Below are 57,671 nucleotides of genomic sequence, written 5' to 3'. Positions count from 1 at the left end.
TGAATGTAGGTATTTGGTACAAAGGTTGGAATACTAATCAGCAAACCAATAACCACAAAGAGGGCTGCGCCGATACCAGTAGCAACGACTGTTTTGATTGAATTATTTTTCATAACTATCTCCTAAAATTTCTTTAATTACTAATACGTTTGATTTCAATATGCCAGTTTTGACCTACACCGACATTATAAGCCTTGGCAAATGAGCCCTGATTAATCGCAACACCTACACGATAGAGGGAATTGATATAAATCAATGGCTGTCCGATACGTACATCCGCAAAGGACTTGCCATAGGTTACTTGGTTTTGATACACAAGCATGTCGTTATTGTATATGGTCACTTCAAAGCGATCTTCAAACTGCGGTTGCAAGGTGTAAAATTCCTCACGCGTGATGGAGGTCCAAAGTGAGCCGAATCGAACATCTAGAATATCAATTGCACCTTTTACATAATCTGAACCAACTTCCGTTGGGACTGTTGGAATTTCCACAATCTTATCCACGCTTAATTCTGGACCAACTTCTTCAAAGCTAATGTGTCCAGAAGCCAATTTAGCTCCCGTATAGGCATAAACATCTCGACCATGGAAGGTGTACGAATGTTCTGTATTGGCACGGCGATTGGCCACCTCTGAAATTTCTCGAACCGCCTTTATCCCCACATATTTTTTGATGAAGGATAGCGTCCCATTATCTGGCGTTACAATATAGTGATTTTGTTCGGTCAAAGCCACTACACTCTTACGTTTTGAACCAACTCCTGGGTCAACAACCGAAACAAATGTTGTTCCCTCCGGCCAGTATTCGACCGTTTGAAAGAGGCGATATGAACCCTCAAAGATATTGTACGGAGTAATATCATGAGTTAGATGGTGAACAACTAAATCTCTCGATTCTTGGAGAGCAACACCAATCATCGCTGAAACTGCACCATCAACTAAACCAAAATCTGATTGTAAAACAAGTAAATTATTTGACATATATTCTCCTAATCTTATTACCGTTCTATGATAACAGAAAACCCGTGACCATTCAAATAGATATTTCCAAAGCCTGGCTATAGTTTTTCCTTATACCTCATCTGTCAAACACTCTACTATCAGCCACCGAAAATTTTTCCATCGTACCTTCTTCGAACTTAAGATAAAATCCCCCACTCTCTAGTTCCAACCAACTATCGTCTTTGAGCAATTGGATACAAAGAAAACTGCCTAGCGCAGCTCTAATTTCCAACCTTCTAATAAAAATGACTGTCCCCCGGACATTTAGATACAAAGAAAACTGCCTAGCGGCAGTTTCAATCTCCAACCTTTTAAGCCAAAAATTGTCCTCATGGACAATTTTTGTTGCTTAAAAGCCATCTACATTCGTGTAGATTTTTTGGACGTCTTCGTCGTCTTCGAGGGCGTCGTAGAGTTTTTCAAATGTTGCGAGGTCATCGCCTTCAAGTGATACTTCTGATTGCGGGATCATTTCAAGTTCAGTGACGTTGAACTCTTGGATTCCTGATTCTTTAAGTGCCACGATTGCCTTGTGCAAATCAGTTGGGGCTGTATAGACAGTGATTGTGCCGTCTTCTGCTTCTACATCATCGACTTCAACATCTGCTTCTAAGAGTAATTCGAAGATGGCATCTGCATCATCACCAGCAAATACAACCACACCTTTTTTATCAAACATGAATGATACGGAACCAGATGCACCCATGTTTCCACCGTTTTTACCAAAGGCAGAGCGAACATTGGCTGCGGTACGGTTTACGTTTGATGTCAAGGTATCAACGATAATCATAGAACCATTTGGTCCAAAACCTTCGTAACGACCTTCCACGAAGGTTTCATCTGTGTTTCCTTTTGCCTTGTCAATGGCCTTGTCAATGATGTGTTTTGGAACCTGCGCTTGCTTAGCACGGTCGATAACAAATTTCAGCGCTGAGTTTGTTTCTGGATCTGGGTCACCCTTTTTCGCTGCTACATAGATTTCAACACCAAATTTGGCGTAAACTTTTGAGTTAGCACCGTCTTTTGCGGTTTTCTTGGCTACAATATTGGCCCATTTACGTCCCATGGGGAACCTCCTACATTTTATAAAATCGCTTTATTATACCATAAATGGCAAGGATTGAGAAGATTTTTAAAATCTGAATCATTCCCGTAGTTCGTATTTTATCCAATTTGTTATCATCCAAAAGAGGATAGTGACGACTTTCCTTATCTCACAATTGGTCTACACTATTCGCTGGTGCCCTTTTTTCCAATAAAATGCAAAAAAAGGGCGCAATAACCCCTTGTTTGTGTGGTGATTTTTTTGAACCAATTAAACTACCCAGCTCGCAAGGTGAGTCCTTGTCCCAGACTTAGCTTTCCTTAAAGCAAAGCCAATCATGACTAAAAAGCTCATGGCAACAGCCAAACTCATCTTCTTTAACCCTCGAATAGTATGGGTCTCAAACCTAAAGTCTCTGTCTAAGCGTCCATTCACTCGCTCCACAGCGGTTCGCTTCTTGTATAGTCTCTTGAATTTCTTACTATCTCTGGCTACTTGGTTAAAGATGATGGGTTCTACCGACCGTTTTAAACGGAAGATACGCTTATCTTGATACTTTGGGTGAAAACCATAGCGTAAACTATCACTAGAAGAATCATAGCCCTTGTACACGAGCTGAATGGCTTGGCCTCTATCATCTACCCAAAATACTTGGCCTGATTGGTTATAAATCGAATCGGTATCCAAATATTGCCTTGGGCTATCCTCTTTCCACTTATGTGGGTTATCAATGATGGTGATGATCTGAGCTTCCTCTAAAAGAGCTTGAAGAGGCCTGCCACTATAGCCTTTGTCTGCCATTAGGTACTTCCCTGTTTCAAGCGTCGTTTGGCTTAGGTTCCTGATGAGCTCTTTCGCAACCCTCGGCTCCCCTTTTGAGGCTGGTGTCACACTCCAAGCCACAGGTAATTCATAGGTCGTATCAACCATGAGATGACAACGATAGCCGTAATGTTTTTCTTTAGTCACTGTCCCGTTTTTAAGAGGACGTTGTTTGATTCCAATATCGGCATCACAGTCAGAGCGTCTATCCTTTCTTTGTTTCTTACCATATGGTGTTGCATAACTATCAATGAACTTACCATCTAAGGCCAAGTCAACACCGAAATTTGGAAGAAGGTCATATAGTTCAGATATACCAGATGAAACCCATTCTTCAATATCAGGACAAACCTCTTCCAAGTCTTGGATGAAACGGGAGTAAGCAGATTTTGAGGGGGCATGGACCAGTTTTATCGTCCCGTTTTTTAAGTTAACCCCGTGGGTTTCAAAACCACAGATTTGACGTAGTTGACTGTTCATGTTTAACTGACGAAGCAACTGTTGATCCGTTTCCAGTTGAAGAACTATTTTAGCAATATAGGCAATGAAGTAGGACTGGATGCTGTAATCTTTACGACCATGTTTTCGTTTGGATTCTAACTTGTCAAAGAGATCCGTTTCCGGAAGACCATCTAGTACCATCAAAATTTTTTCCAAATCACCCAGTTCCTGATCCTCAAAAAGGTTAAGCTGTGTTATAATTTTCATAGTGAGACCTCGCTAATAGAGATTTTGCTTTAAAACTATTATAACGCTTTGACGTTTCATTGGGGCTCACAAAAGGGAAAAATCGCTACTTACCGTGGCGATTTTTCTTTTTGAGGGAGGGAAAAGCTATGATGGGGAGGGGATAACCAACTACGGGAATGATTCAATCTTCTTCACTATACAGTTGACATGTATAGTTTTCCGATATATAATATATAGTACAACTGTACATTTGAACTACAGAGGAGAAGCCAAATGAAAAGGAACAAGCACCTCCCCTTAACGGAGACAACCTACTATATTCTATTAGCCCTCTTGGAACCTGCCCATGGCTACCATATCATGCAAAAAGTAGAGGATATGAGTGATGGTGATGTGAAAATTGCTGCAGGAACCATGTATGGAGCGATTGAGAATCTTTTGAAACTAAAATGGATTTGTTCCGTTCCAAGTTCCGATAAAAGAAGAAAAGTCTATCAAGTAACAGCAACGGGACAAGAGATTATTAAACTGGAAACACAGCGTATTCAAAAACTACATCATATTGCAAAAGAATTAGGTTTTTAAGTCTAGGAGGAAGCCATGATAAAACACAAATTATTCACCAGTTTACAAGAGGAAGAACATTGGATTAATTCGATTCAATCTGAAGGCTACCAGCTTGTCAAAGTAACACCGTGGACAGCAGCCTATCATTTTGAAAAATGTAGTGTCATCCCTCGTCCCATACGCCTTGATTTTCATGAACATATTGCAAAAGGAGAATATTCAAATTACCTCTCTCTATTTGAAGACTGTGGTTGGCAACCTATACAAGGTAGTCGTAGATGTGGCATCCATTATTTTCAACAAACAATCGAAGCTTCAAGCACAGAAATTTTTTCTGATACCGAATCGAAAAAAGCATTCTATTCACGCTACCAAAATTATGCCTACTCCTATTTCGGATTATTTCTGACTTTATTTTTTATCCATTACCAAGTTGGACTCCAAAATGGATACACACTTTGGAATCCTAAATCCTGGTACCTAACTCCAGGACTATGGGAACGAACTGGTACCAGTTTTTGGTTTGGTTTTCTCTTTGAAACCCCATTCGCATTGTTTAGAAGTGGCATTATTCCCTTATTTTTCCTTGCTTGGTCTATTTATTTCCTCCATATCGCTGAAAAAGGTAAAAAAGAAGCGAAGAAATTAGAAAAATACTGACGGCATACTATCCAAAAGAAAAAGATTGAAAAGAATTGACTGCAATCGTCTTTTCAATCTTTTTTTACTTTTTACAACTCAACTGTCGCAACTTGGCTATCTTTACTTACTTGTCCAAGATTTTCAAGGCTGACAGATTTGATTTCAGCTGTGTTTGTGAAGGCAACGACGATAGTTGTTTCACGTCCTGCTGAGCGAATGGCTTCAAGGTCTGCGACAAGGAGCAAATCCCCTGCTTCAACACGTTGGCCATCTGTTACCTTAGCTGAGAATGGAGCACCGTTTAGCGCAACTGTATCTAGGCCGACGTGCACCAAGACTTCTACACCCTTGTCAGACAAAATACCGACAGCGTGTTTGGTTGGGAAGACACTGGTTACAATACCTGAAACTGGTGCGTAGACATTACCGGAGCTAGGCTCAACTGCATAACCATCTCCCATCATTTTTTGTGAGAAGACTGGGTCTTTTACTTCTGTGATAGCAATGGCTTGACCTTCAGCAACAGAGTAAACTGTCTCCGTCACACCTTTGAACTGAGTCTCAGGAGCAACTTCTTCTGTCGCAACAATTTCCGTACGAGGAATGGCAACGCCTGATTCTAGCAAGTCTTGAATGTCTGATTTGAGAACATCTGCTTTTGGTCCATAGACTGCTTGAACACCTGAGTCTTTGATAATCAAGCCCATAGCACCAGCCTGTTTCCAAGCATTTTCATCTCCAACCTGTGCCACATCTTTAACACTAACACGAAGACGAGTCATACAAGCATCCACATCAGCGATATTATCACGACCACCAAGCAAGTTGATGATTTGAACCACTTGTGAATTGGCATCAGCAGTATCTACGTTTGAGTTAGAAACTACATCTGTTGTTTCTGTATCATAGTTACCATTGCGTCCAGCTGTTGCTAGATTGAATTTTTTAATCATAAAGTCGGCAATGAAGTACATACCAACTGCAAAGAGGGCTGTTACCCAAATGAAGTTAACTACATCCATACCGATACCGGCTTTAATCGCCATCGGTGTACGTGTAAGGAATTCGATATTACCAAATGAGTGCATACGCAAGTTAACAACGTCAGCCATGGCAAAGGCCGCACCTTGCACAAAAGCATAAACGACATAAAGTGGCATTGCTGCAAACATGAACATGAACTCGATTGGTTCTGTTACACCTGTCAAGAAGACAGCAAGTGCAGAAGATAAGAACATACCTTTGTATTTTTTCTTTTTATCTGGGTCAACATTGCGATACATAGCCAACGTCAATCCCATAAGGATACCAGATGAACCAATCATTTGACCAACTTTGAAACGAGCTGGTGTTACATTAGCAAGGAGATCATTGTACTGAGCCATGTCACCTGTATCTTTCAGGTTAATCAAGTCTGTGATCCAAGCCAACCAGAGTGGATCTTGTCCAAATACTTGTGTACCTGCTTGTGCACCTGTCAAGATGTCATAGGTACCACCAAGTGACGTATAGTTCATTGGAATGGTCAACATGTGGTGCAAACCAAATGGAAGAAGCAAACGTTCCAAGGTACCATAAACAAAAGGCGCAAGAATTGGTGCTGTATCCTGTGAGCTTGCAATCCATTTACCAAAGCTGTTGATTCCTGTTTGAACAACCGGCCAAAAGATAGCTAATCCTAGCGCTACAAGAACTGAGCGATAGATAACCACAAATGGTACAAAGCGTTTACCGTTAAAGAAGGTCAAAACATCAGGTAATTTGCGGTAATTGTAGTATTTGTTATAGGTTGTTGCCCCTACAAAACCAGCGATGATACCAACGAAGACACCCATGTTCAGAGCAGGTTGACCCAAGATATTGACGAAGTAGCCTGAAACTGGAATCTCTGTTCCAAAAACAGTGGTTACGGTTGCCGCTGCATCTGCAAGCATGTCAGTCGTCACACCAAAGAAGTGACCTGTAATCAAGTTAATAAGGATAAAGGCAAGACCTGCTGAGAAGGCACCACCAGCCTTTTCCTTAGCCCAGCTACCACCGATAGCCAAGGCAAAGAGCAAGTGAAGGTTTCCGATAATTCCCCAACCGATTTGGGCGATAATATTCCCAATACGAATCAAGAGTTCTGATTCTGGGCTGATTAACGGAATAGAGTTTCCGATAGAAACCATAAGACCTGCTGCAGGCATAACTGCAATCACGACCATTAAACACTTACCGAATTTTTGCCAAAATTCGAAACTAAGAAATTTTTTCATTTTTTCTCCTTTATTTTTTGGCTCTGTGCCATTTTATACATTAATTTCAACTTCCACACCAAAATGGTCTGAAATAATCGGACGATTCTCTCCATTGAAAATCACTAAGCTGGATAAAACTTCCTTTTTCTGATTTAAGAAAATGTAATCCAATCGTTTTTCCTGACTGTGACCAGCCCAGCCATCAATAGCCTTTTCAACCGTAATCCCCTGGTCTTTTTCCATCGCTAGATTGTATGAATCATAAAGTCCAAGCTCTGTAATCGCTTCGTAGGCCTCTCGATCTGAGAAGGCATCGGTATTAAAATCTCCCATGAGAATCTTAAAACGTCTATTGCCAGTCCGTTCCACAATCGTACGAATGTTATCAAGCTGGTCTTCCTCTTCACTCCCCGGAAGATTGATGTGACAAGAATACAGGTCAATCAACTGGTCTTGATAGAAGACCGTCAAGCCCATAATTTTTCGTGATAGGATGGAATCAACAGATTTATTCTGACTACAATAAAATGGATCCACTTCATAAACTGGCAACTTGGTAAGAAAGGCAATCCCTTCTTCGTACTTATCGTAGCCGATATGTGAGTTACTCCAATAATATGAATAGTCAAATTGTCCCAAGGCTCTTAATTTTTCTAATAAAATCAAGCCATAATTATCCGCCTTCAAGTCTTTCGTTACCAAATCAGCAGTTATGAGCTGATTGACTTCTTGAAGAGCGATGACATCATAAGCCTTTTCGGCTATTGTTTGGGCTAAAATATCTAGTTTTTCATCCTGCCTTTCTTCTAACCAGGCATGGACATTAATTGTTAGTAATTTCATTGCTCCCCCTCTCTCTGAAAATGCGTAACCGTTTTCTTTTTATAGAAATAGTATAACGTAAACGTTTGCATTAGTCAATAACTTTTCCGTAATATTTTAAACTTTTACGTAAAAGTCGTGTGTTCTACTAAATAAAATAGATGTATTGCCCCTTTCTGGCTCTTTTATGATACACTAATGGGTAGAAAGACAGGAAACTATGAGTAAGTATAAAAAAGTTTATCAAGATATTAAGAAAAAAATCGAAGAGCAGGTTTGGTCAACTGGACAGGCCCTACCGACAGAAAATGAATTAATGGAAGTGTATTCTTACTCCAAGGACACCATTCGCAAAGCACTATCTCTTCTTGAAATGGATGGTTATATTCAAAAGAAACAGGGGAAATCTTCTATTGTTATCGAACATGGTCTAATGAAGGACCAGTATCTTTCTGAAATTAAAACAGCGGGCGAATTGAACAAAAAATCACAGCACCAAATTCAGACCCAGCTTACTTCGCTTTATATTATTCAAGGTCAAGAAGATTTAATGTCAACTTTCGAAGTTGATGATAAGGTAGATTTCTATCGAGTGAGTCGGGTACGGACAATTGATGGTGAGCGGTTGGAATATGACATTTCCTATTTCGACCGTAGGGTCGTCCCTTATCTCAGCAAAGAAATTGCCGAAAGCTCTATTTACCGCTACTTAGAAGAAGAACTCCATTTAACAATTTCTCATTCCAGACGTGAAATCTCCTTCCGTTTTGCAAACGAAGAAGAAAAACAATTGATGGACTTAGGAGACTATGACATGGTCGTCGTGGTCACTAGTATCACCTATCTTTCAAATGGTCAAGCTTTCCAGTATGGAACAATTAGTTACCGTCCAGACAAAGTTAGCTTTGTTTCTATGGCGAAACGGTAAAAGGAAACTTTCGATTTTTTCGACCAAGTGTACAAAACTTCTAGAATTTTATAGTTATAAAAAGAATGTCTCCGCTTTTTTGCAGAGACATTCTTTGCATTTATATACTAAGGAGAGCACCAATAATGGTAAAAACTGATAGTTTTTTATTCTTCAACACATAGGAAGAATTGATCTGATAAGTTTTGGAGTGGTTCAATCAACTTTCCTACTAATTGTTGGAATTCAATTAGTTACTGTGCCAGATATCTTGGTTGTACTGTTCAATAGTACGGTCAGATGAGAAGAATCCTGCTTTGGCGATGTTGTGAACAACTTTCTTGTTCCATGAATCTTGATCTTCGTAGTCTGCAAAGACTTGCTCTTTTACTTCGATGTATTCAGCCAAGTCAATCAAGGTCATGAACCAGTCTTTAGAAATCAATTCATGGTGCAAGCGACCTAGACGCTCTTCATTACCGAGGGCAAGCACTTCATCGCTGACGATAAAGTCTACCGCACGTTTGATGTTGGCATCACCATTGTAGTAGTCTGCAGATACGTAACCAGCCTTGTCGTACAAGTCGATAATAGTATCTGAGTCCTTACCAAATATGTAAATATTGTCCATGCCAACCAACTCCGCAATCTCAACGTTGGCACCGTCCATAGTACCAAGTGTCAAAGCACCGTTGAGCATGAATTTCATGTTACCAGTACCTGATGCTTCTTTAGAAGCCAATGAGATTTGCTCAGAAATATCTGTCGCAGGGATGAGTTTTTCAGCAACAGTTACATTGTAGTTTTCAACCAAATGAACATTGAGGTATTTATTTACTTCTGGATCATTATTGATCAACTCTGACAAGCAAAGAATCAAATGAATGATGTCTTGAGCGATAATATAAGCTGGGGCTGCTTTACCACCGAAGATAACAGTGATTTTACGTTTTGGAAGGTTACCATTCTTGATTTCAAGGTATTTATGGATAACATACAAGGCATTCATTTGTTGGCGTTTGTACTCGTGGAAACGTTTGATTTGTGTATCAATGATAGAGTTTTCGTCCAATTCGATACCCTTGTTATCTTTGAGGTAACGTTTAAGAGCCAACTTGTTCTTGTGTTTGATTTCCGCCAACTTAGCATGAACTTCCTTGTCATCTGCAAAGGCAAGCAGTTTCTCAAGTTTCGTCGCATCTGTCAAATACTCATCACCAATCAATTCTTTGATGTAATCAGCAAGGTCTGGGTTAGCAAATTCCAACCAACGACGGAAGGTGATACCATTTGTTTTGTTGTTGAATTTTTCTGGGTAAAGCTCGTAGAAAGCTTTCAATTCAGAGTTTTTAAGAATTTCTGTATGGAGCGCAGCTACACCGTTCACTGAGTTAGAGAAGTGGATATCCATGTGAGCCATGTGTACACGACCTGATTCATCAATGATTTGGACTGCTGGGTCTTTGATTTCTGCACGAATAAGGGCATCCAACTCTTTAATAATACCAACTAGGTGTGGGACTACTTCTTCAAGGAACTCAAGTGGCCATTTTTCAAGCGCTTCTGCCAAGATTGTATGGTTTGTGTAACCAGTCATATTCTTAACAATCGCAACAGCTTCCGCAAATTCAATACCATGTTTTTCAGTCAAAAGACGAATCAACTCAGGAATCACCATTGATGGGTGAGTATCGTTGATTTGCACATAGGCGTAGTCTGCCAAGTCATGTAAGTTTGACCCACGCTCGATCGCTTCGTCAATCAAAAGCTGAGCAGCGTTTGATACCATGAAGTATTGTTGGTAAATGCGGAGCAATTCACCATTCTTGTCTGAATCATCTGGGTACAAGAAGAGGGTCAAGTTTTCTTTGATGTCTGTCTTGTCAAATGAGATACCATCTGTAATCAAGTCATAGTTGACAGACTCGATGTCAAACAAGTTAAGGTAGTTCTTGGTTTCTTTTTTATAGCCAAGAATATCAAGACGATCTAACTTAGATTTCAACGTGAAGTTTTTAAATGGCACGTCATAACTGATATCTGTTGGAATCAACCAAGAATCATTTTCAATCCAGAAGTTTGGCTCTGCAACTTGTTGGTTATCCTTGAAGACTTGCTTGAAGAGACCACAGTGGTAGTTGAGACCAACACCCTCACCGTTGATACCAAGTGTTGACATAGAGTCCACAAAACATGATGCCAAACGGCCAAGACCACCATTACCAAGTGAAGGTTCTGGTTCCACGTCTTCAACCTGTGCCAAAGACTTGCCAGCTGCTGCCAATTCTGCCTGAATGTCCTTGTAAACACCCAAGTTGATCAAGTTGTTTGACAAGAGTTTACCGATAAGGAACTCTGCTGAGATGTAGTAAACCTTGCGTTTACCAGTGTTTTTTGGTTTTGTCGCTGCAGCTTCTTTTACGTAGTTTAACAATTGAAGATAGATTTCTTCGTTTGTTAAATCAGCTAATTTTTTCGAAGTATTTGTTTCTGCAAATGTTGTAAAGTTAATCATGATTTTCATTTCCTCGTTGATATAGTGTTGTCATTTTGACTAAGAAGTCTTTGCGTTCCTGGGTTAAATCTTCAGCTTTCATTCGCCATTCCCAGTTGCCTCCGACAGTTGAAGGCATGTTCATGCGGCTTTCTTCGCCCAAGTCAAGAACATCTTGCATGGTCGCAATAGCTGTGTCGCTGACAGTGGCAAAGAGTGTTCGAAGCATGGCTTGGGTCACTGGTTCAATCGGCTTTCTGTTGGTATAGGCATCTACAAACTCCTGTTGTTCAGGCTCTAGATTGTTATACCAACCATTGACCACCTCGTTATCGTGTGTGCCTGTGTAGGCGACTGAGTTTGGTACGCAACGGTGTGGGATGTCAATGCTTCTCCCTGTCACATCGAAGAAGCCAAATTCTAGAATCTTCATTCCTGGATAGCCGCAATCTGCAAGCAACTTACGAGCCTTGGCATCAATATTTCCTAGATCCTCTGCAATAATTGGCAAGTCGCCGAGGGTTTCCTTGACCGCCTTGAAGAGATTGTAGCCTGGACCTGGCTCCCAAGTACCAACCTTGGCAACTTTAGCATCTCCTGCTACCTGCCAGTAATCTGAGAAGCCTTTGAAGTGGTCAATTCTCAAGACATCGTAAAGTTTGAAACTCTCGTGAATGCGGTAGATCCACCAGTTGTAGCCAGTTTTTTCATGTTGCTCCCAATCGTAGAGTGGGTTGCCCCAAAGCTGGCCATCTGCAGAGAAATTATCTGCTGGCACACCTGCCACATAAAGCGGCTTGCGCTCGCTATCTAATTTGAAGAGCTGTGGCTTGGTCCAAACTTCCACACTATCAGCAGAAACATAAATTGGCATGTCTCCGATAATCTTAATGTGGTTTTGATTGGCATATTCTTTTAGCTGTTTCCACTGGCTAAAGAAGAAATATTGAGTGACTTTAAAGTAATCAATTTGGTCTGCCAATTCCAAGCGGTATTTTTCAAGAGCTTCTTCATTTCGAGCAACAACTTTCTTGTCATCCCACTCTTGTAGGGCCTTGTTTCCAAAGTGTTCTTTAATAGCCATGAATTCCGCATAGTCATTTAACCATGACGAATTGGCTTTTTCAAACTCTTGAAAGGCTGCTTTACGCTTGTCATCACTCAAGAAGTTTTTAACGGCTCTTTCCAAAATCGGACGGCGAGCCTCATAGATCAAGGCGTAGTCTACTTTTTCTGGATTGTCCCCAAAATTCACATCTTGGTAGTCAAAGTTGGCCAATAAATCTTCTTCTGCCAACAAATCAAAATCAATTAAATGGGTATTTCCTGCAATGGCAGAAAATGATTGATAAGGTGAATCTCCGTAACTTGTCGTTGTGAGAGGAAGGAGCTGCCAGTAGGTCTGCTTGGTTTCGACCAAGAAATCTACAAAGTCATAGGCAGGCTTTCCAAAAGTACCGATACCAAACTTACCTGGAAGTGAGGTAATATGCATTAAAATTCCACTGGTACGATTCGCCATAAAAACGTTTTCCTTTCTTTCGATTACAATGATAGTTTAACGCAAACGTTTGCATTTGTCAAGGATTTATACAATTTTTTTAAAACTTTTACGTAAAACTGCTCAAAATCTCCTTCCTATAAATGCGCGTTCTACTGCTCTTGTTACCATTAAACAAAAGAAGAAATTCTGAGCATTTTAACCCAGAATTTCAATATTATTCGATTATTTTATGAAAAGGTTTGCTCGCTGATTTGAATCTCATTTTCCACTACATCAGCCAACAAGTTTGTCACATCTAGGTGATCTAGATAGTAATCCGTAACCTTGTCTCGAATCTGATTTTCAATCACACGGCGCAATGGACGAGCTCCCATAGCCTGATCATAGCCTTCTTCCATCAAGAACTCTTTGGCTGCCTCAGTCACTTCTAAGTGAATACCTTTTTTAGCTAGGGTCTTATTGACCTGGGCTAACATCAAATCCACGATTGCCTTGAGGTCTTCTTTGCTCAAGTGTTTGAATTCGATAACAGCGTTGAAACGGTTAAGGAACTCCGGACGGAAGAATGGTGCGATGCGGTCCATGATGTCTTGATTTTCTTCAACTTCTGGCATTCCATAACCAAAACCTGCATTTGAAGTCGCAATGACAAGGGTATTTTTGAAATTGACTTGGTTGCCCTGTCCGTCTGTCAAATGACCATCATCTAGCACTTGCAGAAGGAGGGTAATCACTTGTGGGTCTGCCTTTTCAATCTCATCCAAGAGGACAATGGAGTAAGGATTGCGGCGGACACGCTCGGTAAGAGTATTGGAATTGTCATCATAACCAACATAACCCGCTGTGGTACCAATCAGCTTGGAAACAGCTGTCCGATCACTGTATTCAGACATATCCAAACGAATAATGGCATCTTTGTTACCAAACAAGTCTAGCGCTAACTGTTTTGCCAACTCTGTCTTACCCACACCTGTCGGACCGACAAAGAGGAAGGAACCAATTGGACGGTTGCCGTCATCAAAACCTGCACGATTCCGACGAATAGCACGAGATACTGCTTCCACCGCATCGTCTTGACCAATTACATTTGTCTCCAGGCGATGTTTCAATTCCTTGAGTCGTTCAATGTCAGAAGCTCCCATTTGTGAAACTGGAATTCCTGTCATTCGCTCAACCGCCTGAGCCACATCATTAACAGTCGCTACCACTTTCTGTTGCTCCGTGTGGTTGTCAATTTTTTCTTGGAGCTTGTCGATGCGGACTTTTTCATTGAGTGCTGTTTCGTAATCTTCTTTTTCAGCTGCTTGACTTTGCAAAGCTTTAGCCTGTTCAATCTCTGCCTCCAAAGCCTGAATATCTGTCACAGGATGTTGTGCAGCTAAGTGAGCAGCGGTCACATCAATCAAGTCAATGGCCTTGTCTGGCAAGCTACGTTGTGGAATATATTGGACGGAATAATCAACCGCAGCTCTCAAAACCTCATCTGGCAATTCAATATTGTGATGAGCTTCGTAGAGCGGCTTAATCCCTTTCAAAATCTGGTAGGTATCTTCTGCGGACGGAGCATTAACCTTGACTTCATTGAAACGACGAGCCAGAGCAGCATTTTTGTGAATGGTATTGCGGTACTCGTCTTGCGTGGTCGCACCAATGACGGTCAACTCTCCACGTGACAGGGCTGGTTTGAGAATATCTGCTAAGCCCTTGGAACCTGAGTCTCCACCAGTGCTACCAGCTCCCAAAATCTGATGAATCTCATCAAAGAAGAGAATGATATTACCAGCTTTTTTGACTTCATCCACAAGATTTTGCACATTTTCCTCAAAAGCTCCACGATACTGAGTCCCAGCTTCCAAGCCTGAAATGTCGATGGAGATGATTTCCTTGTTCTTAATGGCAGCGGGCACATCGCCGTTGACAATGGCTTGAGCCAAGCCTTCTACTACCGCAGTTTTACCAACACCCGCATCACCGACCAGAACAGGATTGTTCTTGGTACGGCGAGCCAGAATTTCAGATGTTTCTTGAATTTCCTTATTTCGTCCAATGACTGGATCCAACTTACCTTCACGTGCATCTTGTGTCAAATTGCGACCAAGTTTTGCCAGAATTCCGTCTGACTTTATCTGACCTTTAGCCTGGATTTGAGCCGCTTCTTCTGTCTGTGGCAGGCGACCAGTCTGACGGTAAATGGCAAATTCCTCCGGTGTTACTTCTCGCCCATTGATAGAATAACGGCGACGCTCTGTGCTGTAACCTCCCATGTTGCCCATGAGTTGATTGAAAATATCGTCCATATTGTTAAAGTTATTGAAATTGTTGTTCATAGTTTTTACCTCGTTTAAGTTTTATTTATTTTTGACTTTTTCTGACCTTTGTTTTGAATAAATAGCTAGTAGGATATAATCCTGTTTTTCATATTAACCTCCTTAGAAGTTTGTCTTTTACTGACCAATAGGTCCAAGAGTAAGTCAAACCCTTCTCGTTTGACCTAAACTGACCTTTTGTTCAAAGAATTCGTAAGGTCCTTTACCTTACGAATCTTATTTTACACCATTGATCAGTAAAAGTCAATGGTTTTGTTTGACTTTTTTTGACTTTTTGATATAGTCTTTTAGTTTACTTTTAGTACTAGCTCTAAAGGTTTGGGGAACCTTTGGAGGTGGGAAATAGAGCGAACAAAGTTCGCATCAAAAGCTGCAGATAGCTTCAATAGTCCAGCGGACTATTAAAGCTTGGAAATCGCACTTACGATAGTAAGTAAAATTCGTAAGGTACGGCAAGCGAGTTCAAATAATCATGAAATTATTTGGAGTTGGAGATAAGGAAACGAAGTTTCCTTATTCGCTGCAGTAATAAAAGATAAACTAAATGACGCTAGTAGGGTATAATCCTGTCTTTCATATTAACCTCCTTAGAAGTTTGTCTTTTACTGATCAATAGGTTCAAGAGTAAGTCAAACCCTTCTCGTTTGACCTAAACTGACCTTTTGTCCAAAGAATTTGTAAGGACCTTTATCTTACGAGTCTTATTTTACATCATTGGTCAGTAAAAGTCAATAGTTTTGTTTGACCTTTTTTGACTTTTTGATAAAAAAATCTACCTGACGGTAGATTCAGAATGAAGACAAACATTGATTTCAATCTCTAGCTGGTCACTCATAAACTTGGCTTGCTTTTCAACTTCACGATTGATGAATTTACGGTTATTCGCCGCAGCCTTGATATGGGTACCGTCAATGAAAATTTCTGTAGGGTCTATGAAGCCCGCATTGACACAGAGCCCTAAGATATGGGAGAAAATACCTTCAATGACCTGTTTATCTTGGAAACGACGGACATAATTCTTTCCGTAGGTAGTGAAATGAGGCACCTTATCATCCAGTCGAAGACCAAGAAACCAACGGTAGGCAGTGTTGACTTCGATTTCCTTAATGGTTTGACGCATGGAACGAATGCCGAAGAGACACTGAAGAATTGGAATTTTAATGAGCAGAATAGGGTCAAGACTAGGACGCCCTGTATCATCGCTATAGCTATCTGCGACTAAGTCATAGATAAAGGAGAAGTCAATAGCTTCCTCTATTTGACGAAGGAGATGATCTTGATGAACAAGGTCTTCTAAACTGTAGAAACCAAATTGACCGCGATTATAGTCTGTATTTTCTTTGTGTAACATAGCGATTCTCCCTCTACATATTAGCTAGTCTTCCTGCCTCTATTATACGACGTTATACAAAGAAAAGCCCTTGGGAACTTGTGTTCCAAGGACTTTGTCTTCAATCTGAAAGCTAATTCTTTTTTTAAAGTTTTTCTTTAATGTCAGCTTTTAGCTTGTCAAATTTTTCTTTAATGTCAGCTTTTAGCTTGTCAAATTTTTCATGACGGGCTTCTTTTTTATCCGCAATTAAACGTGCTTTAGCCTGATGAGCTAGATCTTGTTGAATTTTGAGGGCTGATTCTACTTCTGCTGAAACAGTCGCAACATCCCATCTTGCAATAATAGTCTGATATTTCTCAAAAATACCATTTAAAACAGATTCATCATTTTCTTGCACAAGTGCAATAATAGCGACCTCCCCGTTAGTCAATTTTTCACTAACGGTTGTAATTAGCTCCGATTTAGCCAATTCTTTATCTAAACTAATGGAAGCTCCAAGCGGGCCACCAGCTACAAAACCAAAGAGAACTCCAAGCGGGCCACCTAAAATTCCAATGAGACTGCCTATGAGACCGCCTTCGAAATAATCGCTCCCTACAGAATTCATTAAATCAAAGCTGTCCTTCACTTTAACGATTCCATCCTCAGCTTTCACAATTGAAACTTGGGCTAATTTTGTATTTTCAGTTTGACCAAATTGTTTTAATTCTGAAAATGCTTGAAAAGCCTCACTTTCAACATGAAAAATTGAAACAACGATATTTTCCATCACCTAGATTTCCTTTCTTTTTTAAGTAAACGGATTAGGTCCATGACCTGTGTATAACAACCTATACAGTAGTTATTATAACACTTTATCATACTATATTCAATACAAAGTTCCAGAACATCACGTCGTACGCATGAAGAAAATGCATGTAACCATTTTCTTGTTACATGCATTTTTTCAATTTATTTTTACGGTTTTTACATTTAGTCATGAATAATTCCTCAAATTCAGACTAATTGTAGCATAAATTTTTGCTAAAAAACTGTATAAAATATGAAAGCGCGTTTTCCGAAAACAAAATTTTCTTCATGCGTTTGGCGTGCCAGAACATAGACAAATGTCATTTTTGGCGTTTGTCTTTTTGTTGTATTTTCGAAATTATTTGCTTTATCATCTGTTATTCCACCAAAAACCGGATTTAGAACAAAATAAAAAGGGATATTCGCTATCCATTTCACCATTTTTTTGATATTTAAACATGCCAAAGTCAATATCAACCTCTGAGTCCACTTGTAGAAGAAAGTGATCCTCTGGGACTAATTCTTCTATCGTATAGAAACCATATTGGCGTCGATTATAATCTGATTTTTCTTTGCGAAACATAGGAAATACCTCACAACTCTTCTTAGCTCTTTTATACGACTTTGCACAAAGAAAAGCCCTTGGAAACTTGTGTTCCAAGGACTTTGTCTTCAATCTGAATCTACCTGACGGTAGATTCGGTAACTACTAGATGATAATCCCTTCCAAATGATCTAGTTCATGCTGAACAATCTGAGCTTGGAAGTCTGTCAGCTTTAGGCTCTGCCTTTTCCATGAAACATCAAAAAACTCCACTTCAATCTCCTGATAGCGTGTCGTCGGGCGGGTACCTTCCAGCGACAGGCAACCCTCCTCAGTCTTATAAGGCTTGGCCTTGCTGATGAGGACGGGATTGTACATGACCAGGTTGGTGAAGCCCATGTTGACGATGATAATCCGCTTTTTGACGCCAATCATGTTGGCCGCCATGCCCACACAAGCGTGAGCGTTAGCTGCTAAAGTGTCCTGCAAATCCTGACCGACCTGCACATCTAGCTGAGTCGCAGGCTCAGATTTCTGCTGTAGGAAGAAAATATCCTTCATAATAGGTTGAATCATGGGAACCTCTTTCGATAAAGTATATAGTATTATTTTACTATTTTTTTGATAATTTGAATTATTTTATGCTTTATAGGATGAGGATAATAGCGAAAAGTACCAGCTTTTCTCAAAATGTAACCATTAAAGTTCTGTTTAAATCGAAGAACACCATCTGAGCTGTCGAATATCCCTTGAATACCAAGGAAATTATAACGATTAAGATTTCGTTTTATTGCACGTTGCATCGCCTCATATTGAAGTAAGAAAGGTGCAGATAGGCTTTGAAACTCTGAATATGAGCCACCAAAAAGATAAGTTGCCTCATTCACATCATAGATTATCAGTGCACATGCCAAAAAAATAGGAGCTGTCTGAGTTTGATTTAAAATATTTTGAACCACCTCCTGTTTTTTCAACAATTTCTGCACTTGCTGTGCATACTGTTTTGAATTTCTATCACTTGTTTCTATTTCCTTTTCAATTTGCTTTAGACTGGCTTTCGGGTCAAGTTCTGCAACTAAAAAATCTGCCTGTGTACCAAAGCTTTCAAAAAGACTGTTATAGTAACCACTATCTCTATCTTCAAAGCCTTGTCTAGCTCCAGTTTCCTCAATTATTTTTTTGAAAGCTGAAAGCTCCTTATGATTGATGCTACGAATCCTGATACCGTAACTTTCTGAATTTTTTATGTTTCGTTTACTATTTTTATTGTAGGATTGCAATAACGACGTTGTTGAATACCCTTGCAAATCCTTCACATAATGCCAAACAGGCTCTCCATTTGGATAACCTGTTTGTAAGCCATCATGTTTAAATCCAACTTGCACCAGCTTCTCAATTAGTTGAGTATCTGCTTCACTAATTGGACTCCCTACACTATCAAAGAGTTGATAGGCTTGGGAAGGCTTGACCACCAATTCAAGTACGCCTTCACGCTTAGCATAGTTTTTTAAAGATTGATAAAATTCCTCTAAATAAGCATCATCGGTAACCAGCGGTCCAGAATTCAATTCCATATACAAACCACCAGCCATCTTCTTACAGAAAAGCAAAGTAGAAATAACGATCTCTGATTGTGAATTTTTAAAACCAACATAACGAACATCGTATCCTCGCTTGGATAGTAATCCAGCCATTTCAACAGATTGAAAAAATGATTTTTCATTTACTTGTTCACAATGCTTTAAAAATTCTTCTTTAGTTATTTGACAAAAAGCCATTATTTTTTCTTCCTTAATTTTTTTCTAATTTCCAGTAAAACTTGAAAAATCTTATATAATATTGGCGAAACAATAAGGTCAAATTCCCCAATATACTCTTCTACTACTGGATTCAAATGTGATTTAAAGTGATAAAGGCCTCCGTCTAAAGTTGGCTCTATTCCTCCTAAATTTTGCCATTTCACACCTCGTTCGAAAGCATACTTTGCTGTCTCCACCCATGTTAGTAAAGCAGGCTGATAATGTTTAAACTTTTCATCCATACCAGCATAGATATTTTCAGATGTTCCTGCAAAATTAATTGTCAAAGTACCAGCCAATGGAACTAACTTACTCCCGTTACGAGTCAGAGAATTTATCATTTCTAATTCTGTATTTATTCTTCGGGTTTCTTTTTTATAATTTTCAATCTTCGATTGTCTTGTAGTGGATGTGAAGGTCATGGCTTCTTTTACTAATTTTTCTTCAAGATAAGATAACTGTTCATATCTCTCTGCTAAATCCAAATAGGCAACTACAATATAAGAATTTTCTGGATAGGCATTCAATATTTTTTGATAATACTCCCTCCCCCGCAAGCGAATAGATTTGCGCTCCTCAGTCTTTTTTAATAGCTCTGAAAAATCTCTTAACAACTCCTCACGACCAATTCGAATCTCAATACCTTTATTACGCGCCGACCGAATATTTTGTCGAACTCGTTTATTTAGTGATTCCTCTGAGAAGGATTCGCTATATAATACTGCATGACAAGTAGGTTGGATTGTAGCCGACATGGTCTGCACTCGACCAGACCAAATACCTCCCAAATCAACAATCCTATCTTTGACGGCAAGTACATTTAATTCCTCTTCCCTATCTCCTGTTATAGTTTTACTAGATAGTCGAATAAATGGATCGAATTTTATAACAACACTGCGTTCTCGAAGGGCAAATTCTTTTATAGACTTAAATACAAATGATACTAATTCAGCATCTTCATAATTCATTACAGGACCTCTTGGTATATAAATCATCGTAAAACCAAATGGTACTACCAACCTTCTGATAAGAAGAGAAGCAACTGCCACTAATTTCCCATCTTTAAAAAAGCCTAGTCTCTCATTTCGCCACTCACTTTTTACGGTTGCCCACTGACTACTCTGCAACAGGTTAGCCTGTGGTGATTGCTTTACAAATGAATCATGTTCCTCAGCAGATATACCCATTTTATAAGTGTAAAACATTAATTATTCCCCTTGTTCATAATTACTTTTAACGCTAATTAGGAAGGGCTTGCCCGTAGTGTCAAGCCCTGCTATACTAGTATAGCAATCGATTTTGTCAAGTATTTTTACTCAATCATAAAAAAATAATAATGTTTTATTTGTGCCACGAAATCACTCATGCATATATATATTCGTTTCCTTTGGTTTCTAATATTTTAAAATTTAGCAATGTACCTCCAAGTTATAATTAAATTGATATATACATAGCCAAGATGAACATAAAAAAGCCTAGTTCTCACTAGACTTTCCTTATTTATTCTTGACAATAAATCGCTATTGCCTGACTGACAAAAGCTGCTGTGCCTGGTCCACCTGCTCGGTCTATGTTGGCTGAAAATCGTTCATCTTCAACATACATAAGACCTAGATTTTGCAAGATTTCCTTGGTGCAGGTGTAGAAATTTTCTGTAATATAGGCCTGCAAGTTCGCTACCTGAGCCTGCACATCTGGATGACTGACTTCTAAGCTCTGCATTTTTCCAAAAACCTCAAAAATAGCCTGCATCTCTTGGGCAAACACCCGGTTCTTACTGGCATCGTATTTCTCTTCAAATTCCGCAAAGGCTGAGGTATTCCCCCACCGCTCCTTTGCCTCCGCCTTGTAGGCTTCTAGTTGACTGCTGTCAAATGCGTGAAAAGCCATGACTTCTCCTCCTTTTTCTGTGAGCAATCTGGCGTGATTGATGATGCGATCCAGCCGTTCCCTTTTGAGCTCTAAAAGGGTGATATGGTCCCGCAAGACCTGCTGACGATTGACTTCCGTCACATCCAGAAGCTGCTGAATATCTTTGAGAGGAAAATCCAATTCTCGAAATAATAGAATTTCTTGCAGACGAGCCAAGTTCTCCTGATTATAGTAACGATAGCCATTGCCTGCCACAAAGGCTGGTTTGAGCAAACCAATCTGATCATAGTGGTGCAAGGTCCGCACCGTCAGTCCCGTCAGCTGACTAACCTGCTTTACCGTCCATTTTTCGTTCATGTAACCCCCCTCTCTATGACCAGTATAAGGGATAACGTAAGGTGAGAGTCAAGGGAAATATTAGATTTTCTTCAACTGGTTATCCACAATAGCAATCTCATTTTCTTGACACCAGTCCAGTACAAGTTCTTCGTAGCATTGTGCCTCAAATGCGTACCAGTCTTCCAAGCGTTCACATCTCTCTAGCTCACTCTTAAAACGCCCAAAGGCACCGCGACCTCGAATGGCTCGAGACAGGTGGTCAGACAAGTCACCATCAGGCAAATGATAAACATAACGCTCCATAAATGTGTAGGGATTGAAGTCATAATAGGTCGGCAGCCGTACAAACCGTCCCATCACATCCTCCTCAATCTCTTCTTCTAAACCATCACGGGCTTCGAGTCCCCTATCCTCAACAGACAGGTAGACTAATGCATCTAAGTGACTATCATAATAGTACCTGTCATCTTGACTCAGCATCTGCAATGCATCGACCACATCTCGAAACCAAACTGCCATATCCTACCACCTCACTGCATCTAATTCCTCTATCATGGCTTTGCGTCGCGGATACTGGACTTTCCACGAGGTGCGAAGACTTTCACTCACTACTTTTCCATCAGGTAAACCTGCAATTTTTACCAAATACCCTGCCAACTGACGATAGCGACTTCGACTACTAGCCGCCTCCATCTGCTGACTGACAGCTTGGGCGTAGGTATCTCGTAATTGCTCAGGCAGTTTCTCTGATAAGTAGTCCTCGAACCGGTCCAAATTTTCTAAGACCCAGTAACTTGCTCTTATGCGGTCCAATAATTCCTGCGGTCGGTCTGCCAATTGCAACAACTTCAACTGCTGTGACTGGAAACGACGATCCTCCAGCAAATCATCTAAGTAGCTCTGCCATTCTTCCCTAGAAACATAGTCCCGTAACTCCTCTATCAGTTCCAAGTCAGTATCACCAGCTGAGAAAATCATCTCCAGGAGTTCTTCTCTCACCTTGTCATCCCGCCCCTGAGAACGATAGATGTCCCGTAGCTGCTGGCTATAATCCGACACCAATCCTCTATACTGGGCATCCAATCGCTTACTTTCCTGTAAGAGGTGAACTGCCCGGTCTAGCTGCTGATTTGCTACAGCCTGAGCAATGGCCAGTTTACGAAGCTCTGCAACCTCCCAATGATTGGCCTGGAAGGTCAGCAAGTCTGCCTCACTAGAGCCCAACTGAACCAACAACCTGTAACAGAGCATGGCAAATCGATCACGACGGAATTTCCATGACCAAGAGGACTTGTCTCCTTCTTCTATCGCCTGCAAGACCGCTTGAAAATAGGTCAATTTCTGCTCAAGGAAGGTTTCTTCTTGAAACTCCATTTCCACAAATTCCATGAGAAGATCCTCTGCAACCTCATAGCCACTTAGCTGTCCTAAGCACCAGTCTAGTAATTCTTGGGCAATCTTATCCGGAGCTACAGTCAATAAATGCTGCCAGTAGCCAGCAAGGCTATAAAGTAGACTACCAGTTGTTCCATTGGAATCATCCAACTCTTGTTGGCAAATCTGATGATAGAAGGCATCTGATACAGCCAAGAAACTCTCATACTCACACCTATCTAGCAAAGGCTGGAGATACTGATGCATGGCCTTTTCCACGGCCCGTTCGTAATCCCTAGTCTGCCTATACTCGATATAGCCCGTACGCCTGTCCTCAAAAGGAAGCCCCAGATCTCTGATTTCCTTTTTCACATTTTCCACTTGCTGTGAAGTTAACTGGGCAGAGAAACGCAGCTGAATTCGATTAGCCAGTTCCCTATCTTCTTGAGCCAATTCAAGAATAAAATCCCGTAGCTGCTCAACTGTCAGTTTATCCAAGAGCTGGGCAAGTGACACATCCTTTCCCTTGACAACTGGCTGACCCTCCAACTCCGAAATGGCAAACAAGACTGCAGCCATATGCTTACAGTGGTTCATCTCCTGAGCATGGGGACACTCACACCACATACTGACTAGCTGACCATGCTCCAAGTCAATCTCCACCTGATAGACTTGACTACCAATGACATGTGCAGAGTAGCCCTCACCTGTCTCTTCAAGCCCTTGAACAGCGTCATCTAAAAACAAACTGTAGCCCCTATCTATAATGTGAGGCTTAAAATAGTCCATCCAATTTTTCATGATTTATGTCCTTTGAATTTGCTACTTAAATTATACAAAAAAAATAGGAATATTTTCAAGTCAACTACAAAAACTTCCTATTTTCTCTTGATTTCAACTCCTATTCATTTTTCCACCCTCACCGGCACGCGCCCGTAGGTCTGCTCTGCTATTGCGTTAGCGCCCAGTTGATAGACCGCATCCGCCTGCTGGGTCAGGCTATCCCAAGGCTCTTTTCCGATCCGCGTCACCAAGCCCACTCGCTCCTTGACCGTCTTGAGATAGGCCTGGCCTCGAGCCGAAAAGCCTAGGACATGGACCGCATCTGGCAAGGGAGCTTCCACTGCATTGACCAAGATGTAGGTCAGCACCCGCCGCACCCGCGCCTTAGTGTAGCGCTTGGTCGCAACAGCATCCACTAACTCCTCCACGGTCGCTGCGCTCCCAATGGCAGAGCGGATACGACTGGCTAGTTCTTCGTTGACCTGAAAGACCTGACTGAGATCTCGGTGGGTCGCAATCTGGTAGCGGAGCAGGGGAAAATAATTTCTCCAGCTTACCTTGGTCGCCTCTTCAAAGAGACTGGCAGACGGTAAAAAGTCACGCACCAAGTCCAACTGGTCAGCACCCTTGCGGATAGCCGTCGCCGAGGCGTAGGTCGTTTCCACCTCTTCCGAGTGAAAACCAGCCCCCTGCCGCTGAACAGGGCAGAGCTGAATACCTGTCCCAGCCACCGCCTTGGCGTAAGCCAAGCCCAGAATATGATTGGGCGTATCACCTGTGAAGGTCAGCCCAGCAAACTCCTGCCACATGGCCTGAGTCTTCTGTGGATAAGAGAGATTGTCTGGCAAGTTTTTCACAAAATTTTCCATCTCTTCCGACTTATCCACATAGATATCCGCAATTTTCTGGTAATCCAGCATTTCTTCCGTACCGAAAAACAGTTTTTCCACACCTAGCCTGTGTAAAATGCTGATTGCTCCCTTGGCAAAATGGTCAGCCGACTGGACCGACACCAAAAAGGGCATCTCAACAACAAGATCTGCCCCATGTTCCAAAGCCATCTGAGCCCGTGTCCACTTATCCACAATGGCTGGCTCACCCCGTTGCATAAAATTGCCAGACATAACCACGATTTTCAAACCTTCCGCCTGTTCCAGCAGGTATTTATGCCCCGTGTGAAAGGGATTGTATTCTGCTACGATACCGGAAATCGTCATATATTGCTCCTATAATTATTTGGTTGGTATCATTTAAAACATCTTAATTAAATTTCTTCCATTAGGCTTTGAAGAGTTCTTTTACGAGTTGTAACACTTCTTATATATCCATCCGCCCAGTCCAAAAGATAGGTATGTCTTCTCAAATACCATTCTTCAACCCACTGATTCAAAATAATTTTTTCTAAATCATTAAATTGTTCGTAATATTTTCTTTCATCTGGCTCCATTCCTAAGAGGATTTTTTTCTCATACTCCTCCATCTTCAAATAATCACTGATTGAAAGTATGTCAATGCCTAAATTTGAAAAAATTAAAAATTCTAAGCTAAAGTAAAAGCGATGACTTTCTGTTAACTGAAATCTTAATTCCTCCTTGCCATCTCTAGTCTGGTGCCTTGTAAAATATTTAAATGATGACTCATTTATTTTCTCGATGCTTTCTAAGCTAAAAAATTGAGTTTCCATCATTTTTATAATAGGAATACAAAGATTTTTAAATGTTCTTTCTTTCTGAATTGAAAATAGCGAATTTAAAAATGTTTTATGAGCAGATACATTATTACTATCAACTTTTACCCATTGAACTAATATTTTCGATTGTAGATTATCATCTAGCTGAACAATTCCCAGAGCAGCAAAAAACTCTTGAAACGATCTATGCGAAAACTTTAAATTCGTCCCTTCTTGAATCATCATACATGCACTATTTGTAGCATCATGGATAAAATAATCACTATTCAGTTGAATATTATTTTTTTCAGAATATTTTGCAATCATTCCACTCACTACACTAACATCGAAATCAACTTGCCCATTAATAAATGTCTTCATACCGATATAAGATAGAACAGCTTTAAATTCTTCCAACGCTAATTTAGCTTTTAACTCTCTCTTGTATCCAGACTTAGATGCATCATGCCTTTGGTACAGAGTATAAAATGCTTGGCTATAAAAATCTGTTAAGTTATCTGGAATTGATGCTCCTGCTTCAAAAGTGATCAACATAATAGTTAATAAAAGTGGTATGGACGCAAAAGATTCATGATTATCATAAAGATGATTTTTCAATTCTTTAGCAAATTGTTTCTTAATCTTTATATCATAATCCAACTTATTGATTAGTGCTAAAGATTGATTTTTGGTTAATCTTTTTAATTTATATTCTACAAATGATTGCCAACCAATAAATTCTTCTGATGGTCGCGATGAAATAACGTATCTATTTTTTTCATATAGACTCACAAAACTCTTGATTGAATTATCTAACCATCCGCGTTTGGAAGAAATAACCTCATCTAATCCATCAAAAATAATAGTATACCTACCAAATTCAAGAGTATTTAAAAAGTATTCTTGAGATAATTTCAAATGATGGTTACTTACCTCTGAATAGATAAAATCTATGAGAGTCTTTTCTTCATTATTAAAATCATTTAATGATTTTAATTCAATAAAAACTGGAACAGAAGTACCACGATTAATCTGATCTAAAAAAATATGTTTCACTAGCATAGACTTTCCTATACCACCAGTACCTGAAAGAATGATGTTTTTAGATGCAGTGAAAATATTCTCGGTATTCTCTGTAGAAATACTGTCAGTATAATGACTCTCTAAATCAACATGTTCATAAAAATTATATAGGTATTTACCTTCATTTTTATATAAAAGTGTTTTTATTGTTGAATACTTTTTCATAGCATAATCTAGATAATCTTGATAAATCAATCCTAATTCTTCTTCTTTTTTAAACTCAAAATCTTTATATGCTTTTTTTAATTTATTATAAAAACCTGCAATAATTGGTTTAGCTTCTTGCAAAATATAATCACTCGATACAGGTGGATTCATAAAATACTCCTCCTTTACATTTATTCTATCAATTATTTGACCGCCTTGAAAAACCACCGCTGGCTAGTTTCTGTCGGAGCTTGATCTTCAAAGTCCGCAAAAACTTCCACAGATGTAAAACCAGCTTGATTCAATAATTCCACATAGGTTTCAATCGGATAGGTCCGCTCTTCATGAACTTCATCCCGACGAATAAACCGCTCCTCTTGGCTGTCCTCATCTTTGACAAAGAAGGTCAATTCGTGAACAATCGAATGCTCATGCTCACCCTCATAGGTATCCCAGACGAAAGCAAAGTCCTCGTAGTTTTCATGGTAGCTATAGCCTGCAAACACTTCTTCCATTTGATAGATGGAGTGAACATCAAAGAGGAAGGTCCCGCCCGGATTGAGAACAGAGTGAACCCCTTCAAAGACCCGCAAAACAGCTTCTTGGTCAGCCATGTAGCAAAGACTATCTGAGTAACAAGTCACAGCATCAAAATCTCCAACACCTTCCAGAGCCATCATATCTGCTTGGGCCAGTTCCATCATGACACCAGCAGCTTCTGCTTTTTTCTGGGCCAATTCCAACATTTCATAGGACAGGTCAAGCCCTGTCACCTCATAACCCTTTTGAGCAAAACGCACAGCCTGAATCCCTGTCCCACAGGCCAATTCTAAAATTGTCTTGGTGTCTTGTGGCAAGTTCCGCAAGCTAAAATCTGTCCATTTATCATACAAGCTGTCATCCATGATTTCATCATAGACCGCCGCAAAGGTTTCATAAGTTGCCATATTTTCCCTTTCATAAAAAGGGAGCAGGAAAGAACTCCTTAAATCAAAAGAGTTCGTATTCCTGCCCCCGCACAGTTGATTAGGTCAGATTTGGAGTGGGAAGCACGAACAAAGCTGCCAATCAACCACTGCGCTGAGATGTTGACTCAAGTTTCGAATAGTGCACCCAAATCAAAATCTGTTTTCATATTTTTTCAAAAAGTCTATCACTTCTAATCACATAATAGTGAACTCATTTTGATCATTTTCGAGTCTTAGGGTGACCAGCTGAAACAGTTCCCCGAACTGTTTCACTCCTCTTCTAAAAGTTCTGCGACTTCTAGGAAGCTGCCTTCGTGCCATAATTTTTCAAGGTTGTAGAGGTCACGCATTTCTTCTGAGAAGATATGAACGACTACGCCTCCAAGGTCCAATAGGACCCAGCCACCGTTACTATCGCCTTCTACACGGCTACCCTTGATCCCAACTTCCGCTACCTTTTCACGGATGTTTTCCGCAATAGCCTCCAACTGGCGACTGTTCATGGAACTGGCAATCACAAAGTAGTCTGTCAGGCTGGTCACGCCTTGAACATCAATTACAACAAGGTCCTCAGCTCGCTTGTCATCAGCAGCCTGGACCACAACTTTTACTAAATCTAGTTCTTTCATCTTATCCTCTAATTATATTTTCTAATTTATCCACCTGGGCAAAATTCCATGACCAGATGTTTTGGTAGTGGTCAATCAAGTCTTTGGCGTCCAATTTGCCTGAATAACCTGTTGTCGTTCCGCCCTGAATCACTGCTACCTTGTAGCCTAGTTCAAAGGCTACTTTAATCGTCGTGTCAATGCAAAAATTGGTCGCCATTCCCATGACAATCAATCGATCAATCCCTTGCTCATCAAGATAGGCTTGCAAGTTCGTATCCTTAAAGGCAGAACTGTACCTCTTGTCAACAATCTTCTCGCCAACCAAAGGAGCTACTGCTGGATGGATGTCCCAACCATGACTGCCTGTGGCAAATTCTTCGTCATTTTGACGGACATAGATAATCTCTAGCCCCGCTTGACGAGCTTTTGTGATGCTATCTTGCCAGAGGGCTAATCGCTCTTCAATGGCATAAGGTTTTTCCTCCACTAGGAGGTTTTGAATGTCAATGACTAACAATGCTGATTTCAAAACTTGACCCCAGGCGTTTCCAAACGGAACACCAATTCCCTTTCTTCTTCAAGATCTAAGACAAAACCATTTTTCTCCAAGAGTCTTGCCATCTTTTGGTTGCCCTTGACATAGGCAACAATCAAATGATTGCAGACAGGGTGAGCTCTTGCTTGATCAATCACGACCTCCAAAGCAGCCTGACCATAGCCTTTCCCCTGAAATTCTTGACCAATCATAAACCGCCAGAGCATATATTGTTGGATGTCCTCATCAATGTCAATCAAAGCAAAGCCAACAACCTGCTCATCTGCCCAGATGGCATAGGGAGGCAAGGTTCTAGTGCAAGTACACTTCTCAAAGTTTGAGTCAACATCTCAGCGCAGTGGTTGATTGGCAGCTTTGTTCGTGCTACACACTCCAAATCTGACCTCTACGACTGATGCAAACGAGTTCGCTTCATTTCCAACCTCCAACAGTCACTACTCTGACTGTTGGAGCTATGCGGGGGTGGGAGTAAAATAGTCCGGTGGACTATTTTAGCCCGAACCTACTATTTGGAAGTGAGGGGAACTCTTTTAGAACCCGTCGAGTTCTTTCCCACTCCCATTATCTCTATATAACCAGGCATCTGCCAAGGAACGCACGTTGGGAGCCACGAAGCCCTTATCTGCCTCGGCTACTGTCAAGTCTAAGACAGCTTGATAGGAGCTTTCATCAAGATATTTTATAGCCGTTTAGTTTACTTTTAGTACTAGGCAACGAGCTGCAGGCTGTACTGGAGTACGGCAAAGCGAGTTAACGAAGTAATAAAAGAAAAACTAAATGACTATAATGCAATCATCCCTACTCCTTCAACCGAGCAACATATCCATTATAGGTTTCCAAGGTTTGTGGATAAATGGGAACCCCCTTCTTGGCCAAGTAGGAAATGGTTTGGGCAGTTTCAAAGGCTACTGCCTTGTCCAAGGACTCTTTTGCAATACGACGCACCTCGTCCACCCCAGGAAAATCCCGATTGGGTTCGATGTAGTCCGCCACATAGAGTACCTTGTCCAGCAAGGTCATCTGCCCAGCCCCAATGGTGTGTCGTTGAATAGCTTGGAAAATCTCCTCATCTTCCAAACCAAAATCTTCTGCGATCTTATAGGCGCCAACCACACCGTGCCAGATGTTATTATCCCAGTTAAGCAGGTCCTTGTCCAAATCATACTTGGCAATCAAGTCCAGAAAGACTTGGTCTTCCACTTCTTTGGCATAATCATGCAAAAGTGCTGCTAGACTGGCTTTTTTTGGATCACAGCCGTATTGGTCTGCCAAGGCAAGCGCCGCCTCTTCCACCCCCAAGACATGTTGGAAGCGCGCCGGCTTCATGGCTACACGGATTTTTTCCAAAAGAGCCTGACGGTCAAATGTCAAATCTGCTGCAATCATTGGTAGAGTCCCTTTTCTTCGATATAGTCCAGAACTTCATGAGGCACCATAAAATTCGGCACCCGTCCTTGCTTGATAAAACTACGCACCATGCTGGAGGAAATGTCCATCAATGGCACATCTACCCAGATAACAGGATAGGAAGTCCCTGCCTTGTAACGAGGACGCTGGACACCAACAAACTGCACCATCTTGACCAACTCATCAATCCTGTGCCATTTTGGGAGGTAGTCTACCATATCTGCACCGATGATAAAATAATAATCCGTATCAGGATTTTTTTCCTTCAATACTCTCATGGTGTCGTAGGTATAGCTGATCCCCTGACGTTCCAGTTCAATGGTTTCAATCCCCAAGCCCTCAATACCTGCAATAGCCATCTTGAGCATAGAATAGCGATGGTATTCGTCAATGGTTTCTTTCGCATCCACATGAGGCGGAATGAATTCTGGCATGAGTAAGACCTCATCCAACTTCAACTGTTGACGGACCTGGTCTGCCACAATCAAATGAGCATTGTGGACAGGATTGAAATTCCCCCCCAGAATCCCTACTTGTTTGCGATTGGTTTCTTTCTTTTCAACCTCTAATTCAACCTTGGTAAAGGGTGTTAAGAGTTCAATAGCCATAGGCTCTCCTTCTTAGATTTCTTTGACCTGTTTGGAAATTTTACGGTTCTCTTTCTTGCTAGATTGTTTGAATAAAATCAAGATGCGACCGATTTTTTGGACCGTATCCACACCGATTTCTTCTTCCAAGATTTCAGCTACTTCGTGGATGTTTTCATCCGTATTTTGTAGCAAGGTCACCTTGATCAATTCACGCGCATCCAAGGCCTGACGAACACTGGTTTTAATCTGGTCATTGAGACCATTTTTCCCAATCTGAATGATGGGTTTGAGACTGTGTGCCTGACTGTTCAAAAAGGCACGTTGTTTTGAAGTTAGCATAATTTATTATACAAAGGGCGTTGTAACAGACTGGGAGACTGTTACAATCGGGAAATAAAGAAAACAAAGTTTTTCCCCATTGCGCCGATATACTTAGCCCGTGTTCAAATCAGAAGACTTGAACTTCCTTTCTCTTTAATTGTAAAAACTGAAATCAAATACCTCTTATACTCAATGAAAATTAAAATCAGACTAGCTCCAAAGTTTTAGGAAACCTTTGGAGGTCGGAAATAGAGCGAACGAAGTTCGTCTCTCCAAGAGCAGATTAAACCCTACTACTTTCACGTTTTTAGGTAGCAGGCTGTAAAGCTCCACTGGTGCTTTACACTCATCAAATCAAGTCAACAACGTCTGCTTTTAATTTTCGAAGAGTATTAGATAATGGCCTTGCGGATCACCACATCCACACCCTTAGGTGCCCAGGCAGCAATCTTAGCCTTTTCATTGACACGAATCCAACCAAGACCTGAGAAGACCACATCCGTCTTTTCGTTGATGGTAAATTCATGACGGACTAATTCAGGAAATTCTTTCAATTCCTTGCTGGTTGGTGGCACTAAAAGTGAGCCCGCATGTTTCTGGTAAAATTCACTAGCTCCCTGCAGTTTGGTGCGGTGGATTTGGAGCTCATTGTCAAAGAAGGCCGTAAAGCCTTGGCGTTCACCAGCCACAAAGTCAAATCGTCCCAAACCAGCCAAGAACAAGGTTTGTTCTGGATTGAGCTGGTAGGTCTTTGGCTTGATTTCTTTCCGAGGGCTGATGTACTTGAGGTTTTTAGCCGTCAAATAATGGGCCATCTGGTGACGATGGATAATCCCTGGCGTGTCATAGATGTATGAACCATCATCCAAAGGAATTTCAATCTTATCCAGCGTTGTTCCAGGGAAACGTGAAGTCGTAATGACATCCTTGTCCCCTGTGATTTCTTGGATAATAGCATTAATCAAGGTTGATTTGCCAACGTTGGTCACGCCGACCACATAGACATCCCGTCCCTTGCGGTATTGTTCAATCTTTTCAATCAAGTCCTTGATGGCCTGCTTGTTTTGAGCAGAAGTCAAGACCACATCGACTGGTCGCATGCCGATTTCATGCGCTCGTTCGGTCAACCACTGAGTGACCTTCCCTGTCTTGACAGACTTGGGTAAAATGTCCTGCTTGTTGCCGACCAAAAGCACATCATTGCCTGAAATAAAGCGAGGCAAACCTGGAATGACCGACCCATTGAAATCAAAAATATCAATGACATTAACCACCAAGGCATCGCTTTCTCCTACGCTATGGAGGAGTTTCAAGAAATCGTCATCCGAGATATTGACATCTGAAATCTCATTGTAATGGCGCAAACGGAAACAACGTTGGCAGTAGAGTTGCCCTGTTTCCAGGCCTTTTTCTAGGGCTGATTGAGGTGTATATCCAGCGACAGCCTTGTCTAGCGTCTGAATCTGGGCACCACAGCCGATACAAAATAATTCTTCCACTTACATCTCCCTCTTGTAGTCTATCGCTCCATATTTTGCGATGATTTTTTTCATGGTCCGTCGTTCACGCCAACGGTTAATCTGCGTATTAATAGAGTCCGTCTTTATCAAGGGTTTGACCAAGACAGACTTGAGACCTGCTCGCTTAGCAGCCCGAATGTCCGTCATCAACTGATCGCCAATCATGACCACTTCATGTGGCTGGACATCATAGCGTTTCAAAGCACGGTTAATCCCAAAGGTGAAAGGCTTGAGAGCGAAGGCTTCAAATTCAATCCCAAATTTTTCAACCGCCCGTTTGACACGTTCGTATTTATTGTTTGAAACCACCACAACGGGAATGCCTGCGTCTCGCAAATCATGTAACCACTGGCGCATCTCTGGCGTTCCATCGGGATTGTTCCAAGCAATCAAGGTATTATCCAAGTCAACAAACACTACTTTGATGCCATGTTTTTTCAAGCTTTTGACGGTCACATCATAAGCCTTTTCCAAGGCAAAATCTGGCATGTAATTTTCTAAACTCACTATCGACTCCAAAGTTTTTTATCAGACAATTATACCATTTTTCCAAGAAAAATGCGAATGGATAGCCAAAAGGAAAAACACCCGGTAACTCGAGTGTTCATCAGCAAGTTTAGCTCTTTTCTAAAATCCAATCTTTAGGAATGAATATCATGTGAGTCAGGAGCCAATCAATATCTAGTGAGTATTTTGAGAAGGCAAAGCCAATTTGTTCAACTCCAGAATCGTCATCATCCATCCCCAAAATAGTCGTTGCATGTCCGTAATCAGCATGACTATCATCAAATAGACGCCAAGCGAGAGCTTTATAGACTAATTTTTTTGCATCGTACAAAGTATAGCATTCTCTGAATTCCGAAAAAGCTAAACAATCTTTTCCTTTGGGCTCCACACCCTTGATTTGGGCAATGGCAATCAAACTTTCATAATTGTGGTAACGTAGGGAATTGTTTAATGATTGGGCCAAGCTCACTGCATAATCCAATGCTAAATCACTCACCTCAACTGCTACTGTTCCCAATTGTTCCCGTAGTGGATTGAGCAAACCAGCTGCAAAGCGAGCTAACTCTTCTCGGATCTCTTGAGGCAAATTCTCTATGTCTTCAAGAATAACTCCCCTATCTTGCTCAGAACCCTTATAGATATTGATGTCTAGCCCCTGCTCACCCAATTTTTCCAGCTCAGGATCAAAACCTGTTTTCCCAGCTTGAACATACTGCGCGAGAGTTTTATAATAACCTTCTGGCAAGATAATACGCTCTAGGTTATCAGCTGTTTCAATAGTTGTCATGTTTTTCTCCCCCCACGTTTATTTATATTGTTATTGTAACAAGTTTATATCTTTTTGTAAACCTTTTCAACTCTTATTACATACTTATACGAAGGATAAGAATTTCATACATCAACTCTTACCAAAACAAACGTGTCCCATGCACCTGGTCAACTGGTAATTTTTGCAATAAGTCAGGCATATTGTCCACTGTCAAGCCACCACCGATTAAGATTTCAATTTTGCCTTGAGCATAGGTTACAATTTCCTGCAACCATTCCACATTGTTCAAGGCAGAACCAGTCAAACTTCCTCTTGTCAAAATCCGAGTTACTCCATGCCCAGCCAGCCAATCAAGAGCCTCAAATTGGCGTTCTTTAGGGATTTGGTCAAATGCCATGTGAAAGACAATCTGACAGCCTTGCGATACCTCAAACAGCCCTTCCAAAGCGACTTCATCCAACCATTTTTCCTCTGTCAAGACACCATAGACCAAACCATCTGAGCCTAGCTCTTTAGCCACCTTGCAATCCTCCATCATCATCTCTAACTCTGCCTCATCGTAGCAAAAATCGCCACCGCGGGGTCGAATCATGGTCATGACTGTTGCACCCTGCTCGTGAGCCAGTTGGCAAACATGTTTGATTACAGCATAGCTCGGTGTCGTCCCTCCGACTGCCAAATTATCGCAGAGTTCAATCCGCTGGGCCCCCATCGAAATAGCTTTGGCAACATCTAGATGGTTTTCAGAACAAAATTCTTTTATCATGGTCATTCCTCTCCAAGTCTTTTTCTTAAGTATAACAAAAAAGAGTATATTAACCAATACTCTTTCTACTAATGATAGCATCTTTCAAGGAAATCAGAATCACCGCAAGTAAGATGAATAACATGCCGACAAAATCAATCGTATAAAAATGTTCATTGACCAACCAGACCGCAAAAAAGACTGATGCAATTGGCTCGATAGAAGCTAAGAGGCTACCATTTACCGGTCCCACCATGCTGACGCCTTTGAGAAAGGCTGTATAGGCAAAAATGGTCCCAACTCCGACAATCCCCAGTAAGCCCAACAGACTACTGCCATCAAGCGGAAGATTGCCCTGCCAGGTTTGTAAGCCAAGCGTGACTACAAAACCACCCATCAGCATTCCTAGCCCTATCACCACTATACTGCCGTATTGACGAATCAGTTTTCCTGGCAAAATAATATAGAGCGCATAGGTAAAGGCAGAAAAAATTCCCCAGAATAAGCCAATTGGCGTCACAGCCAACTCATCCAATTTGCCATGGGTTGCAATTAAAAATGTACCTGCGATTGCCAAGATAATTGAAACCAACTCAATTCCTGATGGCTTTTCCCTATTTTTCAAACATGTATAGGCCAATACCAAGACAGGACAAAGATATTGGAGAACAGTTGCCGTTCCTGCATTTGTATAGTAAATCGCTTGAAGGTAGGCCATTTGATTGAGTACCAAACCAAGCATAGCAAAGACAAAAATGCCCAACAAAGCCTGTTTGCTCTTTAAAACCCTAATTAACTGCTCTCTAGCTGTCAAATAGGCTAGCCCGAGCAGGAAAACACCGGATACCATCAACCGAAGGGAGGTAATCATATCCACTGAAATACCGCGTGACATCAAATACTGGCCACTCACGCCCGAAAGCCCCCAAGCTATCCCTGCAACTAAGGTTATCAAGGTTCCCAATCTTTTTTCTGCCATCCTATCTCCTTTTCACAATGCGAATAGTCCTATTATACCAAAAGAGCAGGCATGAAGGAAAAAGACAGGACCCCTTCCCTAAGTTCGCGTCAACATCTCAGCGCAGTGGTTGATTGGGTTTAACAGTCCAGTGGACTGTTGGAGCTGTGCGGGGGTGGGAGTAAAATAGTCCAGTGGACTATTTTAGCCTGAACCTACTGTTTGGAAGTGAGGGGAACTCTTTTTAGGTTGGTCGAGTTCTGTCCCACTCCCACTCCTTGCTATCATTATTTTTTGAGACCCACAAACTCTACAAATCGCATAAAGGCTGCCTGCCCTTCCGGTGTTCGTTTGTAGACACCTGCATCTTCCAAGACGCGGGCAAAGATTTGTCCGACGGAGGCTCGAATGACCTCTTCAGCCGTCACTTCTGTCACAACTGGATGTTCTGCTTTTAACCTGTCTGCCCAAGGCTGATGATAAACTGCCACCTGACTAGCTTGCCCCAGTAGGTATTTCTTGACTTCTGCTAATTCTGCTTTTAAGCGTGGAGGCAAAATCGCCAAGCCCATGACCTCAATCAAGCCGATATTTTCTTTCTTGATATGTTGGACGTCTGGATGTGGATGGTAGATACCATCTGGAAATTCTTCCGAGGTTTGATTATCGCGGAGAACCAAATCCAGCTCGTACAAGTCCCCTCGTTTCCGAGCAATCGGGGTGATTGTATGATGGGGAGTTCCATCCGTCTCAGCCTTAATCTGAACGCTATCATCTGAGTAGCTCCGCCATTTTTCCAAAATCTTAGTCGCTAAACCAAGAAGCGATGGCTTATCTGCTGAACTCAAGCGAATCACCGACATAGGCCACTTGACAATGCCAGCCGAAACGGACTCAAAGCCGTCGAAGACCAGCTGGCCTTCTATCGGTGCCTTTTCCATGGCAAAACTGTGCCGCCCCCCCTGATAATGATTGTGGGTCAAGATGGAGCCACCCGAGATTGGTAGGTCGGAGTTGGAACCGACAAAATAGCCTGGCAACAAATCCAACAAGTCCAAGAGCTGCTCAAATGTTCGCGGACTAATAACCATCGGCACATGTTCCTGATTTAGGAAAATAGCATGTTCATTGTAGTAAGCATAGGGCGAATACTGGAAGCCCCACTTTTCCTGACCAAGATCCAAGCGAATAATGCGGTGGTTAGCGCGTGCTGGATGGTTAATCCGACCCTGATAGCCCTCATTTTCCATACAGAGTAGACATTTGGGATAATTACTTGCTTCAGCTTTCGTAGCAGCTGCAATAGACTTGGGATCTTTCTCAGGTTTGGACAGATTGATTGTGATTTCCAAATCCCCATATTCTGTCGAAACTGGATAATAGATATTTTTCGCAATTGCAGCCATCTTGATATAGTCATTGCGCTTGCTCAATTCATAAAAGTCCTCAATCGCTTGCTCTGGACTATCCTGATAGGTCTGCCAAAAATCACGATTGACCTGACTCGGACTCGGTGTCATCAAATCCATCAAACAAGCCCCAACCATGTCCTGCTCTTCCAGCAATTCACCCACAAAACCAGTTCGAACTCCATAAGCCAATAGTTCATCTTTTAATTCAATCAAGTCCTCTAACTCTGTTTGAACTGTTAAAACCTGGTCCCCCACCAAAGCCAAGACCCGATTGCGCAGGTAAAGGGCATCCATTTCCTCAAAACTACTGTTGGCAATGATCTGCTCAACAAAACGATCCACCAATCCTGTCATCATTTCTCCAATCTATTATTAATAATAGTCTTTCAGTTTACTTTTAGTATAAGGCAACGAACTGCAGGCAGTACTGAAGTACGGCAAAGTGAGTTAACGCAGTAATAAAAGATAAAATGAAAGACTATAAGACGCGAGAGCCTCCAGCAATCTCAGCTACATAAAAGCTTGGTTCATAGCCGACCACCTCAGTATAGGTCTTACCAACATTTTCAGTAAAGGCATCAACCTTATCCTTATGGACAATGGCAATACCACAGCCACCGAAACCAGCTCCTGTCATCCGAGCACCGAGAACGCCTTCTTGCTCCCAAGCTGTGTGAGCCAAGGTATCCAATTCCAAACCTGTCACTTCATAATCATGTTCCAAGGAAACATGAGAAGCATTGACCAAACGACCAAAGGTTGCCAAATCTCCTTCTTCCAAGGCCTTACGCGCCTGCAAGGTCCGTTGGTTTTCAAGAACAGCATGGCGGGCTCGCTTGATACGGTTCTCATCCTTAATCAAATAACTATATTGATCAAAAGTCCACTCATCCAATTCTCCCAGAGTTTGAATATTCAAGACTGCATTCAATTCTTCCACCGCTTTTTCACATTCCGCACGACGCTCATTGTACTTAGAATCTGCCAATTCACGACGTTTGTTGGTGTTCATGATGACAATCACATGGTCACCCAAGTCAAGGGGCACCAATTCATACTCCAAGCTATTGGTATCCAAATAAATGGCACGCTGGTCTGCTCCCATACCGATAGCAAACTGGTCCATGATTCCAGAATTGACACCGATAAAGTGATTTTCAGTTTGCTTGCCAATCTTCACCAAATCAAGACGCGTCAATTCAAGTCCGTACAACTCTTCTGCGATAATCCCAATCAAGAGTTCCAGAGAAGCTGACGATGACAAACCAGAACCATTTGGAATGTTCCCGTAAACAAAGACTTCCATCCCTGTATCGATGCTATGTCCTGCTTCTTGCAAGAATTTAAGAACACCTTTGGCATAGTTGGTCCAGTTGTCCGCCTTATCAAAGACCAGATTGTTCAAATCCACTTCGATCACACCAACTTCTTCAAAGTTTGCGGAATAAAAACGTAGAAGCTGGTCGTCACGTTTGCGAGCAGCACCGTAGGTACCCAAGGTAATAGCCGCAGGAAAAACATGACCGCCATTGTAGTCCGTGTGCTCACCTATCAGGTTAATCCGACCAGGTGAGAAAAAAGTTGCATCTGCCTCTTGACCAAACACATCGAGAAAGGCCTGTTTGAGTTGTTCTGTGTTCATAGGAACCTCCTAGATTTTGTAATCGTTTTCTTTTATTGTACAACTCAAATTTTAAAAAGTCAATATATTTACTAAAAATTTACTAATTTTGTGTTTTGTGCTATACTAGAAACAAATAGACAGGAGAAAAACATGGTTACTATCAAAGAAATTGCCAAAAAAGCAGACCTATCCCCCGCAACCATTTCAAGAGTTCTCAAGGGAGACATGACCCTATCCGTCAGCCCAGAAACCCGACAAAAAATCTTAAGTTTGGCTCAAGACTTGGGCTACACCAAGCACCTCAAGAAACAAGCCCCCCAACAAAAAGGCACCGTCGGCATTGTCCAATGGTACACCGAAAGTGAGGAGCTAGCCGACCTCTACTACTATTCCATCCGGGCCAGCATCGAGCAGACCGCCAGCCTTCTGGGCTATCAAATCATTCGCTCCTTCAACGACTTGACCAATCCCCTGCTTCAAGGATTGGACGGCATCATCGCAGTTGGCAAATTTTCTTCTGGGCAAATAGCAGAGCTGGCTAGCCTGTCTTCCAAGCTGATTTTTGTGGACTCTGATACACTAACCGAGGGATTCTCCTGTGTCACGACTGATTTTGAACACTCTGTCCAGACAGTTATCGACCACTTCCATTCACAAGGTCTGACTGATATTGGACTTCTAGTCGGCCAGGAAGAAACCACAGACGGACACCAACTGCCAACAGACCCCCGCCTGACTGCCTTTCGGACCTATCTAGAAACCTTGGGCATGCTCCAAGAAAGTTATATCTATCAAGGGAAATTCTCTACTCAATCTGGCTATGTGCTAATGAGCCAGGCTATTTCCGACCTGGGCGACCAACTGCCCCCAGCCTTCTTCATGGCAAACGATACTCTGGCTGTCGGTGCCCTTCGAGCCCTTCAAGAACAGCAAATCGCCGTGCCAGAACGGGTTCAACTCATCACCTTCAACGACACAGCTATCACGCGCCAAGTCTACCCATCCCTGTCTTCTATCAGCGTCTTCACCGAAGAAATGGGCCAGGAAGCCATGCAGCTGCTGGACCGTATCATAACAAGTCCAACTCCCCACCACCCCCGTAAGATTAAACTAGGTACCCAGCTGGTTATACGGGAGAGTTCTTACTAATCAAGGTATAAGAAAATCTTCCTACTTTTGAGTAAGAAGATTTTTTACATTCTCAATAATAATGATTATGAACCTCTTGAACTCTTAAATTTTTGAGGTAAGAAGCTGCTTCAGCGGTATTGATGCGAATAGCTTCCAATTGACCAATCTGTATTGCCTGCATGTAGTTATTATAGCGAAGAAGTTCAACCATCTTCTTACTGTTAATAAACTGCTCTTGTTGCAATCGTAGCATTTCTTCTTGGTAAGCTAATTGGGTCGCTTTATACTGTGTATCATCGTAGAGATTGACTAGTTCTTTGATATTATCTGCCTTAAAGTTTTCTAGGGAAGCAATAAAGAAATCAACCGCATCCATAAAATAATAATCTTTAGGATACCAACCCTGCCCAAACATTGACAATACTTGCGCAGCTTGATTTTGTTCAAGTTTACACTGTTCTTTCTCCCGTGCTATCTCTTCATTTCGTTCAATTTGGCGCTTGTACTCTTCCACCCTCATTTCATTGTCTTCAATACGCTTACGATTTTCTTCATCAATCAGCTGATTAATAAAACTAACCCATCTTGGATAGAAAAGATTTCCTAAAATCAAAGAAACAGCTACTACAACTACTGATATGATGCCAAATACAATTGCTACAAGAATATCAACACTCATAAAAGATTTAACTGCTACATGTATAATATTCAACGGTGTTGTTAATACAATGAAAAGTGATATAAAAATTCCAATTCCTATCCATGCGCCTTTATGCTGACGCATCTTTTTTTGGATTAGAAAAACGAGAACGGCACTTGCGACTAAATACCAAAACAGTTCTCTAACATTACCTGCCCCCCAAAGACCTAAAAACAAGAATTTTGCAATATTTCCAATTGCTCCCATCAACACTGCATAGAATGACCACTTCAACAGTCTTTCCGATACAGGTTTTGTTCCATCTCCGAATGAATCCGCTAGTTCTTCTTGAATAAGCTCTGCTTTTCTTTTAGCATTTTCAAGCTTCGTCAAAGCGATCTCTTTTTCATAGATAAAGGTCAGCCCCTGACGTATCGTATAGAGATTATTCAATAATTGTGCTCTTTCTTCCATATCTTACATTCTTTCTGTTTTTTTCCTATATAAGGAAAAATAAAGCAACAAATACTTTATTCTTCCCACCACCATTTGTATCTTATTTGACTTGGCTTTGCAGTCTCTTTCCATACTCTACCTGTTGCTTTAGAAATGTATCCCATCAAAATTCCTATAGCTATAAAGGATAGCTTCGTAAATTTCCAGAGAAATGACAATAGTTTATGAACAATATTCATCACTTACCCTCTACGTTTTCTTTTTGTAACTGCAAGACCAGATAATACTGCCACACCTGCGAGTGCCAACAGGCTTGTTTGTTCCCCTGTATTTGGTAAGGTTTTAGCACGTTCTACACGTGAGTAAGTAATCCCTTGTGGTGTGACGGTTACACCTGCTTGTGGGTTCGCCACCACAACCTTACCGTCAACAACTTTCACATCTTGACCTTTTGCAACGGCATCTTTAACCAAGTTAACATCGACAGCTGGTTTTGCGTCAACAGTTGGTGCTGTTTTTGGTACTGCAACAACTGTTCCGTCTGGAAGAGTAGCAATAATGTTGTCTTTTGCTTTGTCTTCAAGGTCTTTAACTGTTGCGTATTCAGCTTGAAGTTCTGTCAATTTAGCTTTTTCTTCAGCAAGTTTAGCAGTAACCGTTTCAAGTTTAGCTTGAGCTGTTTCAGCTTTAGCTTTTGCTTCAGTAAGAGTAGCTTGTTTTGCTGTGAGAGTTGTTTGTGCGTCAGCAAGAATTGCAGGAGCATTCAAGTAACCGTTCAATTCTTCAGCAAGTTCTTTTGCTTCTTTAACCAAGCGGTCTTTTTCTGCAAGGAGTGCAGCACGTTCTTTGTTCAAGCTATCAAGGGTTGCTTGTTGGCTTGCAAGGTTAGCTTGAGCTGTTTTAAGAGCTTCAGCTTTTGCAGTTGCAGTAGCTTGTGCTGTAGCAAGTTCAGCTTTAGCAGTATCAAGAGCTACTTTCTTTTCAGCAAGATTTGCTGAGAAGTTGTCAACAGCTTTTTGAGCGTCTGCTTTGCGTGTTTCAGCGTTTTGAAGTGCAATGGTTGCAAGACGCAAGTTATTTTCTGCTACCTGTGTTTGAAGCGGTGTAGCAGCAGCATCAGCAAGGGTTTTCTCTGCCTGTGTTTTAGCTTCAAGTGCGGTAGCGTAATCTGAACTTGCTTGGGTCAACTTAGCTTTAGCTTCATCAGATGCAGTTTGGGCCGCTGCAAGAGCTGCTTGAGCTTGAGTGAGTGTTGCTTGAAGTGTTGCTGGGTCATTTGGGTTAGTGATTGGGGTGCCTTCGTTTGTGAATGCTACGACCAACCAATAATCACTATTGATATTTGCAATAGCAATACCAATGTTATTTGCAAAATTCAAGTTTGCTTGCAAGTGACCCCAGTTTGATGGTGCATCTGCAAATGATGTGTTTATGAGAGCATCGTATACTGCACGTTTCAAATCATATTCGGTTTGAATGGTTGATTTTGAACCTAAACGGATTAGGTTTTCAACACCAGCTCCAATATGTCCATCTGTCAATGGGCTTGTTCCACGAGATTCATATTGGTCGGCACGTAATTGTGCTAAATCAATTGCAGCTTGTGTTACAGCGGTTGATGTTAATCCATTTAAACCTTGACGAATTTGAGTCAAGCCTTGTACGTATAATTGTGAAGCTGAAACCTTTTGTTCATTTGTAAGATTATCAATATCAACAATTACTGTTTTGCTGTTTTTACCGATTGATACAGTTGATGTTTGGATTACATCAGCACCAGAATCAGTCATAAAGTCTGAGTCGCCTGACGCTTTATCAGCTTTGAATTGAGTCAAGTCTGTGATTGTAACAGTATCCACACTTGCAAGAGCGTCTGTTGCTGATTTGACAGCATCAGTAGTCTTAGTTACTGCGTCAGTTGTTGTTTTAACAGTATCTTGTGCAGTAGTCAATTTTGCTTTTGCTGTGTCGACAGCGTCTGTTTTGACTGCAACATCCGTTGTGGCTGTATCAATCTTAGTTTGACGGTCTGCGTCTGCCTTTTTAGCTGTATCAACGGCTGTAGTAGCAGTTGTAACATTGTCTTGTGCTGTTTTGACGTCAAGGGTAGCTTGGTCAAGGTTTGCTTGAGCCTCTGCAAGACCAGTACCAGAAAGAGCATCTTGTGCTGCTTTGACATCAGCTTGTTTAGACGCTACAGTAGCATCCGCTTGGTCTTTTTCTGCTTGGGCTGTATCAACAGCTGTTTGTGCATCGGCAACAGCTTGTGTTTGTGATGCGATTTCAGCATTGACTTGGTCTGTTTCAGCAGCGTTTGCTGTTTGGTCAGCAAGGTTAGCTGTTTGGTCAGCTTGGTTTGCTGCAATGTTTTCTGGTGTTGCTTTAGCAGCGTTTGCTTCTGCGTCAGTTACAGCTTGGGTTGCAGTATCAACAGCAGATTGTGCGTTAGACACTTCTTGGTTAGTTGTGTCTACTTCAGCTTGAGCTTGACCTGCTTCAGTAGCAGTAGCGTCAACAACAGCTTGTTGTGCATCCACTTCTGATTGAACTTCAGCAGCAGTTTTTGGTGCTTCAACAGTATTAGTTTCTGTTGCTGGTGTTTCATTTGCAACTGGTGTTTCAACAGTTGATGCCAGCAATGATGCTTCAGCTTCTTCATAAGAAGAGTAAGTTTCATTTGGTACAGATTTTACAATTTCGCCTGTAGCATGATTGACAGTTTGCCATTCACCAGTAACACGGTTCAATTGAATACCATATTGTGTATCTGCTGATACGTTAGACACACCAACGGTTGCAAGGGTGATAGCAGCACCTGTTGCTAGAGTTTTGAGTGTTTTCTTGTTCATGGATATCTCCTTATTATTAGGATAGGCTTGACTGTGAAATCAAACCTTGATATAGGCAGTATTAACAAGCAATCCATCAAGTATTTTAGCTTGCTTGTTATACTATTCTAACATTTTTTAGTGCAATCTTCAACACTTTTGCTATTTTTGAGGTGCAATATAACCTACTTATTATTTGTTCCTTTTCTCTTTACAATAGTAAGAAAAGGTGTAAAATATGGAACAAGACAAACTACAAACATTTATTGCTAAAAGAATACGGTACTTAAGACTTCAAAAAAGGTTAAGTCAGGAAAAGCTTTCTGAACTCGCAGATCTTGGTTCGAAACATGTTCACAATATTGAAAATGGTAAATATAATTTTCAAATCCAAACCCTAAGTAAAATCATTAATGCTCTAGAGATAGATGAAAAAACATTTTTTAACTTTGAATTCCCAACACAAGATAAAGAAGTTGATAATGTTCTTAAACAAATAGAACAATTGCCCTCTGAGAAACGACATGATATTATTTCAGCTTTAAATACATTATTATCCAATATAAATAACCGCTAAGATACAAACATCCTAGCGGTTTTCTTCTATTCATTTTAATCCAACAACTTAGCCAATTCCTGAGCCAAGAGTTGTTGTGCAACTTGTGGATTAGCTTGTCCCTTGGTTGCTTTCATCAAGAAGCCTGTAAAGGCCTTATCGGCATTGCGTTTGCCTGACTTGAAGTCAGCTACGGCTGCTTCGTTATCCGCAAAAACTTGGTGGATAATCGGAATCAAGACCGCAGGGTCTGAAATCTGTACCAAACCAGCTTTCTCAACGTAGGCCTTAGCAGAGCCACCTTCTTTGGCCAGGTGAACAAAGACTTTCTTGGCAATCTTAGATGAAATAGTTCCATCCGCAATCAAGGCAATCATCTCCACCAAGTTTTCAGGTGTCAAAGCAATTTGCTCAATAGTCTTACCTTCAGCATTGAGGAACTGAGCCACTTCACCCTGCAACCAGTTAGAAACTTGTTTGGCATCGCCACCTGCTGCCACTGCTACTTCAAAGAAGTCAGACAAGGCCTTGGTAGACGTTAACTGACCAGCATCATAGGCGGTCAAGCCCAAGTTCTCCACATAGTGAGCACGGCGAGCCTTTGGAAAGACTGGTAATTCTGCACGCACTTCCTCAATCCAGCTATCATCAATCTCGTAGAGCGGTAGGTCTGGCTCTGGGAAGTAACGGTAGTCAGCTGAACCTTCCTTGACACGCATGAGAATGGTTTCACCAGTAGATTCATCGTAACGACGAGTTTCCTGTTGGATTTGACCACCTGAACGCAAGATTTTTGCCTGACGTTCTACCTCGTGCTGCAAGCCCTTACGAACATAGTTGAAGGAGTTGAGGTTTTTCAACTCAGTCTTGGTACCAAATTTTTCTTGACCATAGGGACGAAGGGAGATGTTGGCATCCACGCGCATAGAACCCTCTTCCATCTTCACATCTGAAATACCAGTGTATTGGATGATTTCCTTGAGAGCTGTCAAATAGGCATAGGCCTCTTCAGGCGAACGCATATCTGCTTCTGATACAATCTCAATCAAGGGCACACCCTGACGGTTGAGGTCCACATAAGAATAGCCGTCTGTCCCGTGGGTATTCTTACCTGCATCCTCTTCCAAGTGGGCACGCTCGATACGGATTTTCTTAGTCGTACCGTCTTCTAGCTCGATCTCAATCCAACCATTGTAGCCAATCGGCTCGTCAAACTGGGAAATCTGATAGGCTTTAGGGTTATCAGGATAGAAATAGTTCTTACGGTCAAAGTGCATGTCCTTGTGAATGTCCATGTTCAAGGCCAAGGCAGCCTTGATTCCCGCATCCACAACACCCTTATTAAGGACAGGAAGGACACCTGGGAAAGACCAGTCAATCACGTTGGTATTAGCATTTGGATCCTCACCAAAATGAGCAGATGAAGGTGAGAAAATTTTCGAGTTGGTATTCAACTCCACATGGACTTCTAGACCAATAATCGTTTCAAAGTTCATTAGTTAGCACCTCCAAAAATCACTGGTTGTTGCTTGTGGTAGTCTGTTGTCGCTTCAAAGGCAGCAGCCACTTGGTAAATGGTCTCTTCTGAGTATTTTGGACCAATCAACTGCAAACCGACTGGCAAACCTTCCACAAAACCAGCAGGAATGGAAATACCAGGGAGACCTGCCAAGTTTACAGGAATTGTTAACAAGTCCGCCAAGTACATGGCCACAGGGTCATGGTTGAGCGTGTCCAAACCAAAGGCAACGGTCGGAGCTGTCGGCCCCAAAATCAAGTCATAGTCCGCAAAGACTTTTTCAAAATCCTGGATAATCAAGGTCCGGACCTGACCAGCCTTCTTGAAGTAGGCATCGTAGTAACCTGATGACAAGCTAAATGTACCTAACATAATACGACGTTTGACTTCCTCACCAAAACCTTGGCTACGGGTTTTCACGTAAATTTCATCCAAGTTGGTCGCATCTTCTGCACGGAAACCATAACGGATACCGTCAAAACGTTGCAAGTTAGAAGAAGCTTCTGATGAAGCAATGATGTAGTAAACGGCAACCCCATACTTAGAATGTGGCAGGCTGACTTCCTCGATAATCGCCCCCAAACTTTCCAAATGCTTAGCAGCCTTGAGAATGGTTTCCTTGACCTGCGGATCGATCCCTTCTCCCATGTATTCTTTTGGCAGAGCAATCTTCATACCCTTGATGTCCTGACCAATCTTGCTAGTGAAGTCAGCAATTTCATTGATTGTTGATGTTGCATCCTTGACATCATGACCAGAGATAACATTGAGCAACTGGGCGTTTTCCTTAACTGTCTGTGAAAAGGGACCAATCTGGTCAAGAGATGAACCAAAGGCAATCAAACCAAAACGGGACACCGTTCCATAGGTCGGCTTCATACCGACGATACCATTAAAGGCTGCTGGTTGACGAATGGAACCACCTGTGTCAGAACCGAGTGACAAACGGACCTGACCAGCAGCAACTGTTGCTGCCGAACCACCTGATGAACCACCAGGAACTTTTGTCTGGTCCCAAGCATTTTTAGTCGGTTTGAAGGCAGAGTTCTCATTCGAACCACCCATTGCAAACTCATCCATGTTGGTCTTACCAACAACAATCATATCCTTTGCATAAGCTTGGGCAATAGAGGTTGCATCAAAAATTGGCTCATAATTGTAGAGCATTTTTGACGCTGCTGTGGTCAATATTCCCTTGGTTGAGATATTGTCCTTAACCGCCAAAGGAATCCCCGCCATGACATTGTCCACATCAATCCCCTTTTCATCAAGGGCAGCTGCCTGAGCCAAAGCCGCATCTTCTGTGATAGTCAAGAAAGCATCCACTGCTCCCTCACGGCTCTTAATGTCTTCCAAAGTTGCCTTGGTCAACTCAACCGCAGAAATCTCCTTTTTGACAAGGAGGTCATGCAATTCATCGATGGTTTTATTGTTAAAAGTCATTAGGCATCTCCTCCCCCGTCTAGAATAGCTGGTACCTTGATAAAGTTATCTTGTGATTCAGGCACATTTTTAAAGAGCTCTTCACGGCTCTCACCTTTTTGGGCAATATCTGCTCGCAAGACATTCTTACGGTCAGCCATAGTGGTCGTTACCGCAACACCTGTCGTATCCACTTCATTGAGCAATTCAACCATATCGACAATCTTGCTCAAACTTGTCGCAAATTCCGCTGTTTCTTGATCCGAAAATTCCAGCTTAGACAGCTTGGCAACGTGACGGACTTCAGCTTCAGAAATCTTCATTCTTACTTTCCTCCTAATGGAAATCTATCTTCTTATTATACCATATTTCCAGCCCCAGACAAAGGTAGAAATGACCTAATATGTTACCAATTTCCTCCTAAAAATCCGTTCTTTAAATTGCGAAGTATTCCTAATCTCACACCGTAAAACGATAAAAAACAGCAAGTTTCACCTAGCAATAAAACTTACTGTTTACTTAGCCTATCTTTTTTATGAGCTAATCCTTTGCATGTTTGCGGTATTTTTCCATTTTCCCTTTAAAAAGCTCCCCATTACTTGGTGCTGTATAGGAGACAGCATTGGCTCCAGCTTCGATAACCCGACGAATAGAGTCCTCAGTCGGACCACCAGTCGCAATAATTGGAAAATCAGGGAAAGCTTCTCGAATCTTCTTCACAACCCTTGGCGTTTCCATACCGCAAGAAACATTTAAAATATCTACTCCTGCTTTAATCCGTGAGGTTAAATCAGACTTTTCAGAAACAACTGTATAAATGATAGGAATATCCACTACTTTATTGATTGCCTCAATTGTTTTTACATCCGTTGGTCCATTTACCACAACAGCGTATGCTCCCTCCGACTCAGACAATAGACTCATATTAGCTGAACGCATACCTGTCGTCAAGCCTCCACCAACACCAGCCAAGACTGGAACTGACGCAACCAACATAATACTTTTGATAATAGCTGGACTGGGCGTAAATGGATAAACAGCCAAAATAGCATCTGCATTGTGATTGGCAATAATAGACACATCCGTTGTAAATAAGACTGAACGAATGCGACGACCATAAATACGAATTCCACTACATTCCTTGATAACTTCTGGCATCTGAACAATATCCTGCCGTAAATCTGATAAAACAGATGGAATAAACTGTTCGCTCATCCGCAACCTCCTCTATACTAGCTACAATAATATATAGTATAACATATTATTTCATGGAAGATACACAAAAACAATCCATTTTACCACTGCTTTCACAATAAAGTACTGTTTCAACAGATTTTTTTAAAAAAAGAGACAGCTTTCGCTGCCTCCCATTTCTCCGACCAAAATAGTCTGTAGGACTATCTTAACGACGGATTTCTTTGATACGTGCTGCTTTACCTTGCAATGCACGTAGGTAGTACAATTTAGCACGACGTACTTTACCGTAACGTACTACTTCAATCTTATCAACACGTGGAGTGTGGATTGGGAATGTACGTTCAACACCTACACCACCAGAGATTTTACGTACAGTGTACATTTCTGAGATGCCTTGACCTTTACGAGAGATAACAACACCCTCGAAAATCTGGATACGTTCGCGATTACCTTCGACAACCTTAGCGTGAACACGCACAGTGTCACCAGGACGGAATGAAGGGATGTCAGTACGAAGTTGACCTTCTGTCAAACTTTGGATCAATGGATTCATTTTATTCTCCTATCTTTGTCAATCTTAGGTGCTTTTAAACCCAGCGGATAAACTGTATTTTTGTGCGTCCATTACACACAGACTATATTATACACCAAGTAATCACCTATGTAAAGCATTTTGATAAATTTATCATGGTCAATCACACCGCTTCTTTTATAGTCTTTTAGTTTACTTTTAGTACTAGGCAACGAGCTGCAGACAGTACTGGAGTACGGCAAAGCGAGTTAACGAAGTAATAAAAGAAAAACTAAATGACTATATCAGAATCAGACTGACGACGTAGTTGTAGAGGGAACTGAAGTTCATTAAGCTAAGTCAACAAGGGCTGAGTTTGATTTTCGAAGAGTGTTAATGATACAGATTCCTGCTTGAGAAAAACGAAAAACCAGTCCACAGACTGGTCACTATACTATTAGTCAATGATTGTCGCACCAAGTACATGACGCAAATGATTGAGAGCAAACTGATGATTCTCCTCCGTCAATGCAGCAATGGCTGATGAGACCACCTCAATACGATACCCCTTATTATAAGCATCAATAGCTGTATGAAGAACACAAATATCAGACAAAACACCCGTCAAGACAACCGTATCTACACCACGTTCTCTTAATCGAACATCCAAATCCGTTCCAGAAAAAGCAGAATAATGGCGTTTATCCATCCAACGAACACGCGCATGCCCTGTATGTTTTTGATAAAAATCTGCTAAAGGACCATATAAGTCACGCCCTTGCGTCCCAATGATATTATGACTTGGGAAAAGCTGAGCTTCAGGATGAAATTCATCCCCCTCCTCATGACCATCAATCGCAAAGAAAATATAGTCTCCATTTTCAAAAGCTTCTTGCGTAACCTGAGCAATTCGTTCAGAAATAGCCTGAGCTGATTTTCCAGCAGTCAACTTTCCTTCGTCTGCCACAAAATCTATTGTATAATCAATCGAAATCAATGCTTTTGTCATGTTAGTAGTCACGTTTCTTAATTTCATCAAAAATAGCTGGGATGAGAACTTTCAAATAAGTCCCCTTCATTCCCAAAGAACGACTTTCAATAATTCCTGCACTCTCCAACTTACGCAGTGCATTCACAATCACCGAGCGTGTAATACCGATACGATCTGCAATCACAGAAGCAGTCAATTGCCCCTCATTGCCATCCAATTCACCCAAAATAGCTACAACCGCCTTCATTTCTGAATAAGATAGCGTATTTACCGCCATATTAACTGCCGCACGACGACGTATATTCTTCTCGTCTTCTTCCCGTTGGAAATTAAGTAACTGAATACCAACTACTGTTGCCGCAATCTCAACCAAAATCAAATCATCATCGTGAAACTGCTCATCATTCCGCCAAATAATGAGGGAACCAAAACGAATCCCCGTCACATGGATAGGCGCAATCGTTGTCAAACCATTAGGATAAGCTGCCCGTGACTCCACAGGAATAGCTGTCAACTCACTCTCCACAGGCAAGTTAACCTGAGTATCGTAGACCTGCGCAACTGCCTTTACATACTCCTCTGGATATTGTTTGTTAATGTAGAACTCTTCAACCCTGTCATTATTGGTCTTATAGTTCATGTGATAGCCTAAAATCTCACCCTCACTATTGATAATACAAGAATTACAATCAATAATGTCAGACAAGTGCTCCGCGATGGCATTGTATGGCAATTCTTCCGCCAACTGCTCTTCGGAACGCTTCAAAATAGAAGTAATATTCCGTGTCTTCTCTAATAATGTTATCATATTTTCCTCTTTACTCTGTAATTGCTTTCAGTATAGCAAAAAATACATAAAATTTCAACAATTATCAGAATATTTACCGTTATCAGAAAAATTCAAACAATTTCATTCAAGTAAAAAGAAAAGGCTGATTAACATTCAACCCAAAATTCCATTATCTACGATATTGCTGCAAGAATCGTGACATTTTTTCTTGAATTTCTGCCAACTCATCCACACGTGGTAAATACACAATACGGAAATGATCTGGATCCTTCCAGTTAAAACCTCGACCATGGACCAAAAGTACTTTTTCTTGCTTGAGGAAATCCAATACAAATTGTTCATCATCATCAACTCTGTACATCTCACGATCAATTTTTGGGAAGACATACAGACCAGCCTTAGGTTTTACAGCAGAAAGTCCCGGAATATCATTAATCGCCTTGGTAATGAACTCCCTTTGTTCATATAAGCGTCCGCCAGGCATCAAGAGTTCATCAACCGATTGGTAACCTCCCAAAGAAGTTTGAACAACCTGTTGAGCCAAAACGTTTGAACACAAACGCATATTGGACAACATATTCAAGCCTTCAATGTAACCTTTTACATGCTTTTTCGGACCAGATAAGACCATCCAACCTACTCGGAAACCACAAATACGATGTGATTTAGACAGTCCATTCATCGTCACAACAAATAAATCTGGAGCCAGTGTCGCAATAGGGATATGAACAGCTCCGTCAAAGACCATACGATCATAAATCTCATCAGAGAAAATAATCAATTCATGTCTACGAGCAATATCAATGATTCCTTCTAAAATTTCTTTCGGATAGAGAGCACCAGTTGGATTATTTGGATTGATAAGGACAATTGCCTTGGTTCGAGAAGTCACCTTGGACTCCATGTCTGCCAAATCTGGATACCATTCAGCTGCTTCATCACAAACATAGTGAACAGCTTTACCACCAGCCAAACTAACTGCAGCAGTCCAGAGAGGATAGTCTGGCATTGGCACCAACACCTCATCACCATTATCTAGCAAACCTTGCATAGACATAACAATCAGCTCACTCACGCCGTTTCCAAGATAAATATCTTCAATATCAACATTTGGAAATTTCTTTAGCTGACAATACTGCATGATAGCCTTACGTGCAGAAAAAATTCCCTTACTGTTCGAGTATCCCTCTGATTTACGGGCGTTATGAATCAAGTCACGAATAACTTCATCTGGAGCAGTAAAACCAAATTCAGCCGGATTTCCCGTATTCAAACGTAAAATCTGCTCTCCATTGGCACGCATGCGCATGGCCTCTTCCAAAACAGGCCCACGAATATCATATGCTACATCATCCAATTTTGTTGACTTGTTAAATTGCTTCATGTCGTCACCTCGACTTTCTATCTTTTCTATTGTACTGTAAAAGCAAAAAAAGTACAAGAATCCTTTACATTTTCTCTCAAAAGGCTTATAATAAAAATGTAAGGAACTACTCTACCTATTTCGGGACAAAGCTCTTCTGAAAGGAGTGATTATTATGACACAATCTTACAAAACAATACTCGTCGCTGTAGACGGATCTAAAGGAGCAGAATTAGCTCTTCATAAAGCTATTCATGTCGCACTACGCAACCAAGCACGTCTGATTATCGCCCATGTGATTGATACCCGTGCTCTCCACAATGTTGTTGCATTTGACGCCTCTGTCTATGAATCTTTAGAAAGAGAGGCGGAGCTCCTCCTCGAAGAATACAAACAAGAAGCCCTCAACGCCGGTCTGACCGATGTACAGATTCGCATTGAATTTGGTAACCCAAAAAACCTACTGGCTATCGATATTCCAAAGGAAACCGGTGCGGATCTTATGTTACTTGGAGCAACTGGTCTAAACGCCTTTGAACGTCTCCTAATCGGATCCTCATCCGAATATATCATGCGCCACGCAACTATTGATTTACTCATTGTTCGCGATGGAGAAAAAAGTTTATAAACCAAAAGACTTGATTTACGAATCAAGTCTTTTCATCTGTCTTTTCAGCTCTTCCTGAATCTTTTCCTCCGGCGCAAACCGTTCTTCCCAATCATCAGGTTTTAAAATTTTATGAGTAATTGGATCAAAATGGGCCTTCCCATCTGGAAATGTTTTCCCCATATTTGCAGTATGGACTATCTGAAAAATTGGTTCTGGATCAACCCCCATCAAAACAAACGAACCATATGTAAAATAAAGAATATCCAGCAAAGCATCTACCTGATCTCGCATCGAAACCCCGAAACTTCTCTTGCCAGATACCTTAACAGCAGCAGTATCTAAATCCTGATGAAGTTGTTGAATAAAATCATGAAACTCAACTTCAGATTCTGAAGCTGCATGTAGAAATTCTACCAACTCCTCCACTTTAAAACCAGCACGATGCAAAGCCGTCTGTCCATCATACACACTGGGAAGTTCTTGGGTTTCACCATCCATTAAAAAATGAAAATCCTTTACCCTATTAAAATTATCGTCCTTGCTCTGAAACATCTTATCCCTCAATCACACCAAAATGAATTAATGCCTTATAAATCCCATCACGATTATTTGTATCTGTAACAAAGGAAGCTGCTTGTTTAACCTTTTTCGTCCCATTTCCCATCGCTACCGAGTGCTGAATTTCATTCAACATTTCAAAATCATTATTAGAATCTCCGAATACCATAACTTCATCTAACTCAAAACCATATCGTTCTGCAACCTTTACAATACCCGATAATTTTGAATTTCCCTTACTGATAATATCCGTCGCATAGGGACTCGAACGCGTAAAAGACAAATTCGGAAAGAGCACCTCCAATGATTGTGTCTCCCTTTCCGTCGTCAGCAACATCAGCTGATAGATTGGTTGAAAGAGAAAACCCTTCAAATTCGTTTCCTGTTGAGGACTAATCCAACGTACCAAGCGATTGAAAATAAAGTTTATGATTCCAGCCCAGGACTCCGGAATCATACGCGTCACACGATATGCAAAATTTCCTGTTCCAGCACTCATAATCTTACTACCAAATATGCCTTTAGCAGTTCCAAAAGATAAATCCTTATGGTGAGTTTGCGCATACTCCATAATTTGTTCAATTTGCTTTGGCTCTAAACTCTGACTATAAATAACTTCTTCTCTTGAAAAAATATATTGACCGTTATAGGCAATGGCCAAATCTAGCCCTAAACTAGCCATATACTGCAAAACAAAACGAGGATCACGTCCTGTAGCTAGACCAACTAAAATTCCCTTCTCTTTCAAAGCATTAATGGCGAGAATAGTTGAACTACTAACCATACGATTGTCGGTCAATAAGGTACCATCAATATCGAAAAATACAGCCTTTATCGTCAACCAACTCACCTACTTTCTAAGAATTATGTTACAATTAGTATATCACACTTTGAAAGAAACTGAAAATTTATGAAAAAAATTCTAGTATTGCATACAGGTGGAACCATTTCTATGCAAGCCAATCATCAGGGTGAAGTTGCATCTAGTAAAATCAATCCAATGACCCAAATTGATAGCCCACTAGAAGAAATTCAAGTGACATCCTTGGATTTTCTCAATGTTCCAAGTCCGCACATTCGCTTAGAACACATGATGGCTCTATACCAAAAAATCAAAGAAGAACAAATGAACTTCGATGGTTTTGTCATTACACATGGCACAGACACTTTAGAAGAAACTGCCTATTTCCTTGATACAATGGCTATTCCAGAAAAACCAATTGTATTGACCGGAGCCATGCGTTCCTCAAATGAACTAGGTAGCGACGGGATTTATAACTACCGAACAGCCCTACGTGTGGCTGCTGATGATAAATCCGCAGATAAAGGTGTTCTAGTGGTCATGAACGATGAAATTCATGCTGCTAAATATGTTACAAAAACGCATACCACCAATGTCTCAACCTTTCAAACACCAACCCATGGACCACTGGGCTTAGTCACCAAACGAGAGATTCTCTATTTTAAAACTGCTGAACCACGTGTTCGATTTGACTTGTCAACAGTCACAGGAACGGTCCCAATCATAAAAGCTTATGCAGATATGGACTCCATCCTCCTTGATTCTCTCACTGCAAGCTCAATTTCCGGTTTAGTCATTGAAGCACTCGGCGCCGGAAATCTTCCGCCTACCATCCTTCCAGCCATTAAGAAACTTCTTGATCAAAAGATACCCATTATTCTGGTATCTCGCTGTTTTAACGGAATTGCTGAGCCTGTCTATGCCTACCAAGGAGGTGGCATCCAACTGGAACAAGACGGCATTCTATTTGTTAAAGAATTGAATGCTCAAAAAGCCCGACTCAAACTCCTTATCGCTCTCAATGCAGGCTTGGAAGAGCAAAGCTTGGCAGATTACATCCAAGGTTAATCGCTGACGAACTATACAATATGTCAAAAGACCAACACACATGTGTTGGCCTTTTTTATATGACTAATCCAACTCCTCTCTATCTTTCAAATTAGCAAGTAAAATCGACCAATTAGGGTCCTCCTGCCAATTTTCCACACTAACAATCTGACTAGCAACTCGTCTTGCTTCCTCTAAAATTGGATAGTCCTCGATAATATTTGCAACCTGAAATTCTGGCAAACCTGATTGACGAGTTCCAAATATTTCTCCAGACCCACGCATTTTCAAGTCAGCTTCAGCCAAAATAAAACCATCTGTCGTCTCTGTCATAATTTTCATGCGTTCCTTACCAGACTCTGTTCTAGGATTAGCAACTAACACTGCATAAGACTGCTTATGACCACGTCCTACACGCCCTCTCAACTGATGTAATTGGCTTAAACCAAAACGATCTGCATCCATAATAACCATCACCGTTGCATTGGGCACATTGACTCCGACTTCAATAACAGTGGTAGAAACCAAAATATTCGTTTTTCGCTCCTTAAAAGCCTGCATGATGGCATCTTTCTCGTCATTTTTCATCTTACCGTGTAACAAATCCACTGTAACTTGCTCTCCAAAATGCGCCTGTAAATCAGATTGCAGATCTACAGCATTCTTTAAATCTAGAGCCTCAGATTCTTCTATCAGCGGAGAGATAAAATAAACCTGGGCACCCACTTCTAACTCCCGCTCCAGCCAATCTAAGACCGTGGGCAGCTGTTGGTGTTTGACCCAGCGAGTGATAATTGGCTTCCGACCAGCAGGTAACTGATTAATAACCGATACATCCATATCTCCAAAAGCTGTAATGGCTAACGTCCGAGGAATAGGTGTAGCAGTCATCATAAGCACATCCGGATTATTACCCTTCTCACGAAACAGACGGCGTTGTTTAACACCAAAACGATGTTGCTCATCCGTCACAACCAAACCAAGCTTATGGTACGTCACACTTTCCTGGATAAGAGCGTGAGTTCCTACAATGATGTCTACTTGACCACTAGAAATCGCCTCCAAAGCAGTACGACGCTCCGCAACCTTCATCCCCCCCGCCAAAAGAGCAATAGAAAGTTCTGGAAAAAGCTGGCGCAAACTCTCAAAGTGTTGCTCAGCCAAAATTTCTGTCGGGACCATAATTGCAGCCTGCATCCCCGCAGTCACAGCAGCAAACATAGCCAATCCAGCAACTACTGTCTTCCCTGAACCAACATCCCCTTGTAACAAACGATTCATGTGCCCATAGGACTTCATATCTGATAGTATTTCAGCTAAAGCCCCAGACTGAGCATCCGTTAAGACAAACGGCAATTGTCTTATTTGCATAGCCAATCTATCAGCATCATAGGCAATCTTCAAACCATTCGAAATATCACGATTGTTGGCTTTCAGCAGTTGCAACTGTAATTGAAAATAAAATAATTCCTCAAACTTAATGCGTCGCAAAGCTTGTCTATACTCTTCTAAATTTGTCGGAAAATGCATCGCAAAAACCGCCTCACGGCGATTCATTAACCGATAGCGCTCTCGTAAAACTGATGGTAAATTCTCCTCTAATAAATGCAAATATCCCTGATCAATAGCTGTTTTTATAGCCTTAACCAAATTTACTTGCGAAATCCCCTGCGCCACATGATAGACAGGTTGCAGCTCATCTGATACTTGAGCCAAAACTTTCATTCCTGTCAAACTTGCCTTAGCCTTATCCCACTTTCCCCAAACTGCAATATCCTGCCCCAAAACAATCTTATCTGCTAAATAAGGCTGATTAAAAAACGAAACTGCTAAGACAACCTCACCCTGTTTCATTGAAAAACGGAGTCTATTTCTTTTGTAACCATAATACTGTACATTAGCTGGAGATACCACCTCCCCAACTACCACTGCCTTCTCACCATCCTGCAAATCATAAATAGACTTACTCTCAAAATCTTCATATCTAAATGGATAGTAAGTCAGCAAATCATTAATATTCTGAATGTTAATTTTTAAAAATTTTTCAGCCGATTTTGGACCAATCCCTGGCAAAACCGATAATTCATCACATAATCTTTTCATGTCTCTATTATATCAACAAACAATGAATAGACAAAGCAACAAGAAAAGAAAAAGGAGCCAAATAAAAGCCCATTCACCTCAAAAAACAAAAAAAGAGACCTAAGCAGCCTCCCAATATAGTCCGTACGGGATTCGAACCCGTGTTACCGCCGTGAAAAGGCGGTGTCTTAACCCCTTGACCAACGGACCATATACTAAAGATTTCTCTTTACTCCGCCAACAGGGCTCGAACCTGTGACATCATGATTAACAGTCATGCGCTCTACCAACTGAGCTATGGCGGAATATGCTAAGCGACTACCGTATCTAACAGGGGGCAACCCCCAACTACTTCAGGCGTTCTAGGGCTTAACTGCTGTGTTCG

At 41.3% G+C, this 57,671-nt stretch carries 51 protein-coding genes, 2 tRNA genes and 2 pseudogenes (1 of these 55 running past the window's edge); 7 read left to right on the top strand and 48 right to left on the bottom strand.

The window, feature by feature from the left end; translation table 11 throughout:
- The 4 genes from P7J36_RS03465 to P7J36_RS03450 all read right to left on the bottom strand — a co-directional run.
- Positions 1 to 113 carry the 5' portion of an ECF-type riboflavin transporter substrate-binding protein gene (locus P7J36_RS03465; protein ID WP_105249336.1) on the bottom strand. It extends 436 nt beyond the left edge of the window, so 113 of the gene's 549 nt are visible here — the first part of the coding sequence; its start codon is at positions 111 to 113; its stop codon lies off the left edge, out of view.
- A gap of 20 nt (positions 114 to 133) precedes the next feature.
- Positions 134 to 982: an SAM hydrolase/SAM-dependent halogenase family protein gene (locus P7J36_RS03460; protein WP_004194192.1), complete on the bottom strand. Its 849-nt coding sequence runs from the start codon at positions 980 to 982 to the stop codon at positions 134 to 136.
- Between the two features lie 370 nt (positions 983 to 1,352).
- Positions 1,353 to 2,069, bottom strand: coding sequence for a YebC/PmpR family DNA-binding transcriptional regulator (locus tag P7J36_RS03455; RefSeq protein ID WP_004194195.1), 717 nt, complete (start codon positions 2,067 to 2,069; stop codon positions 1,353 to 1,355).
- Between the two features lie 249 nt (positions 2,070 to 2,318).
- Positions 2,319 to 3,578, bottom strand: a complete 1,260-nt coding sequence (locus tag P7J36_RS03450) for a transposase (protein ID WP_408551134.1) — start codon at positions 3,576 to 3,578, stop codon at positions 2,319 to 2,321.
- A gap of 255 nt (positions 3,579 to 3,833) precedes the next feature.
- On the opposite strand from P7J36_RS03450, the gene P7J36_RS03445 reads away from it, so the two are divergent.
- The gene (locus tag P7J36_RS03445; RefSeq protein WP_004194196.1) at positions 3,834 to 4,145 is read left to right on the top strand and encodes a PadR family transcriptional regulator; all 312 of its coding nucleotides are present in this window, start codon (positions 3,834 to 3,836) and stop codon (positions 4,143 to 4,145) included.
- Positions 4,146 to 4,160: 15 nt separating this feature from the next.
- On the top strand, positions 4,161 to 4,787 hold the full coding sequence (locus P7J36_RS03440; protein ID WP_408551135.1) for a DUF2812 domain-containing protein: 627 nt from the start codon (positions 4,161 to 4,163) through the stop codon (positions 4,785 to 4,787).
- A 71-nt stretch (positions 4,788 to 4,858) separates the two neighbouring features.
- On the opposite strand, the gene P7J36_RS03435 is transcribed toward P7J36_RS03440, so the two are convergent.
- Both P7J36_RS03435 and P7J36_RS03430 read right to left on the bottom strand, forming a co-directional pair.
- The gene (locus tag P7J36_RS03435) at positions 4,859 to 7,027 is read right to left on the bottom strand and encodes a PTS transporter subunit IIBC (RefSeq protein ID WP_408551136.1); all 2,169 of its coding nucleotides are present in this window, start codon (positions 7,025 to 7,027) and stop codon (positions 4,859 to 4,861) included.
- A 33-nt stretch (positions 7,028 to 7,060) separates the two neighbouring features.
- Positions 7,061 to 7,852, bottom strand: a complete 792-nt coding sequence (locus tag P7J36_RS03430) for an endonuclease/exonuclease/phosphatase family protein (RefSeq protein WP_024417969.1) — start codon at positions 7,850 to 7,852, stop codon at positions 7,061 to 7,063.
- 199 nt (positions 7,853 to 8,051) lie between these two features.
- Here P7J36_RS03430 and P7J36_RS03425 point away from each other — a divergent pair, with 199 nt between their 5' ends.
- On the top strand, positions 8,052 to 8,759 hold the full coding sequence (locus tag P7J36_RS03425) for a UTRA domain-containing protein (RefSeq protein WP_029186820.1): 708 nt from the start codon (positions 8,052 to 8,054) through the stop codon (positions 8,757 to 8,759).
- 229 nt (positions 8,760 to 8,988) lie between these two features.
- On the opposite strand, the gene glgP is transcribed toward P7J36_RS03425, so the two are convergent.
- The 28 genes and pseudogenes from glgP to P7J36_RS03280 form a co-directional block, all read right to left on the bottom strand.
- Entirely contained in the window at positions 8,989 to 11,253 is a 2,265-nt protein-coding gene (gene glgP, locus P7J36_RS03420) for a glycogen/starch/alpha-glucan family phosphorylase (protein WP_408551137.1), read from the bottom strand.
- The gene (malQ, locus tag P7J36_RS03415; protein ID WP_408551138.1) at positions 11,246 to 12,754 is read right to left on the bottom strand and encodes a 4-alpha-glucanotransferase; all 1,509 of its coding nucleotides are present in this window, start codon (positions 12,752 to 12,754) and stop codon (positions 11,246 to 11,248) included. The genes glgP and malQ overlap by 8 nt, the downstream gene beginning before the upstream one ends.
- Positions 12,755 to 12,963: 209 nt before the next feature.
- Positions 12,964 to 15,063, bottom strand: a complete 2,100-nt coding sequence (locus tag P7J36_RS03410) for an ATP-dependent Clp protease ATP-binding subunit (RefSeq protein ID WP_408551139.1) — start codon at positions 15,061 to 15,063, stop codon at positions 12,964 to 12,966.
- An 808-nt stretch (positions 15,064 to 15,871) separates the two neighbouring features.
- Positions 15,872 to 16,414 (bottom strand): annotated as a pseudogene (locus P7J36_RS03405) (transposase); the annotation flags it as partial.
- Between the two features lie 124 nt (positions 16,415 to 16,538).
- On the bottom strand, positions 16,539 to 17,165 hold the full coding sequence (locus P7J36_RS03400; protein WP_408551140.1) for a DUF1269 domain-containing protein: 627 nt from the start codon (positions 17,163 to 17,165) through the stop codon (positions 16,539 to 16,541).
- Between the two features lie 390 nt (positions 17,166 to 17,555).
- Positions 17,556 to 17,768, bottom strand: coding sequence for a hypothetical protein (locus tag P7J36_RS03395; RefSeq protein WP_205031524.1), 213 nt, complete (start codon positions 17,766 to 17,768; stop codon positions 17,556 to 17,558).
- A gap of 126 nt (positions 17,769 to 17,894) precedes the next feature.
- Positions 17,895 to 18,305, bottom strand: coding sequence for a peptide deformylase (locus tag P7J36_RS03390; RefSeq protein ID WP_253218639.1), 411 nt, complete (start codon positions 18,303 to 18,305; stop codon positions 17,895 to 17,897).
- A gap of 29 nt (positions 18,306 to 18,334) precedes the next feature.
- Positions 18,335 to 19,507, bottom strand: coding sequence for a peptidoglycan bridge formation glycyltransferase FemA/FemB family protein (locus P7J36_RS03385; RefSeq protein ID WP_408551141.1), 1,173 nt, complete (start codon positions 19,505 to 19,507; stop codon positions 18,335 to 18,337).
- Positions 19,507 to 20,733 carry a peptidoglycan bridge formation glycyltransferase FemA/FemB family protein gene (locus P7J36_RS03380; RefSeq protein WP_408551142.1) on the bottom strand — a complete coding sequence of 409 codons (1,227 nt, stop codon included), beginning with the start codon at positions 20,731 to 20,733 and terminating at the stop codon, positions 19,507 to 19,509. The genes P7J36_RS03385 and P7J36_RS03380 overlap by 1 nt, the downstream gene beginning before the upstream one ends.
- Before the next feature lie 295 nt (positions 20,734 to 21,028).
- Complete coding sequence (locus P7J36_RS03375; RefSeq protein ID WP_408551143.1) at positions 21,029 to 21,757, bottom strand: MerR family transcriptional regulator; 729 nt, start codon at positions 21,755 to 21,757, stop codon at positions 21,029 to 21,031.
- Positions 21,758 to 21,817: 60 nt separating this feature from the next.
- On the bottom strand, positions 21,818 to 22,258 hold the full coding sequence (locus P7J36_RS03370) for a UPF0158 family protein (RefSeq protein WP_408551144.1): 441 nt from the start codon (positions 22,256 to 22,258) through the stop codon (positions 21,818 to 21,820).
- 3 nt (positions 22,259 to 22,261) lie between these two features.
- Entirely contained in the window at positions 22,262 to 23,914 is a 1,653-nt protein-coding gene (locus P7J36_RS03365) for an SWIM zinc finger family protein (RefSeq protein WP_408551145.1), read from the bottom strand.
- Between the two features lie 104 nt (positions 23,915 to 24,018).
- Positions 24,019 to 25,113 (bottom strand): nucleotidyltransferase, encoded by a 1,095-nt coding sequence (locus P7J36_RS03360; protein ID WP_408551146.1) that lies wholly within the window; start codon positions 25,111 to 25,113, stop codon positions 24,019 to 24,021.
- Between the two features lie 47 nt (positions 25,114 to 25,160).
- Entirely contained in the window at positions 25,161 to 26,966 is a 1,806-nt protein-coding gene (locus P7J36_RS03355) for an NACHT domain-containing protein (RefSeq protein WP_408551147.1), read from the bottom strand.
- A gap of 32 nt (positions 26,967 to 26,998) precedes the next feature.
- The gene (locus tag P7J36_RS03350; RefSeq protein WP_408551148.1) at positions 26,999 to 27,742 is read right to left on the bottom strand and encodes a class I SAM-dependent DNA methyltransferase; all 744 of its coding nucleotides are present in this window, start codon (positions 27,740 to 27,742) and stop codon (positions 26,999 to 27,001) included.
- Positions 27,743 to 28,032: 290 nt separating this feature from the next.
- On the bottom strand, positions 28,033 to 28,392 hold the full coding sequence (rsfS, locus tag P7J36_RS03345) for a ribosome silencing factor (protein ID WP_024407250.1): 360 nt from the start codon (positions 28,390 to 28,392) through the stop codon (positions 28,033 to 28,035).
- A gap of 1 nt (position 28,393) precedes the next feature.
- Entirely contained in the window at positions 28,394 to 28,903 is a 510-nt protein-coding gene (locus P7J36_RS03340; protein ID WP_408551149.1) for a cysteine hydrolase family protein, read from the bottom strand.
- Entirely contained in the window at positions 28,900 to 29,217 is a 318-nt protein-coding gene (locus P7J36_RS03335) for a GNAT family N-acetyltransferase (RefSeq protein ID WP_050571867.1), read from the bottom strand. Before P7J36_RS03335 ends, P7J36_RS03340 begins: the two co-directional genes overlap by 4 nt.
- Before the next feature lie 511 nt (positions 29,218 to 29,728).
- A complete protein-coding gene (gene yqeK / locus P7J36_RS03325; RefSeq protein ID WP_408551150.1) occupies positions 29,729 to 30,316 on the bottom strand; it encodes a bis(5'-nucleosyl)-tetraphosphatase (symmetrical) YqeK in 588 nt (195 codons plus the stop codon).
- Positions 30,313 to 30,945, bottom strand: a complete 633-nt coding sequence (locus P7J36_RS03320; protein WP_408551151.1) for a nicotinate-nucleotide adenylyltransferase — start codon at positions 30,943 to 30,945, stop codon at positions 30,313 to 30,315. The genes yqeK and P7J36_RS03320 overlap by 4 nt, the downstream gene beginning before the upstream one ends.
- Positions 30,946 to 30,957: 12 nt before the next feature.
- On the bottom strand, positions 30,958 to 31,269 hold the full coding sequence (yhbY, locus tag P7J36_RS03315) for a ribosome assembly RNA-binding protein YhbY (RefSeq protein ID WP_024379048.1): 312 nt from the start codon (positions 31,267 to 31,269) through the stop codon (positions 30,958 to 30,960).
- A gap of 371 nt (positions 31,270 to 31,640) precedes the next feature.
- Positions 31,641 to 32,747 carry a ribosome biogenesis GTPase YqeH gene (gene yqeH / locus P7J36_RS03310; RefSeq protein WP_408551152.1) on the bottom strand — a complete coding sequence of 369 codons (1,107 nt, stop codon included), beginning with the start codon at positions 32,745 to 32,747 and terminating at the stop codon, positions 31,641 to 31,643.
- Positions 32,748 to 33,275: a YqeG family HAD IIIA-type phosphatase gene (locus tag P7J36_RS03305; protein ID WP_408551153.1), complete on the bottom strand. Its 528-nt coding sequence runs from the start codon at positions 33,273 to 33,275 to the stop codon at positions 32,748 to 32,750.
- A gap of 109 nt (positions 33,276 to 33,384) precedes the next feature.
- Entirely contained in the window at positions 33,385 to 34,062 is a 678-nt protein-coding gene (locus tag P7J36_RS03300) for an SEC10/PgrA surface exclusion domain-containing protein (RefSeq protein ID WP_408551154.1), read from the bottom strand.
- A gap of 118 nt (positions 34,063 to 34,180) precedes the next feature.
- Complete coding sequence (locus tag P7J36_RS03295) at positions 34,181 to 34,810, bottom strand: copper homeostasis protein CutC (protein ID WP_408551155.1); 630 nt, start codon at positions 34,808 to 34,810, stop codon at positions 34,181 to 34,183.
- 49 nt (positions 34,811 to 34,859) lie between these two features.
- Complete coding sequence (locus tag P7J36_RS03290) at positions 34,860 to 35,768, bottom strand: DMT family transporter (RefSeq protein WP_408551156.1); 909 nt, start codon at positions 35,766 to 35,768, stop codon at positions 34,860 to 34,862.
- A 266-nt stretch (positions 35,769 to 36,034) separates the two neighbouring features.
- A complete protein-coding gene (galT, locus tag P7J36_RS03285) occupies positions 36,035 to 37,516 on the bottom strand; it encodes a UDP-glucose--hexose-1-phosphate uridylyltransferase (protein WP_408551157.1) in 1,482 nt (493 codons plus the stop codon).
- 121 nt (positions 37,517 to 37,637) lie between these two features.
- A complete protein-coding gene (locus P7J36_RS03280; RefSeq protein ID WP_408551158.1) occupies positions 37,638 to 38,801 on the bottom strand; it encodes a galactokinase in 1,164 nt (387 codons plus the stop codon).
- Positions 38,802 to 38,933: 132 nt separating this feature from the next.
- Between P7J36_RS03280 and P7J36_RS03275 the strand changes: the two genes are divergently transcribed.
- The gene (locus P7J36_RS03275; RefSeq protein WP_408551159.1) at positions 38,934 to 39,932 is read left to right on the top strand and encodes a LacI family DNA-binding transcriptional regulator; all 999 of its coding nucleotides are present in this window, start codon (positions 38,934 to 38,936) and stop codon (positions 39,930 to 39,932) included.
- A gap of 52 nt (positions 39,933 to 39,984) precedes the next feature.
- On the opposite strand, the gene P7J36_RS03270 is transcribed toward P7J36_RS03275, so the two are convergent.
- Together P7J36_RS03270 and P7J36_RS03265 are read right to left on the bottom strand one after the other, a co-directional pair.
- Positions 39,985 to 41,028 (bottom strand): hypothetical protein, encoded by a 1,044-nt coding sequence (locus tag P7J36_RS03270; protein ID WP_408551160.1) that lies wholly within the window; start codon positions 41,026 to 41,028, stop codon positions 39,985 to 39,987.
- A 224-nt stretch (positions 41,029 to 41,252) separates the two neighbouring features.
- Positions 41,253 to 43,859 carry an SEC10/PgrA surface exclusion domain-containing protein gene (locus P7J36_RS03265; protein WP_408551161.1) on the bottom strand — a complete coding sequence of 869 codons (2,607 nt, stop codon included), beginning with the start codon at positions 43,857 to 43,859 and terminating at the stop codon, positions 41,253 to 41,255.
- A 217-nt stretch (positions 43,860 to 44,076) separates the two neighbouring features.
- Here P7J36_RS03265 and P7J36_RS03260 point away from each other — a divergent pair, with 217 nt between their 5' ends.
- The gene (locus tag P7J36_RS03260) at positions 44,077 to 44,415 is read left to right on the top strand and encodes a helix-turn-helix domain-containing protein (protein WP_408551162.1); all 339 of its coding nucleotides are present in this window, start codon (positions 44,077 to 44,079) and stop codon (positions 44,413 to 44,415) included.
- Between the two features lie 35 nt (positions 44,416 to 44,450).
- Here P7J36_RS03260 and gatB read toward each other — a convergent pair whose 3' ends face one another.
- From gatB to P7J36_RS03220, 8 genes are all read right to left on the bottom strand, one after another.
- Positions 44,451 to 45,890, bottom strand: coding sequence for an Asp-tRNA(Asn)/Glu-tRNA(Gln) amidotransferase subunit GatB (gene gatB / locus P7J36_RS03255; protein WP_408551163.1), 1,440 nt, complete (start codon positions 45,888 to 45,890; stop codon positions 44,451 to 44,453).
- Positions 45,890 to 47,356 carry an Asp-tRNA(Asn)/Glu-tRNA(Gln) amidotransferase subunit GatA gene (gene gatA / locus P7J36_RS03250; RefSeq protein ID WP_398581992.1) on the bottom strand — a complete coding sequence of 489 codons (1,467 nt, stop codon included), beginning with the start codon at positions 47,354 to 47,356 and terminating at the stop codon, positions 45,890 to 45,892. Before gatA ends, gatB begins: the two co-directional genes overlap by 1 nt.
- Positions 47,356 to 47,658, bottom strand: coding sequence for an Asp-tRNA(Asn)/Glu-tRNA(Gln) amidotransferase subunit GatC (gene gatC / locus P7J36_RS03245; RefSeq protein WP_011921930.1), 303 nt, complete (start codon positions 47,656 to 47,658; stop codon positions 47,356 to 47,358). Before gatC ends, gatA begins: the two co-directional genes overlap by 1 nt.
- Positions 47,659 to 47,875: 217 nt before the next feature.
- A complete protein-coding gene (locus tag P7J36_RS03240; protein ID WP_012774968.1) occupies positions 47,876 to 48,550 on the bottom strand; it encodes a hydrolase in 675 nt (224 codons plus the stop codon).
- Positions 48,551 to 48,737: 187 nt separating this feature from the next.
- Positions 48,738 to 49,085: a 50S ribosomal protein L19 gene (gene rplS, locus P7J36_RS03235; protein ID WP_011921928.1), complete on the bottom strand. Its 348-nt coding sequence runs from the start codon at positions 49,083 to 49,085 to the stop codon at positions 48,738 to 48,740.
- A 415-nt stretch (positions 49,086 to 49,500) separates the two neighbouring features.
- On the bottom strand, positions 49,501 to 50,052 hold the full coding sequence (locus tag P7J36_RS03230; protein WP_029189114.1) for a cysteine hydrolase family protein: 552 nt from the start codon (positions 50,050 to 50,052) through the stop codon (positions 49,501 to 49,503).
- A gap of 1 nt (position 50,053) precedes the next feature.
- Complete coding sequence (gene codY / locus P7J36_RS03225) at positions 50,054 to 50,842, bottom strand: GTP-sensing pleiotropic transcriptional regulator CodY (protein WP_029186848.1); 789 nt, start codon at positions 50,840 to 50,842, stop codon at positions 50,054 to 50,056.
- 151 nt (positions 50,843 to 50,993) lie between these two features.
- A complete protein-coding gene (locus P7J36_RS03220) occupies positions 50,994 to 52,208 on the bottom strand; it encodes a pyridoxal phosphate-dependent aminotransferase (protein ID WP_105201845.1) in 1,215 nt (404 codons plus the stop codon).
- Between the two features lie 154 nt (positions 52,209 to 52,362).
- Between P7J36_RS03220 and P7J36_RS03215 the strand changes: the two genes are divergently transcribed.
- Positions 52,363 to 52,815, top strand: a complete 453-nt coding sequence (locus P7J36_RS03215; protein ID WP_024380030.1) for a universal stress protein — start codon at positions 52,363 to 52,365, stop codon at positions 52,813 to 52,815.
- A gap of 15 nt (positions 52,816 to 52,830) precedes the next feature.
- Here the strand turns inward: P7J36_RS03215 and P7J36_RS03210 are convergent.
- A pseudogene (locus P7J36_RS03210) lies at positions 52,831 to 54,196 on the bottom strand (Cof-type HAD-IIB family hydrolase).
- A gap of 69 nt (positions 54,197 to 54,265) precedes the next feature.
- Here P7J36_RS03210 and P7J36_RS03205 point away from each other — a divergent pair.
- On the top strand, positions 54,266 to 55,225 hold the full coding sequence (locus P7J36_RS03205; RefSeq protein WP_024407233.1) for an asparaginase: 960 nt from the start codon (positions 54,266 to 54,268) through the stop codon (positions 55,223 to 55,225).
- A gap of 63 nt (positions 55,226 to 55,288) precedes the next feature.
- On the opposite strand, the gene recG is transcribed toward P7J36_RS03205, so the two are convergent.
- From recG to P7J36_RS03190, 3 genes are all read right to left on the bottom strand, one after another.
- Positions 55,289 to 57,307: an ATP-dependent DNA helicase RecG gene (gene recG / locus P7J36_RS03200; RefSeq protein WP_408551164.1), complete on the bottom strand. Its 2,019-nt coding sequence runs from the start codon at positions 57,305 to 57,307 to the stop codon at positions 55,289 to 55,291.
- A gap of 117 nt (positions 57,308 to 57,424) precedes the next feature.
- Positions 57,425 to 57,496, bottom strand: a tRNA-Glu gene (locus P7J36_RS03195).
- A gap of 22 nt (positions 57,497 to 57,518) precedes the next feature.
- Positions 57,519 to 57,591: transfer RNA gene (locus P7J36_RS03190), tRNA-Asn, on the bottom strand.
- Positions 57,592 to 57,671: the final 80 nt, after the last annotated feature.

Origin of the sequence: Streptococcus suis (assembly GCF_046032115.1) — a bacterium.
In the GTDB taxonomy this organism is placed as follows: Bacteria; Bacillota; Bacilli; order Lactobacillales; family Streptococcaceae; genus Streptococcus; species Streptococcus suis_AJ.
Note: the sequence above shows the minus strand (reverse complement) of the source record. Positions and strands in the feature narration are given on the sequence as shown.

Coding starts and splice junctions, on each gene's coding strand:
- P7J36_RS03460 (WP_004194192.1), bottom strand. CDS start 982: ATGTCAAATAATTTACTTGTTTTACAATCAGATTTTGGTTTAGTTGAT.
- P7J36_RS03455 (WP_004194195.1), bottom strand. CDS start 2,069: ATGGGACGTAAATGGGCCAATATTGTAGCCAAGAAAACCGCAAAAGAC.
- P7J36_RS03450 (WP_408551134.1), bottom strand. CDS start 3,578: ATGAAAATTATAACACAGCTTAACCTTTTTGAGGATCAGGAACTGGGT.
- P7J36_RS03445 (WP_004194196.1), top strand. CDS start 3,834: ATGAAAAGGAACAAGCACCTCCCCTTAACGGAGACAACCTACTATATT.
- P7J36_RS03440 (WP_408551135.1), top strand. CDS start 4,161: ATGATAAAACACAAATTATTCACCAGTTTACAAGAGGAAGAACATTGG.
- P7J36_RS03435 (WP_408551136.1), bottom strand. CDS start 7,027: ATGAAAAAATTTCTTAGTTTCGAATTTTGGCAAAAATTCGGTAAGTGT.
- P7J36_RS03430 (WP_024417969.1), bottom strand. CDS start 7,852: ATGAAATTACTAACAATTAATGTCCATGCCTGGTTAGAAGAAAGGCAG.
- P7J36_RS03425 (WP_029186820.1), top strand. CDS start 8,052: ATGAGTAAGTATAAAAAAGTTTATCAAGATATTAAGAAAAAAATCGAA.
- glgP (WP_408551137.1), bottom strand. CDS start 11,253: ATGATTAACTTTACAACATTTGCAGAAACAAATACTTCGAAAAAATTA.
- malQ (WP_408551138.1), bottom strand. CDS start 12,754: ATGGCGAATCGTACCAGTGGAATTTTAATGCATATTACCTCACTTCCA.
- P7J36_RS03410 (WP_408551139.1), bottom strand. CDS start 15,063: ATGAACAACAATTTCAATAACTTTAACAATATGGACGATATTTTCAAT.
- P7J36_RS03400 (WP_408551140.1), bottom strand. CDS start 17,165: ATGGAAAATATCGTTGTTTCAATTTTTCATGTTGAAAGTGAGGCTTTT.
- P7J36_RS03395 (WP_205031524.1), bottom strand. CDS start 17,768: ATGTTTCGCAAAGAAAAATCAGATTATAATCGACGCCAATATGGTTTC.
- P7J36_RS03390 (WP_253218639.1), bottom strand. CDS start 18,305: ATGATTCAACCTATTATGAAGGATATTTTCTTCCTACAGCAGAAATCT.
- P7J36_RS03385 (WP_408551141.1), bottom strand. CDS start 19,507: ATGGCTTTTTGTCAAATAACTAAAGAAGAATTTTTAAAGCATTGTGAA.
- P7J36_RS03380 (WP_408551142.1), bottom strand. CDS start 20,733: ATGTTTTACACTTATAAAATGGGTATATCTGCTGAGGAACATGATTCA.
- P7J36_RS03375 (WP_408551143.1), bottom strand. CDS start 21,757: ATGAACGAAAAATGGACGGTAAAGCAGGTTAGTCAGCTGACGGGACTG.
- P7J36_RS03370 (WP_408551144.1), bottom strand. CDS start 22,258: ATGGCAGTTTGGTTTCGAGATGTGGTCGATGCATTGCAGATGCTGAGT.
- P7J36_RS03365 (WP_408551145.1), bottom strand. CDS start 23,914: ATGAAAAATTGGATGGACTATTTTAAGCCTCACATTATAGATAGGGGC.
- P7J36_RS03360 (WP_408551146.1), bottom strand. CDS start 25,113: ATGACGATTTCCGGTATCGTAGCAGAATACAATCCCTTTCACACGGGG.
- P7J36_RS03355 (WP_408551147.1), bottom strand. CDS start 26,966: ATGAATCCACCTGTATCGAGTGATTATATTTTGCAAGAAGCTAAACCA.
- P7J36_RS03350 (WP_408551148.1), bottom strand. CDS start 27,742: ATGGCAACTTATGAAACCTTTGCGGCGGTCTATGATGAAATCATGGAT.
- rsfS (WP_024407250.1), bottom strand. CDS start 28,392: ATGAAAGAACTAGATTTAGTAAAAGTTGTGGTCCAGGCTGCTGATGAC.
- yqeK (WP_408551150.1), bottom strand. CDS start 30,316: ATGATTGCAGCAGATTTGACATTTGACCGTCAGGCTCTTTTGGAAAAA.
- P7J36_RS03320 (WP_408551151.1), bottom strand. CDS start 30,945: ATGGCTATTGAACTCTTAACACCCTTTACCAAGGTTGAATTAGAGGTT.
- P7J36_RS03300 (WP_408551154.1), bottom strand. CDS start 34,062: ATGACAACTATTGAAACAGCTGATAACCTAGAGCGTATTATCTTGCCA.
- P7J36_RS03295 (WP_408551155.1), bottom strand. CDS start 34,810: ATGATAAAAGAATTTTGTTCTGAAAACCATCTAGATGTTGCCAAAGCT.
- P7J36_RS03290 (WP_408551156.1), bottom strand. CDS start 35,768: ATGGCAGAAAAAAGATTGGGAACCTTGATAACCTTAGTTGCAGGGATA.
- galT (WP_408551157.1), bottom strand. CDS start 37,516: ATGATGACAGGATTGGTGGATCGTTTTGTTGAGCAGATCATTGCCAAC.
- P7J36_RS03280 (WP_408551158.1), bottom strand. CDS start 38,801: ATGAACACAGAACAACTCAAACAGGCCTTTCTCGATGTGTTTGGTCAA.
- P7J36_RS03275 (WP_408551159.1), top strand. CDS start 38,934: ATGGTTACTATCAAAGAAATTGCCAAAAAAGCAGACCTATCCCCCGCA.
- P7J36_RS03270 (WP_408551160.1), bottom strand. CDS start 41,028: ATGGAAGAAAGAGCACAATTATTGAATAATCTCTATACGATACGTCAG.
- P7J36_RS03265 (WP_408551161.1), bottom strand. CDS start 43,859: ATGAACAAGAAAACACTCAAAACTCTAGCAACAGGTGCTGCTATCACC.
- P7J36_RS03260 (WP_408551162.1), top strand. CDS start 44,077: ATGGAACAAGACAAACTACAAACATTTATTGCTAAAAGAATACGGTAC.
- gatB (WP_408551163.1), bottom strand. CDS start 45,890: ATGAACTTTGAAACGATTATTGGTCTAGAAGTCCATGTGGAGTTGAAT.
- gatA (WP_398581992.1), bottom strand. CDS start 47,356: ATGACTTTTAACAATAAAACCATCGATGAATTGCATGACCTCCTTGTC.
- gatC (WP_011921930.1), bottom strand. CDS start 47,658: ATGAAGATTTCTGAAGCTGAAGTCCGTCACGTTGCCAAGCTGTCTAAG.
- P7J36_RS03240 (WP_012774968.1), bottom strand. CDS start 48,550: ATGAGCGAACAGTTTATTCCATCTGTTTTATCAGATTTACGGCAGGAT.
- rplS (WP_011921928.1), bottom strand. CDS start 49,085: ATGAATCCATTGATCCAAAGTTTGACAGAAGGTCAACTTCGTACTGAC.
- P7J36_RS03230 (WP_029189114.1), bottom strand. CDS start 50,052: ATGACAAAAGCATTGATTTCGATTGATTATACAATAGATTTTGTGGCA.
- codY (WP_029186848.1), bottom strand. CDS start 50,842: ATGATAACATTATTAGAGAAGACACGGAATATTACTTCTATTTTGAAG.
- P7J36_RS03220 (WP_105201845.1), bottom strand. CDS start 52,208: ATGAAGCAATTTAACAAGTCAACAAAATTGGATGATGTAGCATATGAT.
- P7J36_RS03215 (WP_024380030.1), top strand. CDS start 52,363: ATGACACAATCTTACAAAACAATACTCGTCGCTGTAGACGGATCTAAA.
- P7J36_RS03205 (WP_024407233.1), top strand. CDS start 54,266: ATGAAAAAAATTCTAGTATTGCATACAGGTGGAACCATTTCTATGCAA.
- recG (WP_408551164.1), bottom strand. CDS start 57,307: ATGAAAAGATTATGTGATGAATTATCGGTTTTGCCAGGGATTGGTCCA.